Genomic DNA, 56,565 nt, shown 5'->3' with positions numbered 1-56,565 from the left:
GAAGCGCCGTCCATCGCCTGGGCCAATGAGCACAATCCCTGGCTTGTCACCCAATTGGCCGTCGAACTCAATGGGACTAGCGTAACCTTGCCATGGCTCGATGCAGACGAAGCCCGCTCCAGGCTTCGTCCAGATCCCCAGATGCGGCATGTCAGGGAAGGTAACCCTGATCGAGCGCCGGTCCGGGACGCCTTACTCAAGCGACCGGCTCTCAAGCCGGTCGAAGATCAGTGCTCCCTCGGCAAACAGCTCGTCCCGTAGGGTCATAAGTCGGTCCTTGAGAGGCGTCGGGCGGACCCTTGGACCGAGAAGGCCGTCGACAAGTGTGGGCAAAGCTTCGGTTTCGGGCCGCTCAAATCGGATTTGATGTGCGTCGCGCAAGGCACCATAGGGCAGGGGCCAGCGGAACGCCGGATGGAAGCCAAAGGAAGCAGGCAGGATATCCTTCCCAACGTTCAGGACCGCTGCCTCGATCACCAGTTTTGGCCTCTTGATCCAGTAAGAGACATCAAGTTCGAATTCAAATGGATACTGATCCAGTGTGGAGCGGATCGAACGAAGTCTGAGGCAGCAACTTTCCTGGCCTATTTCCACGATCTCGAATTGCGACGTCCTCGCAAACCTGTGCCGCCTAAGACTAAATTCTGAACCATCAATAAGGCTCCGATCGTCTTTGAGACGGCCGACAGTCGGGAAAAGCAGCGGCACCGTCCCGTCCAATGTGCTGGATCGCCGCTCCAGAGCAGGTCGCGCCCTCCCTCGTCTCTGAGGCGGACGAGCTCAGCCCCGAGAGTCGAAATTTGAGCCTCCAAACTGCGGTTGGACAGGGTGGTCAACACGGGAAACGCTTCCATGGTCGGGGCACAAGCTTTGCTGCCAAAGCTGCGATGCTCGGATGGCTAAAGCGGCACAGCCGTCGGGGAGCCGGTATTACTCAGGTTTTCAATAGTGGTGCTGTGTAGATGCTAAAGCTTATAGCCCGCCTCGGTCAGTGATGGATAGAGTGGGATCTGACGTGCCTCTTGAGACAATGTATTGAAGAAAAGACGACAGCATGTGATAAGCGGCCGATTTTCCAAGGGGGCATCTCTTGGTCATTTTACGACTGACAAACGTTCAGGGGCATCATGAAGCGATTTCTCGTGACCGGAGGCGCTGGGTTTATCGGCTCGGCCGTTGTGCGTATGCTTATGCGGAATACGTCCCATCAGGTTCTGGTCGTCGACAAGCTCACCTATGCGGGCAACCTGGATTCCCTGAAGCCCGCGGCTAACAATACGCGCTACAGGTTCGAGCGTGCTGATGTCGCTGACTTCGAGCGGATGCGCTCGATCATTCAAGCTTACTCCCCTGACGTCGTCATGCACCTAGCGGCAGAAAGCCATGTTGATCGGTCCATTGATGGGCCCGGTGAGTTCCTACAGACGAATGTGGTTGGCACCTATGCCCTGCTTCAGGCCGCCCTAGCTTACTGGCGTGGCCTTTCATCCGAACGTCAAGCCGCTTTTCGCTTTCATCATATCTCGACCGACGAGGTGTTCGGGTCTCTTGGTGATGACGGCTTCTTCCATGAAGAATATCCCTACCAGCCAAGCTCACCCTATTCGGCATCGAAGGCTGCGTCCGACCATTTCGTGAGGGCTTGGCACCACACCTACGGCTTACCAACCCTCATCACGAATTGCTCCAACAATTACGGGCCCTACCATTTCCCCGAGAAACTCATTCCGCTGACGATCCTCAATGCTATCGAAGGCAAGCCTCTTCCTGTCTACGGTAAGGGCGAAAATGTTCGTGATTGGCTTTATGTTGATGACCACGCACGGGCTCTGATCCTGGCGGCCGAGCATGGCCGTCCGGGCGAAATCTATGCTATTGGTGGCCACAACGAACGCAAAAATATCGATGTTGTGCGTACCATCTGCGCACTGGTCGATGAGTTGGTGCCAGATAAGACATTCGGCCCGCGCGGCCGTCTGATCACCTATGTGACGGATCGGCCCGGTCATGACTTGCGCTACGCTATTGATGCTTCGAAGATAGAGCGTGATCTCGGCTGGCGGCCAATCGAGACCTTTGAATCTGGTCTTCGCAAGACTGTGGAATGGTACTTGGCTAATCGCGAGTGGTGGGAGAGGGTCCGCTCCGGCGGATACCGGGGCGAGCGACTTGGACAAGGTGTAGCGATAGTCGCGTAATCTGTTCTGTTAGCATCTCATCGAAATTTCGCACTATCTCGTTCAAGGAGAGAGCCTGACGTGGTTGAAGTTGAGCCAACCGCACTACCGGACGTGAAGATCATTCGCACGAAAAAGTTCACGGATTTACGTGGGCACTTTGTGGAAACCTATAACCAGCAGGCTTTCGCTGCGGCGGGACTAGAGTGTGAGTTTGTCCAGGATAATCTCTCACACTCCATAAAGGCCGGGACCGTGAGGGGACTGCACTTCCAGATCCCGCCCTTTGCGCAGGCCAAGCTTGTCCGCGTCGGGCACGGCCGCATCATTGATATCGCTCTAGATCTGCGGCAGGCATCCTCCACTTTTGGCCAACATATTATGATCGAACTATCTGGTGATGACAGCTGCCAGATTCTGATACCCAGAGGGTTTGCGCACGGCTTCTGCACGCTGGAGCCTAACACCGAGGTGCACTACAAAGTCACAGCACCGTATTCGGCCGAACACGATCGCGGCCTTGCTTGGGACGATCCGGCACTTGGCATTAGGTGGCCAGTGGATGCTCAACAGGCGATCTTGTCCGACAAAGACACGAGAAATCCACTCCTTGCCGAGCTTCTGCCCTATTTTCCCTAAGGATGGAATCGCGTGCGCTTCATTGTCATCGGTAGAGAAGGTCAGGTGGCTCGCGCCCTCGCCGAGCGTGCTCCTGTTTTAGGCGCGAAAGCGGTTCTTTTAGGTCGCCCTCAGCTCGACCTAGCCAATCCTTCGGGCATCGAGGATATAATTGTCGAAACCGGAGGAGATCTCGTCGTAAATGCCGCGGCCTACACGGCCGTAGATCAGGCGGAGGCCGAGCCCGATTTGGCAAATGCGATCAATGGTATCGGTGCGGGAAGTGTCGCCGGGGCGGCGGCCGCCATGAAGGTGCCCATTATCCATCTCTCTACAGACTATGTCTTCGACGGAGCATCCGACCGGCCATATCGCGAGAGCGACGAGCCCAGTCCAGTTGGGGCTTATGGCTCCTCAAAGCTTCTGGGCGAGTTGGCCGTTGCATCGAAAACTCCCAACCACATCATTCTTCGGACTGCCTGGATCTACAGTCCCTTCGGTCGGAATTTCGTCAAAACCATGCTTCGACTGGCTCGCGAGCGAGACAACGTCACGGTCGTTTCCGATCAGCACGGATCACCGACGAGTGCTCTTGACATCGCAGATGGCATTATCGCGGTCGGTCTCAATCTCCTCACACGACCGGACGAGTCTAGCCTACGTGGCGTCTTCCACATGACTGGATCGGGCTTCACATCGTGGGCGGAATTCGCAGCCGAGATCTTCCTGCAGTCTGCCCGGCTGGGTGGTCCCAGCGCGCAGGTGCGGCCTATCGGAACAGCCGACTATCCGACACCGGCCATGCGGCCAGCCAATTCGCGCCTTGACTGCTCGAAGCTTGCCGACATCCACAGGGTTGCGCTTCCAATCTGGCAAACCTCTCTCAAACCATGCGTCAAGCGCCTCATCGATGAGGCTCGGCCTCAGGAGACTCACCTATGAAGGGCATTATTCTGGCGGGCGGCTCCGGCACGCGGCTGCATCCGATGACCTATGTGACATCGAAGCAGCTGCTGCCGATCTACGACAAGCCGATGATCTACTACCCGCTCACCACGCTGATGCTGGCCGGCGTGCGCGATATCCTCATCATCTCGACCCCGGACGATCTCCCAAAGTTCCAGCAGCTGTTGGGCACGGGAGAGCGCTGGGGGCTGCAGTTGTCTTATGCCCAACAACCGAAGCCGGAGGGGTTGGCGCAGGCTTACGTGATCGGCGCTGATTTCGTAGCGGGCGGACGATCCGCACTCATCCTCGGCGACAACGTCTATTTCGGTCATGGTTTGCCGGAGCTCATGCAGGCTGCCCGCAGGCAGGAAACCGGCGCAACAGTCTTTGCCTACCACGTCACCGATCCGGAGAGGTACGGCGTCATCGAGTTCGATCCAAGCGGACGTGCGATGCGAATTGAGGAGAAGCCCGCGAAACCAAAGTCGAATTGGGCAGTGACGGGCCTCTATTTCTATGACGCCCAAGTCGTCGACATTGCCGCGAGGCTCAAGCCTTCAGCGAGAGGTGAGCTTGAGATCACGGACGTTAACCGCGCCTATCTGGAGCGCGGACAGCTCAATGTACAGCGCATGGGCCGTGGCTTCGCTTGGCTCGATACAGGAACCCCTGACTCTCTCGTCGAGGCAGCAGAGTTCGTGCGCGCTCTTGAAAAGCGCCAGGGTTTCCGCATCGCGTGCCCAGAGGAGATCGCGTATAATTTGGGTTGGATCGACCGGGATCAGATGCTTCAGTTAGCACGTGAGCTATCCAAAAGCAGCTACGGCCAGTACCTTACAACCATCGCAGAGCAGGCTTAAGCCTATCTGTCTCCTCTTCGCAGAATGATCTGGCCGGATATCTTCCGCTTCCAAGGGCTACCCTTGCCAAAGGGCAGGGGCCTCTTGGGGGCCTCGGCCCCGATGTACTGGATCTTCTGACGTTTGGCCTTTGCCGCTCGTCGGTGATCGTCTTGAGTTTTGACCAAAGCGCATTCCTCATGCGCGGGCCCCATATTGTCCAGATCATCGGCGCCACCGAGTTCCAGCGCTCGAATATGCTCGGCAATCCAACGCTCGCGGGGGCCGTCGATCCTCCGTTGACACAGCACGCACGTGCCGCCTGTCTTCTCCCACACCTGAAGTCGACGGTGGGGAGTAAGTTTCCGGCGCACTGTCGTCGTTGTATCCTCAACCTCAACAATTGACATGGCACGGCTCCGTCATGAGTTAGATTGTGACGATGAGTCGTTACGGCCGCGGCCTTTTCGGTCGTCGTCGTCCAGACAGTCGATAATGCGTCGAAACAGGAGTTCCCATTGCGCGCGCAAGGTCTCACAGGAGGCAATCAGGTCCGCGAGCTGACGGTCCCGATCTTGGTCAGCCCGGATCAAGCGCACGCGCATGCCCAAGGAGGCTACAGTCAAGGGGGCTGTGCTGGGTTGAGTGCCTTGGAGTTCAGCTTGCCCTCTACGAGAGCGGGTTTGCGGGGCTCGTCTCATTTCAGTGCCCCGCCTTTGAAAGGAGGCCTCAGCAGTTCTTCCCTTCCATGCTCGGGCAACGACGAAGCCCTCATCAACGCTGGTTTCGTCTGCACGGGAGCCAACCTATGCAGCCTTGATTGCATCGGAGCACTTGGCGATCGCAGAGGAATAAGCCACAAAAGATTGCCACGCTGCGCAACAGCTCTGAGACAGTGAAGATCTCGTGTAGTAGGCAAGGTAGTTTGGTGATGGTGGGACATGGTTTACCTCAGGTTCTACAATACCTAGAGTATCATTTTTGTTGCTTTTGTCAATACCTGAGGGATTAAATAGTGCCTGGGGGTGTTTACGATGTTAACCAGTGAGCAGATCCGAGCTGCCCGCGCCTTATTACGCTGGGAGCAGAAGGATCTAGCATCCGCGTCTGGTGTATCGCTCCCGACAATCAAACGGTTAGAAGCCAAGCCTGGCCCGATGAATGCTCATGGTCCCACGCTCGCAGCTCTGTCTCGGGCCGTAGAGGAGGCTGGTGTTCAGTTCATCTCAGGGAATGGGGGCGGACCTGGTGTTCGCTTGCGCGACCCAATCCACATAAGCCAAAGCGAAGGCTGAACACTCAGCCGTCTGCCAGGAACTACCGTTGTGCCAATCGACAAGGCACTGGTAAAGCGTTCAAATCCGGTGCCTCGACGGTTGCGCCCGCGATTAGCCGGAGGCGCGACTGTCGACTCGCAACTTGAACGAATTGCCCAGTTGGTGGAAATCTAGCTGCCCTACAGCCATGAACGCCTGTCCTGCTTCGTGCGGCAGCTTAGTGCTATGTAAGCACCAAAACTTCTCCGGTGCCGCATGTAGAGCCGAGCCGCACGTTCTGTTGCCATAGCCCTCATTCGCAGTCCGCAGTTGTTTCCGAACCCACGCGAGCCAACAACCTCCAGCTTTATATTCAACCGTTGGCTTGATGAACTGCCACAGGGAATCTTCAAGGAACCGACTTCTGCCAGCGTTATCGACAGAACGCGCTCATCATTGACTGTATCGGTCACAGGTGGACTGCCTGAAATCCGACATCCCGCACAAACGGACTGCCATTCAATCTGCTGAAAATATGCGTAATCCACAGCGGCGGAGGGAACTCCCCGTTGGTATTCTTGCTCTCAACATGGAGAGGCGCCGGACCTGGCCCGCGGGAGCACACAAGCTGCAACCGCCAGCCCAAGCCCCCTCGTGACCAGAATGCCCGACACGTCGTCGGGCAAGCACCGCAGGAAAGTTACTGCCACGATGTCGACCGAACCAAGCTTCCGCACACTGTCGGCCTCCTCCGATGACGAGCGCATCGGGTGGCGGCCCGCTGAGGTCCCCCTGTTTCATCCCCAGGATTTGGGGCCCCTTTTTGCCAGAGGTCCCCGACTTCTGGGTGAGGACGACACCGCCTACGACCAACTCCTGTCCCAAGTGACAGCAACGTTGGAGCCGAGGAATCCGATCGAAGCGTTTTGGGTCAAAGAGATCGTCGATCGCATCTGGGATACGCTGCTCTACAAACGCATCAAAGCCGGCTTCATCGCAGAGGCGCAGAAGACCGCCGTCAAGCGCCTGCTTCAACTCAGTGATCGCGCCGTCGATCAATGGTGGGCCGGGAACAAGGCTGCAACCGCCACCGTCGAGAAGGCTCTCAAGGACCGTGGGCTCGACTGGGACACCATCCGCGCGAAGGCATTGTCGGACAAACTCGACAAGCTGGAGCAATTCGACCGCATGGCCGAGAGCAACATTGCGGGCCACGATAAGACGATCGGCAATCTCGAGCGCCGTCGAGAAGGCTACGCCCGTCAGCGACTGCAAATCATGGAGGCGACCCCACGGAGCGACCGCTCGTTTCCAAGGGGATAAGAGGCCACCCATCGATGTCATCATCCAGAAAAGCTGCCGCCAACCGCGCCAACGCGCAGCGCAGCACCGGCCCACGCTCAGCCGCGGGCAAGACTCAGTCTTGCCGCAACGCCCGCCGGCACGGCCTCGCAATCCCGGCCTCTGCGCTTCCGGACCTGGCGCCGGAAATCCTCGATCTCGCTCGGAGGATGGCCGGACCTGCGGCCGATCACCCCGATATGCTTCAGGCCGCCGTGCGCGTGGTGGAGGCGGCGGTTGACGGTCGCCGTGTCCGCCAGGCGCGGCGTGAGTTGCTGCACCAAATTTCGGCGGATCCTGACTTCCATGAGCTACCCTCGGAGGAGGAGCTCATGCCCGCTCGGCCGATCAAAGTCAGGTATACGCAAGCCATGTACGTGCGAGCGTACCTCGATGGAACGCATCGGCAACAGCAAGAGACCGAGATTGCCCAGATTATGGCCGAGTGCGCCTATGACTCTGAGGTCAAGCAGATCAAGCAGCGCCGGGCCGAGAGGAAACAGCGTGCCAGGCAGCGTGCCTCCCAGTGGGAGCAGCTCAAGCGGTTTGCCCGCTATGAGCGCCGCGCCCTGTCACGGCAACGCACCGCAATGAAGGCCTTGGATGTCCTCATGGAGCACATATCAGGCACGAACGGCGAGGGTAGGCTGAATCTGGCAGAATGAACTCCATGCCTCCACAGCGCGCCCTGAAGCCATGACCCGGCCTGACCCTTACGGAGTCGGCGCCGGGCCACCTTTCACCCCGCAACCGGGTCGAACCTATCTAGCCGCCACTGGCTTTGTCTCGAAGCCTGCTGCTGATGATGGGCAGGCTGACTCCTTCAGCCTGTAGCAGACGGCTGTGATCCTGAGGTTGCCCGTCTTGGGATCAAAGCCAAGGTGCGCCGTCAAGTATGCAAGCAGGCGCAATCGTGACAAACACTGCAGGCACGATCCCAGGTCGGGCCAAAGCTACCTCGCACAGTTGATTAGAGCATCGGACGAAAAGGCGGATCCACGACGTCCCACCCCTCTCCCCCGGGCAGAGGTGGAATCCGAGCGGGTCCGACAAACCGTCCGATGCTCTAGGGTCTACACCGGTGGGATGGGGCTCAGGCACATAAGGATAAGCGCCTCTAGGCGCGACTTTTGACTGGGCGTAAAGTCGTCGCGAGCTCCAGGAGGATCAAAGGCCTGACTTGAAGTTCTCCGAGCAGAATGGGTCATCTGAGCAGGCCCTTGGTCACATGAGCTCTTCACTCCGAGGCTGATAGCACGTTCGGGAGGAAAGATCATGGCCACAGCATTTCGCATTGCCCTCACTGGTGATCAAGAAGTCCCACCTAGCGGCTCCACCGCGCGCGGCATAGGCACTGTCATTTTTGATCCAGTTGCGGTCGCGGCGACCTACTCCATCCGCTACACCGGCCTGGATTTTGGACCAGCGCTCGGCCTGTCTGGGCAAACAGCCACTACGGCTGACGACGTCACGAGCCATCACGTCCACAATGCAGCTAGGGGCATGAATGGCTCTGTCGTGTTTGGCCAAATCAGCCCCCCTCATGATACTGACGATCTGCTGATTGTCCCCAATGCCGATGGGTCATGGACGGTCAGTGGCCGGTGGGAAACAACTGACCCAGCCACTGGGTCAATCTCAACCTTTGCAAATCAACTCGGCTCAGCGCTGGTCGGGTCAGATGTTAGCCTCTACTTCAATGTCCACACGACAGCCTTCTCAGGAGGCGAGATCCGCGGTCAGTGGGTTACCCTTGCAGATGACCAAGACAATGTCGTCCAGGGAACGGCGGATAATGACTTCCTCCCAGGATTGGGTGGCAATGATCAACTTTTCGGCGATGCTGGCGATGATCGGTTAGATGGCGATGCGGGCAACGACAGGCTGAATGGCAATACAGGTGATGATGAATTGAACGGCGGCGCCGGCAATGACCGATTGAGCGGCGGCCCCGGTAATGACCGGCTCAACGGCGGCTCTGGCAATGACACTTCGAATGGTGGGGCCGGCGATGACCTTCTGCGTGGCGGCTCTGGGGACGATGGGCTGGGTGGCAACACCGGCAATGATCGATTGCTCGCTGGATCCGGCAATGACCGGCTGAACGGCGGCGCAGGAGACGACCACCTATCGGGGGAGCGCGGAAACGACCACCTGAATGGCGGGCTCGGGGCCGACATGCTCAGCGGCGGGTTTGGCTTCGACACATTTATCTTCAGTACGGCCTTGGATGCAGGAAATTTCGATACGGTCAGGTTCCAGGTGCTCTTCGACACGATTCAGCTAGACAATGGTGTGTTCACGGGTCTCTCCGCCGGAGCACTGACGGACAGCGCCTTCCGTATCGGCGCGGCCGCCGTCGATAACGATGACCGGATCATCTACAACGATACCACTGGCGCCTTGTATTTTGATCCTGACGGAGCAGGAGGCACTGGGCAGATCCAGTTTGCAACGCTTCTTGGAAGCCCCGACAATGTCGGGGCGTTGGATTTCTTTGTGATCTAGAGCATCGGACGAAAAGGCGGATCCACGACGTCCTACCCCTCTCCCCCGGGCAGAGGTGGAATCCGAGCGGGTCCGACAAACCGTCCGATGCTCTAGAACCGCGATTCCAAGACACGTTCAGATCGCGCCTATCATGTGAATATGGATCAAGAGCTTCCTGCCTCCGCTTATCGTTTCCGACGCAGGACCGATTGCTCCGATCGCGCCGATAGGCTTAAGCCTTGGCGATCCGGTCGCTGTGAATGCCGGCCCTTTGGAAAACGTTGCGTGTGTCGACCACGACTCTGGCGTGATCAGCGATGAGCCGATAATCAACGGTGTCATGATCCGTTGCCACGAGCACTGCATCATAGGCCGCAAGCGTCGCCGCATTCAGGTCCACCGAACACCGCCCCGCCAGCCCCGCGTGCTCACGGGTCACTGGGATCACCGGAATGTATGGATCGAAATAATCCACTTGGGCCCCGCGGGCCTCGATCAGCTCGATGAGCTTCAGCGAGGGGCTTTCCCGCATGTCGCCAACATTCTTTTTATACGCAATGCCAACAATCAGAATGCGGGACCCTGAAAAGGCTCGGCCCGTCTGATCAACCGCTTCGGCCAGCCGGTCGACCACGTGGTAGGGCATGCGGGTGTTGATCTCGCCCGCCAGCTCAATAAACCGGGTCGTGATGTCGTATTCGCGCGCCTTCCAGGTGAGATAGAAGGGGTCAATCGGGATGCAGTGCCCGCCGAGGCCCGGCCCCGGATAGAACGGCATGAAGCCAAAGGGCTTAGTCTTGGCAGCATCAATGACCTCCCAGACATCGATGCCCATGGCCGCATAGACAACCTTGAGCTCGTTCACGAGGGCGATATTCACGGCCCGAAAAATATTCTCGGTCAGCTTCACCGCCTCGGCCGTCGCCGCCGAGGAGACCGGCACGGTTTGGACGACCAGTTGGCTGTACAGGGCGTCGGCCAGCGCCAGCGCCGCGGGACCATCGCCGCCGACCACTTTCGGGATGGTCGAGGTGCTGAACGCCGGGTTGCCCGGATCCTCGCGCTCCGGCGAGAACGCCAGGAAGAAGTCTGTTCCACTCGTCAGCCCAGTGGCCTCGAAGATGGGCTTGAGAACCTCCGCGGTGGTGCCAGGATACGTGGTCGATTCAAGAACGATCAACTGCCCCGGGCGCAAGCGTCGCGCAATCATCCGGGCGGAGCTCTCAACAAAAGAGAGATCAGGCTCGCGGTGCTTCGTCAAAGGCGTCGGCACGCAGATCAGGATGGCATCGGGCTCATCCAAGCGCTCGAAATCCGTTGTCGCCTCAAGGCGCTTTCGCGCTAGGGCCTCGGCCACGTGATCCGATGAGATATGCTGGATGTAGCTCTCGCCCCGGTTGAGCTGATCGACGTACGTTAGGTTGATGTCGAAACCCAGCACCTTGAACCCGGCCTTTGCGGTGGTCAGCGCCAGCGGGAGCCCCACGTAGCCCAGACCGATGATGCCAATCGTCGCCCGGCGCTCTCGAATCGCTGCGAGCCATCCGGAGATATCACTCACCGACGGCTCGGCTTCGTCCGTGTGCTGTGTATGCATTGGGCTGCCCCCGAATGCCACCCCACTCCTTCTCAGGAGCACAGTGGTCGTGATGGATGTGCGTGAGGCTTATACGCCGTAAAAGCGCGCATGCCCGTCACCGATGGGTAACACATCAAACTCTGCTGCCTCTGCTGCTCTCGAAGCTCAACGACTTCTCGCGTTGGCGGCATTGAAGATGGTTGCACGCGCACGATGGCGACGCAGACTGGCGATCTGACGGGGCTGATCATGCGGGACTGTGTGCTCAAGTGCAACGCTCAGAGACCTGACGATCTCATCGACATAGGCCCCAGCCCAACTGACATGTCTCGTCCGGGCGCATCGACCTGTTATGGCAGCCTTCCCAAGAACAATGCCCTGCCAGTGAAGGGTACGCCCGGGGAACTTCATCCGGTAACTCTGGAGGAGCGTTATACCTCTATCTTATCCCACCCCTGAGCCGAGCAGAGCATGCGTTCCCTTTCTCAAGCTCCAGCCCCGCAGCTTCATCTTCTGATGCTGTGGTTGCTGCCTTGGCATTCAAAATGCTTAACCCCACCCGAAGTCAGGAATGTGGGTTTGTCAGACCACCCCACACAAAACGGGTGCTGAAACAGACAGCCTGTCTAATGGCCCCGCGATCAACTATTATACGATATAACAAAACATAAAAATCAGCTCATCTCTCGTGGCCCGTGCTGCTGGCCCACAGGTTCCAGCAATCGGCCCCCTCATCACCTCGGGGGATCGTCCTAGCAGACCCTCTTGCGCACCATTCGGCATCCTGCGGAATTGAACGAACCTGAACTCAACGGAGCGTCTCACCACGCAAGCTTCTGTCAATTGCTACTACCGCAGTTCCCGAGGATCGAAACCGCAGCTTGAACTCACCATCAACGGCTTCTCCCTCGCGTCGGTGCACTGGCCTGACTGCAAGGTGGATTGCCGTGATCAAGCCGCCTTCGGCCGCAGGGAGGACAGACAGGAGTTCGTGATGACCGCCGACAACACCCCCGCTCGCCCGCAACCACCCGTGTACCAGGATGCGCGCATCAAACGCCACCCGCCGGGCCATGACATTCTGACCACCCTGAACAATCTTGGAATGCTCTTTGCCAAGCGGCCGCTTGCGCTTGGCGAGAGCGAGCAAGACTACGATGACTTCCTGCGGAAGGTCTCCATTACCGTACAGCCTGGAGACATCATCGAGACCTTGTGGGTCAAAGACATTGTCGACCTGAGATGGGAAACGATGCGCTTGAGGCGGGCTCAGGCCAGCCTTTTGATGAGTGCGGCGAGGGTGGTCCTGGCCAATCTGTTGCGCATCGAGGACGCAGGGCTGATTGATGGCATCCGGGTGTTCACGCTCCCGGACCTGTTGAAGGGCTTCGCTGACGGGGATGACCAGGCCGTGGCCGAAGTCGGGAGGGTCCTGGCCCGCCGTGGCACGGACTGGGATATGATCATGGCGCAGGCTCTCGTCGACAAGCTAAACGAGATCGGCGCGATCGAGCGCATGATCGCAGGCGCGGATGCCCGTCGGAGCAAGGTTCTTCAGGAAATCGATCGCCGTCGCGACGCGTTCGCGCGCCGGCTTCGCGCGGCCGGCGCGGTAACCCCACACGGGGACATCAGATCTCCTGGCTGACGGCTGCACACCCATGACCTCATCGCACAAGATGGCCGCCAATCGGGCCAATGCACAGCGCAGCACCGGCCCGCGCACGGCCGCGGGCAAAGCCTCCTCGCGTCACAATGCGGCCAAGCATCGTCTTGCTGTTCCGGTCTCCGCTCTGCCTGCCTTGGCGCAGGAAATGGCGCGGTTGAGCGAGCAGATTGCCGCGGGGAGTGTCAACCCTCTCATCCAGGAGGCTGCAACCCGTGTGGCCGAGGCGGCGATCGACGTCCTTCGCGTACGCAAGGCACGGACTCAGGTGTTCGGAGACCTGATGAGTGCGCTGGATGAGTCGCCACCGCCACCCGTTGAGAAACGAATGCTGTCCCTCCCGTCACTGCCGCGTCCGCCGATAAAGCGTGCGATGTCCCGCGCCTATGATCAGGGCGGCGGACCCGGGATGTCCAGGCTCTGGGATGCTTACGCCCTTGAGGAGTATCAGGTCACGAACCGGATTCGGCAGATAAAAACGGAGTACCACGAGGCGCAACAGGCGGCGAAACAGCACGCACAGCAACTCCGGTTGAGCTGGGCCTGCCTCGAGAAACTGGAACGGTATGAGCGCCGCGCTTTATCCCGGCGGCGCACCGCCCTCAAGGCTCTGAATGCGCTCAACGGGCACGCCTCGGCTGCGGGTGACGCGGAAGCTTGATTTTGGCAGAACGAACCCAGTAGGTGGAGCGCCGATTTTTGGCAGAACGAACCCAAGGCCCGCCTCGTATCCCGTTGTGGGCTTGTGCTGTGGTAATCCCTGCGTCACCAAGGCAGTGCCGGTCTGCCGTCCCAATCCCTCCGGCGTGCTCGTGCCCTGATCCTCCCCTGATTGGGGTGACCTCATCCCACAGCCCATAGTCATCGGCGTTAACCCCAAGCCTGAAACACCAGATGCCCGCCCAAGACGACGAGGCCTGCGAAGAAGCAGGTCCGGAAGGCCTGTGGGCTAACGCGGTTGCGGATGTGTTGTCCGGCCACCATGCCCGCAAGGGCCGGCGCGACCGCGAGCACCGACAGGCCCACATCCGCAAGCGGAAGGGCGTCCCGGTGCCATAAGCCCGCTGCCAAGGCGAGGGTGGAGACCGTGAAGGACAGGCCAAGGGCCTGCACGAGCTCGTCCTTCCCGAGCCCCAGCGACTGGAGATAGGGGACGGCCGGGATGACGAAGACGCCCGTGGCTCCTGTGACGATTCCCGTCGCGGCCCCAACGAGCGGAGACAGCCAGCGCTCGGCGCCTGCCGCCGTCGTCAGGCGCACTCCGAGCAGACCGATGGTTCCATAGACGATGAGGGCGCCGCCCAGCCCCCCGATGACCGGGCCCGGATCAGGCCCGGTCAGAAGTCCAATGCCTAAAAAGGTTCCGATCCAGATCCCTGCCATCATCAGCCAGAGGCGTTTGCCAATGGCTGTGACGCTGGGGCCGGCCATGAGCTGCCAGACATTGGTGACCAGCGACGGAATCACGAGAAGGGCGGCTGCCTGGGCCGGCGTCATCACCAGCACGAGGAGTCCGATCGCCACCGTGGGAAGCCCAAGGCCGATCATCCCTTTGACCATGCCGGCAAGCACGAAGGTGAGACCGAGAATGAGCATGATTGAAAGCGAAAAGGCCATGCGAGTGGGTTCTGATCCGTTAAGCTGATCAGGAGCCCTAGCACGAACGGCCGCCGCCTTCCTGGGCCAATATCCAGATGGCGGCAAACGATCGGCAACCTGGGCAGTTTGGAGGCAGGAATGGTCGCCCGTTGCTACAGCATCCTCCTGATCGGCCTGGCGGTCCTGGCAGCCGCCCCATCTTCCCGCGCTCAGCAAGCGCCAGAAGCAAGCCAGGGGGCTGAAACCGAGTGGGCCAGCGGCCAGAACGTCGCGGCGCCGCAGGGTCTGCCGGACATCGGCAAGTGGATGCTGACCCGGCGCGGCGCGGCCGCCGACTGGCTCGGTCAGATCTACGAGGGAAAGAACCTTCGCGAGCCGATCAACGTGATCATCGTCGACGAGGCCGCAACGGGCGTGGAGGATGCCAAGGCAAGGCTTTTGGCGGCGGCCGCGCAGGCTGGCTATCCGATCCGGTTCGGGCATTCCGCCGGATACCAGGGCTATATCGGCGGCAGGCTCTATGAGCAGCTTCCGCAGGGGCGGGACGACGCCTTCTCCAACGACATCTTCGAGGTGAACAACAACCACGGCCGGATCTTCGGCCCCCACCAGGCAGGCCAAGCCTACGTGTTCACGGGCGCTTTCAGCCGGGAGGAGGTGGATCCGTTCCGATCACCGGGGCATCGTTACGCGTCGTTCAACCGGGCGCGAGACGACTTCACCCAGAACCTTCATCACAGGACCCGATACAAGGTGAGCGGATTTGTAAATCTGGACAGCGCCCTGGTGGCTGATCCGAAGGTCACCACAGGGGACCACGACGGCATTGCGGTCCTTTTGCGGGCCGTGGAATAGGCGCTGCTTTCGGTTCGGCGTCAGGCCGCCAGTGGAGCATCAACGGTGCAGACGACGCCCGTCGTGGGGGCGAAGTTGATCTTCGCGTCGCCATCGAGGTCCTGAGCCAAGGTGCGTTCGATCAGCCGCGATCCGAAGCCCCGTCGGGCCACACGTTTCACCGGGGGACCGTCCATCTCCTCCCAGCGCAGATGAAGGCGTGGCGCGTGGGTTCTATCGACGAACCAGGTCAGGGACAATCGGCCTGTCGTATCGGAAAGAGCACCGTACTTCGCCGCATTGGTGGCAAGCTCATGGAGCGCCATGGACAGCGCCAGCGCCGTGCGGGGTACAAGCCGGACCTCCGGCCCCCGATAGTGAAGGCGCTCCCTGCCGTAGCTTTTGAACGGCTCGAAAGCCTGGGCGACGATCTCGCGCAGGGACGCACCTTCCCAATTCTCGCGGGTGAGCACGTCATGGGTGCGCGACAGGGCGAGGAGGCGTGCCTCGAGGTCCCGTTGGGCCTGTGCGGTCGAGCCCGCGTTCCGCAATGTCTGGGAGGCGATCGACTGAACCGTTGCGAGCGTGTTCTTGACCCTGTGGTTCAGCTCATGGATGAGCAGCTGCTGGTGATCCTCGGCACGCTTGCGCTCCGTGATGTCGAGCAGAACGCCCACCACCTTCGTGGGGGGCCCATCCTCGGCGAGGTAGAGTTCGCCGCGCATCAGAAGCCAGCGGACCGTTCCGTCAGGCCAGATGCACCCGGTCTCCACTTCGATGAACCGCTCACCCTTCTTCAACACGGCCTGCAAGGCGTCCTGCATCCGCTCCTGCTCCCCGGGGAGGTAGCGGGCCCGGAACTCGGCCAGGGAGGGGGTCGCGTCCGGCGGGAAGCCGAAGAGCTCGTTGAGGTCTCCCGACCCGACGATGGCCTCGGTCAGGAGGTTGATCTCCCAGATGGCCATCCGTCCAGCGTCGATTGCGAGGCGGAGCCGGGCTTCGCTCTGGATGAGGGCATCCCCCGACCGTTTGTATTCTGTCAGGTCGGACGCAAGGACATGGAAGCCATTGACGGTTCCATCCTCCGCGTGGTCGGGAATGTATTCCGATCTCACGAAGCGCCAGCGACCGTTGAACGGCGCCCACCATTCATGGATGCTTCTCCGCCCTGCGAGAGCGGCGTCGATATAGGGTTTGACGATGTCATAGGCTTCGGAGCCGGCGGCGTCGCGCAGATGCAATCCGTACAGGTCCTCCGGCGGTCGCCCGAACCACGTCAGGTAGGCCCTGTTGTTGAAGCGGTAGCGGCGTTCGGCGTCCACGTACCCAATGAGAACCGGGAGATTGTCGGCAATCTGCCGAAGTCTCTTTTCGCTCGCATGCCGCGCCGCTTCAGCAAGGGCCTGCCCTGTCGTCTCGTAGCCTTGCACGAAGATGCCGGTCACCTGACCGGATTCGTCCATCATCGGCTCGTAGATGAAGTCGAGAACGTGCTCTTCTCCTGGGGCATCGGCTGAGGGCTGAAATGTGAGAGCCATCTGGTCCGCCACGAAGCGCTCCCCGGTCGAGTAGACCCTATCGAGCAGTTCGTAGACTCCTTGGTCCTCAATGTCCGGGAATACGGCGCGGATGGAGCGGCCGATGAAATCGCGTGGACCGACGATGCGGGCAAAGGCATCGTTGACGAACTCGAACACATGGTCTGGACCGCTCATGATTGCCACGAAGCCGGGCGCACGTTCGAACAGCCGGCGCTGCCGTTTGACCTCGGACGCAAGTCGGGCTTCCGCCAGAACCCGGCTCGTCGTTTCGGAGCAAACGCAGAAAACTCCCGCAACCGCACCCGTATCGTCCCGAACCGGAGTGTACGAGAATGAGAAATGCGTTTCCTCCGGATATCCGTTCCGGTGCATCACATAGGCGATGTCTTCCATCTCGGTGGATTGGCCCGCATAGCCACGGTCCATGATTGGGCCCACGACGTCGAGGATATCAAACCACACGTCCTCGAACCGGGCCCCGAGCGCCGCAGGATGCTGCAGGCCCAGCATGGTGGCGTAGCCGTCGTTGTAGAGCATGGCCTTTTCAGGCCCCCAGGCAACGAACATGGGCTGACTAGAGCCGAGCATCACGCCGACGAGCGTTCGCAGGGGCTGGGGCCAGGTTGCAGGCTCGCCGAGAGGGGGAGGCGTGCCAGTCGCGCTCGCGCATGAGCACGCCGACGTCACCCCCGCCAACGAGGAAGCCGGTGCTGGATTTGAGGCTGTCGGGGTGTGTTGCGCCCAAGTTTACTTCCCACTCACGATTGGGCGCTTTCGCTTCTCACGGAACCATCGTTCGGGAAGGGCGGATATGCGGCATGGTCGCTGTCGGTCTCGCATTGGAAGCTAAGCCGCAGAACCGTTATGTCAACGGGTCCGCATCAGGCTGCCCGGCGACGGTCGCGCTCGCTTCTCGGCGTATAGACGATCTGCCTGTGCCACTCGCACCAGCTCGAGGTCTCGGAGGTCGGAGCGCCGCAGCATACGGCGTCGCGCAGATCCTCAGAGACGATGAAGCGACACTGGCGGGCGCGGGCTTCGAGAAGTGCTGTCTGGTATTGCGGAGACGGTTCCGCGATCCTCAAGTTGTTCATCGATCCAAGCTCGGGCGTAAATGAGGGCTCAATGCGCCAACGGCCACGATGGCCCGACGATGCGCGTACATCCGGCGTCATCGTCCTGGCTCGTGGCCGTCCCCGGTCGAGCGAGAAGTCGCGACCGGCTTGAAGCTTAGATGGTTACGAAGGCTTGGATTTGCAAGGTCATACGGGCGATGAGGAACCCAGGCCGTCGCGAAGGGTCGCATCTTTGTCGATGCGGGTCGCCTTGTCCTCGCGGAGTTCGCGCTTGGCCCGGCGCAGCTGCTTCTCAACCTTGTCCATGGCGGATTTGAACGCCACGTAGCAGTCCTTGTCCTGGGCTTCCGCGCTCATCGTCTTGAGGGCTCCCATCTGCATGTTCACCGTACAGCGGAAGAGAATTCCCTCCCGGCTGACATGGACGGAGGCCGCATTGAGGCGTCCGAAGTACTTGCTTGCGGCCCGCGTGATTCCCTGTTGAGCGTGACTGCGGAAGGCTTCTCCCAGGTCGACGCTCGCGCTTTCGATGGTGATCACGCTATCCATGTTCTCTAAGTTCATTCCGTCCTCCATTCGGGGCCTTACCCAGAGGGAGTAACGAAGCTAACTTAGGTTAGTTTCGTTCAAGCGCTCTTCCGTTTTCTGGAGGTTTGCTCCTGCCGGGGCTCCGGCTGCTCGGCCTTGTGGCCGATCGACGCCTTGAGATTGCGGAACGCGTCGAGCTCCTGCTTCACGCTCTCGTAGAGCGGTCCGTAGCCGGGACCGTGCTCCTCGACGATCTGGGCCAGCACCGCAACGGCGCGCTCAAGGCGTTCTTCGGTGATGGGCTCGCGCTTGCGGCCTTGCCATTCCGTCATCTCGTGTACTCCTTACTAAACCGCGGCAGATTGGTCCCAAGATCCTTGCGAGGGGGTTAAAGTCGGCCGCCAGAGGCATGAACGACTGGACTTGCCTGTGGATCGCGTTGATCTTTTTGCTGCGTCGTGGGTTGGGATTACTGCGTCTCATCCAGGAGGTACGGCCATTCATGTCATCCGACGGCGAAATCCTTGACTGCCTCATCATCGGGGGAGGGCCGGCGGGCCTGACGGCGGCGCTTTACCTGGCGCGCCTGAGACGCCGCTTCCTTGTCGTCGACAGCGGAACGCCCCGGGCGGCATGGATTCCGACGAGCCACAACATCCCGGTTTTCGCCAACGGCATCTCGGGCAAGGACATCCTTGCACGGCAGCGGGAAAATCTCGACCAGTATGGCCCTTGCGTCGAAGCGGGCATGGTCACTGGCCTGCGCAGGCAGCCCGACCGGTTCATCGCGGTGGTCGAGGGTAAGGATGGCGGCTCGCGGCAGATCGCCGCGAGCCGCGTCCTCCTGGCGACCGGCTCGGTGGACATCGAGCCGGATCTTCCGGACTTGCCGAACGCGGTGCAGCGGGGCCTGATCCGGTATTGCCCCATCTGCGACGGCTACGAATCCCGGGATCGTAAGGTCGCGGTGATCGGCTATGGCGACCACGGCATGGGGGAGGCAATCTTCATCGCCCGAACCTATTCCGATGACGTGACCCTTTTGACCCTCGGACAGCGCCTGAAATTGAGCCCGGAGCAGCAGGCGAAGCTGGACGAGCACGGTATCAAGGTCATGGAGGATCCGGTCGAGAGCCTCGACATGGAGGATGACCGCATCGCGGCGGTTCATGTGAATGGCGAGGGACACCGCTTCGACGTGCTCTACTCGGCGCTGGGCTTGAAGTATCGCTCCGACTTGGCGTTGTCCCTGGGGGCCGAGCACGATCCCACAGGCAGCCTGATGGTGGACCACCATTGCGAGACGAGCGTGAAGGGACTCTACGCGGCAGGCGACATCGTGCGCGGCATCGACCAGATCGTGGTCGGCATGGGGCATGCCGCTCTGGCGGCGATCCATATCCACAACCACTGTGAACTGCCGACCGAGGACGAGCCGGGCGGCGCGTGAGGCTCCGCTCGGTCATTCCAGGCTTGGCTTTGTGGGCCGCCCCGGAATGACGGTGGATCCCGCACGATTTCCTACGCCAGCGCCTTCGCCAAAAGCGGCAGGCTGGTGTCCATCCGGTAATCCACGGACGAATGGTTGTCGTGGAATTCCTCGTAGATGTGGGGAACGCCGGCGGCCTCGAGTTTCCGGTGCAGGATGCGCGAGCCGTACACCATGTTGTACTGGTCGATATCGCCGCAATCGACGTACAGCACTTTAAGGCGGCGCAGATTGTCGAGGTATTTGGCATCGTCCGCCATGCGCAGCGGGTCCCATCGCAGCCAGTTTGACCAGCGCTCCTCGATGATCTCGCCCGTGTGGAGGTCGACCGGCAACCGGACACCATAGAACTGGCTCGGGTCCGGGTCGAAGGTCGCGGCCTGCGCCAGAATCATCATGGTGTGCCAGTCGGCATCCTTGGCTTTCGGCCCCGCCTCGAACTTGCGGATGAACGCCTCGATGGACATGCCGTGGTCGACGAGGTGGCGCAGGGCTCCGGCGAACTCGCCCAGATGATAGAGAAACTCGAAGCCCACATCGCCGGAATGGGACGCCGCCGCCGACCAGACCGAACCCCCATGCCGCAATGCATGAACGAGGCTCCCGTAACCGCCAGAGCTTTTGCCGAAGACGCCCCGGCGTCCGTCGCCCCCGCAGCGGAAGCGCTCCTCGACAAAGGGCAGCATCTCGTGGATCAGGAAAGTCTCCCAGGCTCCTATGGCGGCGCTGTCGACGTATTGGTTGCCGCCCAGCCGCGTGAAGCAATCGGGAAAGGCCACGACGGCCGGGGGCATCGCGCCCGTGCTGATCAGGCGATCGAGCCGCTCGGGAACGTTCTCGCCATAGTTCTTCCAGTTCGTGTGAGCTGGCCCGCCCGCCGTATAGCCCACGAGATCGACGAGGAGCGGCAGCCCGCGTCCATCGTGACCGGCTGGGACATAGACGTCGACCCGGCGGCGCGAGGGGTCGCCAAGGAGGTTGCCCTCGAGGCTCCGGCTGTCGATCCAGAGCGTGTGCGCGACGCCTTCCGGCGCGCTGTGATCCTTGCGCATCGTCATCCTCATTCAGGCCAAGTTGGGCCGATGTGATCGGAGAGGGCAGGGATTGTCCATAAGCGCGCCGGTCTCGGCGGTTAATAAGTCCTTACCCGTCCTAGCCATTCGGCCCGTCCCAGGACTACGGTGTGGCCCAGCATAAACATGACTTGGGGGAATGATCATGTCCGACGGTTTCCTGCCACGATGGACCCTGAAATCCGAAGGGGTCATCATGCCGGACGAGCGGCTGCCGACAGGGCAAATGTTCGTACTCGGCCTGCAGCACGTGGTCGCCATGTTCGGCGCGACGGTGCTGGCGCCGCTCCTGATGGGATTTGACCCGAACGTGTCGATCCTCTTCTCGGGGATTGCCACCATCATTTTCTTCTTCGTGGTTGGCGGCCGTGTGCCGAGCTATCTCGGATCGAGCTTCGCGTTCATTGGCCCGGTGCTGGTGGCGACCGGCGCATCGGTGGGCGCTCCCAATCCCAACATCCCCCTGGCGCTCGGCGGCATCATCGCGGCCGGCGCGCTCTATTTCCTGATCGGGCTCGTGGTCCAGCTGGCGGGCCATCGCTGGGTCGAGCGCATCATGCCGCCGGTCGTGACGGGCGCCATCGTGGCGGCCATCGGCCTGGTGCTCGCGCCTATCGCGATCTCAAGCGCCTCCGGAACGACCCCCGATAATCAGGCCGGCACCGCCTTCGCCCGTTGGATCGCCCTCGCGACGGTGGTGGCCGTGGGCCTCATTGCGGTCTATGCGCCCGGCATGTGGCGGCGTCTTCCGGTCCTGGTCGGCGGTGCGATCGGCTACTTGGTCTACTTCATCTGCGCCAACATGCTCGGCCTCGGCCAGCCGATCGACTTCTCGAAGGTTGCCCAGGCGGCATGGTTCGGGTTGCCCACCTTCCAGAGCCCCGTGTTCAACACGCAAGCGATGAGCCTGATCGCGCCCGTGGCGATCATCCTCGTGGCGGAAAATCTGGGGCATATTAAAGCCATTGGGGCGATGACGGGTCGCAATCTCGACCCCCATATCGGACGGGCCTTCATGGGCGACGGCATCGCCACCATGCTGTCAGGCTCCGCCGGCGGCACGGGCATGACGACCTATGCGGAAAACATGGGCGTCATGGCGGTCACCCGCATCTATTCGACGCTGATCTTCGTCATCGCGGCGGGCATCGCGCTCATCTTAGGGCTGTCGCCCAAGTTCGGCGCGTTCATCGGCACGATCCCCGGCCCGGTCCTGGGCGGCCTGTCCATTGTGGTTTTCGGCCTTATCGCCGCGACCGCCGGTCGGATCTGGGTGGAGAACCGGGTGGATTTCTCGAACCCCCGCAACCTGATCACCGTTGCGGTGGCGCTGGTGCTGGGTGCCGGAAACTTCAAGCTCACGGTTGGGGGCTTCACCCTCGACGGGATCGGCACGGCCACCTTCGGGGCGATCATCCTCTACCACATCCTCAACCTGGGACACGCGGCCGCCGCGGAGCGCACGCACGCGGCGGAATAGTCGCCTCCGCCTCAGGAACAGGCCTTCCAAGCCCGCGTTGGTCCACGACGCGGGCTTCTCTTTTGAGGACCGGCCCCTCCTTCTTGCGGTCCAGAACCGCGCCTTTCCCGTGGAGATGCCATGAGCTCTGAGCAGAACCAGACCTTGCCGCCCCAGACGCAGGATCAGCAGCCCGGTCACGAGACCGAGATGAATCCGAGGCCGAACTACGAGCCGCGCTTTCCCGGAAGCGGGAGACTGAACGGCAAGATCGCCATTGTGACGGGCGGAGACAGCGGCATCGGGCGCGCCGTCGCGGTGCTTTTCGCCCGCGAGGGAGCCGACGTCGCGGTTCTCTACCTCAACGAGAGCGAGGATGCGGCGGAGACCAAGCGTCTTGTCGAGCGCGAGGGGCGGCGCTGCCTTTCCATCGCAGGCGACGTGGGCGACCCGGAATTTTGTCGCTCGGCCGTGGATCAGGTGATCCGCGAATTGGGCAAGCTCGACATCCTGATCAATAACGCGGCCGAGCAGCATCCGAAGGGGGATATCGAGGAGATCACCCCGGACCAGCTCGACCGAACCTTCCGAACCAATATCTTCGGCTATTTCTACATGACGCAGGGATCGATGCCGCATCTGAAGGAGGGCGCCGCCATCGTCAATACGACCTCTGTGACAGCCTATCGCGGCAGCCCCGACCTTCTGGACTACAGCTCCACGAAAGGCGCGATCGAGGCCTTCACCCGGTCACTCGCCAAGAAAATCGCCGAGAAGGGCATTCGCGTGAACGGCGTCGCTCCAGGGCCGATCTGGACGCCCCTGATCCCGTCCACATTCCCGGCCGAGAAAGTGAAAACGTTCGGTGCGGACACGCCTATGAAGCGTCCGGGGTAGCCCAACGAAGTGGCGTCGTGCTTCCTGTTCCTCGCCTCCGAGGATGCGTCCTACATCACGGGCTCGGTCCTGCATCCCAATGGTGGCGACGCGACCGAGTCCTGAAAAGCAAGAACGGGCGGCTCCATTCGGGAGCCGCCCGTTCTTGAAGACCATCTCGGAAAAACCGGCTTAGCGGCGGGAGCGGACTCGCACCGGGACTGGCGCCGGAGCCGATGCCGACAGCGCAAAAAAGAGCATCAATGCGGAGAGGGATCCGCCGATCAGAAAAAGTACTTCGGCGATTTCGACTTGGGCTGCAAAGCCCGTAACAGCCGCAAACGACGTAAGGAGCGTGAAAATAAAAAATGCACGTAGGGCAACGGTTCGGTTCATCGGATCTGTCTCCCAAGTGTTCTGGGAAACGTGCCGGTGGAAGGTCGGTTCCATACCTGTCAGGGTCTCCCTTAATACTTACGTATCGCTCCTTGAGACTATCCAAATGAGTCTTTTTCGCGGAACCCTACAGTCGCGCTTGGCGTTTATTGAATATCATCGGCCGTCGGTCGATTTAGTCAATGTGCGAGGTAACACCATGCTCGGTTGGGCAGTCACTTTTCTCATCATCGCTCTGGTTGCGGCTCTGTTCGGCTTTGGCGGCATTGCCGGCACCGCCGTCGAGATCGCCAAGCTCATCTTCTTCGTGGCAATCGTTCTCTTCGCCATCTCGGCCGTGATCGGCCTGATGCGCGGCAGAGCCCCACGGATCTGACCACAGTCACAATCCAGGACGAAAAACGCCGCTCGACAGGGCGGCGTTTTTCGTTGCGTCAGTGGTTGCACCGTCAGCCCTTCGCCTGACGGCAGGGGACGGGACAAAGTTCTCAGATAGCAACGGTCAGATGGAGCTTTGCAGCGCGGCCCGGGTCATGCTGTCGGGGCCGAGATCATCCACGTCATCCACGTTGAGGAGGGACGCCAGGCGAAACCGGGCGCGGTTCACCCGGCTCTTGATCGTTCCCACCGCGCAGCCGCAGATATTGGCGGCTTCCTCATAGGAAAAGCCCGACGCCCCGACGAGAAGAAGGGCCTCCCGCTGATCGGACGGAAGCTTCGCCAGAGCGCTGCGAAAGTCCTCGAAGTCGAGCCGTGAACCCTGTTCGGGCTGAACCTTCAGCCGACTCGCATATGACCCGTCCGGGTCCTCGACCTCGCGGCGGCGCTTCCGGTATTCGGAATGAAACAGGTTCCGGAGGATCGTGAAAAGCCAGGCATTGAGATTGGTGCCGCGCTCGAAGCGGTGAAGGTTGGAAAGAGCGCGCAGGAGAGTGTCTTGCACAAGGTCGTCGGCCCGGTCGACTTGACCGGAGAGGGAGATAGCAAACGCCCGGAGGCTTGGAACCGCAGCGAGGAGCGCGTCCCGAAGATCGGGCTCCGGAGTCATGTGGACGTCTCCCGGTCCTTCTTCTCAAGCTGCTCCAACAGGTTCTTGAATCGGTCAGGTACGGGCTGCTGCACCAGTTCGTCATACATGGCGCGCAATTGGTCGCCGATGCGCTTCTGGCTTGTCGTGTCGAGCTTTGGATCGGACGCAAGTTGGTCGCCCAAGGAGGCTTCCGGAATGAGCCGAGCCAGCTTGTTCCCGTTGTCACCCATCATGTGCGTCCCCTTGCCACCCAGTGATTCTATATAGGGGTAGCCAACCTTGGCAGTATCTCATACTAGTTTCAGGCGACAACGCCTAGACTTGCCTTGAGTTCCAAGGAATGGAACTTTTGCAAGGCTGTCGAGTTGAATGGTCCGTATCGGTAAAACGAGTCAAAAGCACCATAAGGGGAAGCGAATGTCGACAGCTCAGCTTGTCGTCCAACACTTACCATATCTTCGACGGTATGCCCGTGCCCTCACAGGGAGCCAGATGGCTGGCGACGCTTACGTTGCGGCGACCTTGGAAACGCTGGTCAGCGAACCCGAGACCATCGGTCCGTCCGGCAACGTCAAGGTTGAGCTCTTTCAGGTTTTCACGCGAATTTGGAATTCCTTGTCGGTGAACGGTCGCAGCGAGCAGATTCAGCGCGATCTTCCAGCGGAAGTCCGTCTCGGGCAGATCACCCCCCTGCCGCGCCAGGCTTTCCTCCTGTCATGCCTTGAAGGCTTTGGAGAGGAAGAGGTCGGACAGATCCTCAGCGTCGATACAACCACGGTTCGCGACCTGGTCGACGAAGCGGGGCGCGAGCTGGCCGCCGACATGGCGACCGACATCCTCATCATCGAGGACGAACCGCTTATCGCCATGGATCTTGAGGCTCTCGTGGAAGGTCTCGGTCACAATGTGACCGGCATTGCCCGGACGCGCACCGAGGCAGTCAAGCTCGCCACGACCAAGCGCCCTGGTCTGATCCTTGCGGACATCCAGTTGGCGGACGGCAGCTCTGGCCTCGATGCGGTCAACGATCTTCTGAAAGCCTTCGAAGTGCCGGTGATCTTCATCACGGCCTATCCGGAGCGCTTCCTCACCGGCGAGCGTCCTGAGCCGGCCTTCCTGATCGCCAAGCCGTTCCAGCCGGCGAACGTGTCGGCGGTTATCAGCCAGGCTCTCTTCTTCCAACAAAGCGCCCGGCGCCGGGAAGTCCGCGCCACCGCCTGACCGAACCAGAGTCATCGACAATAAATCGCCCGGCTTCACAGCCGGGCTTTTTCGTTTTTGCAGAGCGGATAAACAAAAAAGACGGGCCACAAGGCCCGTCTCAAGGTGCCGGCCAATGCACAAGGGGAATGCGGGGAGGACCAGGAGGCCGGTGCTCTAAGAACGCAACGGAATCGTTAAAGGTTCCGAAAGTTTTCTTTGTGTTTCGGCACACGAATCGACAGGAACATCACCGGTAGGGTCGCGTTATTTTCCCATATGGTGGAGCTGGGAAAGTAGGAGGCTGGGATGTTTCGCACGCCCGCAATGTTGATCGGATTGGCCGGTTCGGCCTTTTTGGCGGGAAGCTTGGCTCCTCACGCTTTCACCACAGCGTCACTCGCCCAAACCGAGGCTCCCGTCGAGCAGCCGCTCCTCGGTCAGCAGGTGGCTTCCGCAGCCAAATCCGACCGGATGGGCATCCCCCTTCCTGGAAGAGAGCGCGGCACCGTGTCGGTGGTCGAGCTCGTGGGCATCGGCCAGGCAACAGTGATCCTGCGTGACCGAGACGGTGAAGTTCTTTATCGCTCCGATCCGGAGAGCGGCACCACGACTTTCACGAAGAACACGGACCTTCCCGTGGTGACTCTCAAGGAAGAGATGCAGAGCCCGGTTGTGCAGCATCCCGTGACTCGCCGCGAAGGTACGGAACTGCCCGCCCAGGAGCCCAAGAAAAAGCGCCGGAACCCGGTCGGCTGTGTGGGTGACCTGAGCTCCCTCGTGCATTCGAGCGCCGACAGATCGCCAAGCCTGTGCCTGGCGTTGCTCGATCAGTCTCTGTCCTGATTTGTAGGGCTGGGGGCGTCGAAGTCGGAGTAGCGATTGCAGGACGTTAACACGCCTACCAAGCGCCGCCGCCTCTTTGCACGGTTCTGGCGGACCGCATCGGGATTTTGGACTGAGCAATCCAAGCGGGAAGCGTGGTTTCTCACCCTCGCGCTGCTATTCATCATCCTGGGACAGCTTTTCGTTCAGTACCGCCTGAACGTCTGGAATCGGGATGTCTTCAATGCGCTGGAGAAGCGGGACATATCCCTCGTTTCCTGGTTTGCCCTGCTGTTCATTCCGCTCGCCATAGCGGCCGTCGCTTTCAACGTTGCATCAGTTTGGGGTCGGCTGACGACCCAGCGGGCTTGGCGGGCTTGGCTGACCGACCACCAAATCGATCGCTGGCTGAAAAACGGCCGGTACTACCAGCTGAACCTGGTCAAGGGTGAGCATCAAAATCCCGAATTCCGCATTGCCGACGACACCAGGATCGCGACAGAATCGCCGGTCGACTTCGCCTTCGGGGTCACGACAGCGGTGCTCACGGCCATCACTTTCATCAGCGTGCTTTGGGCCGTGGGCGGCTCGCTCTCCTTCGAGTGGAGCGGTCGCAGCATCACGATCCCAGGCTATCTCGTGTTCGTTGCACTCATTTACTCGATCCTCACCACCACCGCGATGCTCTTCATCGGGCGTCGTTTCGTTCGTGTGGCCGAAGGTAAGAACCAGTCGGAAGCAGAGTTCCGATATGCGGCGACGCGCCTGCGCGAGAACGGGGAAAGCATCGCCCTGCTTGGAGGCGAGCCCGAGGAACGCAGCGGACTGAGCATCGCCCTGGGACACGTCATCATGCAGTGGCGCGCTATGTGCGGCCAGTACCTGCGCACGACAGTGGTCTCTTACGGCAACTTCGTGCTGGCTCCCGTTATCCCGCTGCTTCTCTGCGCGCCCAGATACCTTGTGGGCTCCATGTCTCTGGGGGAAGTCATGCAGGTGTCGGCAGCCTTCGTGACCGTCCAGCAATCCTTTAACTGGCTGATGGAGAACTATCCCAAGCTCGCCGACTGGACGGCCTCGGCCAATCGCGTCGCCGGCCTGCTTGTGTCCCTTGACAGGCTGGAGCTGGCTGAGCGGCCGGGCACTGGCCATATCCTGCACTCGGAGATAGGCGAGGGCGCGGCCCTTCAGCTGCGCGACGTCTCGGTGACGCTTGATGACGGCACTGTCGTGGTGGGGGAGACCCGAGTGGCCATCGACCGCGGTGAGAAGGTGCTCGTGGTCGGCGAGTCCGGAGCCGGCAAGAGCACCCTCATTCGCGCCATTGCAGGCCTGTGGCCATGGGGCGAAGGGGAGATTTCCATTCGGCGAGGTTCGAAGCTCTTCTTCATGCCTCAACGACCTTATGTGCCGATCGGGACCCTCAAGCACGCGGTTGCCTATCCCAACCCCGTGGATAGCGTTGCGGATGAGAAAGTCGTGGCCGCTCTAGAGGAGGCGGGCCTCGGTCACCTCGTCGACCGGATCCATGACGAGGGCATTCCATGGGAGCGCACCCTATCGGGCGGCGAGCAGCAACGCCTGACCTTCGCGCAGCTGTTCGTTCAGGAGCCGACCATTATCGTGATGGATGAAGCCACATCCGCGCTCGATCCCGAGACGCAGGACCGCCTGCTTCAACGCCTGTCGGAGCGACTTCCAGAGGCTGCCGTCATCAGCGTGGGCCACCGGCCCGAGCTGGAGGCGTTTCATAATCGCCGGTTGGTCCTCGCCCGACGCAAGAATGGTGCAAAGCTCGTCACCGACGAAGCGCTCTACCCACGAAACCATGATTTTCGCCGACGTCTGGTCAGTCTGTTTCGGAAGCCTGGAGCGGCTCAGAAGAACCGCAACCGACAGGATTGGCGGGATCAGCAACGCAGACGGAGCGCCCACCGGGACCGCCCGTCCTCATGAACCATCGGAACTATTGGGCTCAGCAACGGTTAGCCCCGCAAGCTCATCGTGCTCAGGTGAACGGTGAAATCTCTGTGATCTGCTCATTATGAACAAGTATTCATGGTGTATTGCTGCCGTATAGGCGGCTATTCATCTGAAGTGATGGCGGGGATCAGGAACGTTTACCTTTCCAGGGCGTTGAGATCACGCGCATTGTGGCGCGACTTGCGAATCATTGTACCTCAGGAGAAGAATCGATGCTGAAGAAGCATATGGCAGCCTGCCTTGTTGCAACTGCTTTCGCGGCGCCCGCTTTTGCACAGACCCAGCCTTCGGGCTCGACCGACCGTCCGACGGCGTCAGGGTCCGGTTCGACTTCGACCGGCTCGTCGGCCATGCAGCCGAGCATGTCGGCCCCTTCAACCGGCTCCTCTTCGTCGATGGGCACGTCCTCGATGAATCAGAGCAGCGCCACGCAGGGCCAGTTCATGACCCAGATGCAGGCCAACCAGATGATGGCGTCTGATCTGATCGGCACCCGCGTCGTCAGCGCTAACAACGAGTCGATCGGCGACATCAACGACGTGATCGTGGATCGTAATGGTCAGGCGGTCGCGGCTGTGGTCGGCGTCGGCGGCTTCCTTGGAATTGGCGAGAAGGACGTTGCCATTCCGTTCAATTCTCTGGAGTTCGCGTCCGCCCAGCAGGCGAGCGCCATGGACAACCGCAACGCCAACAACTCCAGTAACAACGCCAACGCGCCTGCCACCACGGGTTCGACCACGTCGGGCGCCACGGGCACGACCGCGAACAGCAACACGAACATGGGCGCTTCGTCCACAACTGGCGCGACGGGTTCGACTGCCTCGTCCAGCAATAACTCCAACGAGCCGGAGCGCGTCGTTCTTCGCATGACCAAGGCCGAGCTTCAGGCTGCTCCGACCTTCAACAAGGACGGCAACAACAGCACATCCGGCTCCACGACGGCTCCGAAGCCGTAATCACGGCCGTATCGGCTCTCGATCAACACGGCGCCTGGAATTCCAGGCGCCGTTTCTCGTGGTCCGGCAGGGCAAAAAGCAAAAGGCGCGGTCAAGAATGACCGCGCCTTTGACGTTCCGGCCCAAAGGGGGCATTTCGAGCCGGTTGCAGACCAAACGCGGTGCAATTGGACTTGTTCCAAATGATTTTTGCCCGAACCGCAGAATCATGGTTTCCAGCCGCTCGGCTAATCTCGCCAGCGGAGGAACCGGCGTTATTCCGACACGTTGCCATGGAAACAGCGATGCGGAGGATGCCCATGACAGCAGCGAACGAGTTGGACGCAATCCTATCCAGGGAAGAGCCGCCGGACGAGTTCTGCCGTCTGGCCTCCAGTTCTCCGCCCGGAGACAAGCCGTCGGTCGCTTTCATCTTGAGCGGCATCGTGCCTGCCAATGAGCCGGACGGAGTCATGTGCCCGCTGATGCTGAGGCGACATCTGGTCATCCCCGCCTGGGAGGGCAGCTTCGACGTTGGCCCGGGCGTCCGTGCCTAGTCGGCCAACTGCTTCAATTTCAGTGGATTCTTGTGAGAGAGCATTCTTTGTTCATGTCTTACGGCCAAGTTTCAGTCCTGCTTCATCCCAGCACGGTTCCGATCATCGGCATCTTCCGCTCGTTCAGCAGCCTTGAGGATCAGTATGATCTGACATCCCTCGACGCGCCGGAACAGACATTGGCGCTCTACACCCGCCCGGAAGCCGCAAAAGCCATCATCTCGGACGCGCTCCTCTTCGCTTTCGCCCTGGCCCGACAGCGCGCCGCACCGCTTTCCTACAAACCCCTGAACTCCCGCCAGGCAAGCATGGACGAGTATTGCCTCCTGACCCTGATCAGTTCGTCGCGCATGCCGGACTCGGAGTTAACGTTCGAAGCGGCGACTGCCCTTGGGGTTGCATCCCTAGGATTTATGGCGTCCCTGGCGGCCGACCTCGTGAGGCAGATCGATCTAGCCGGCATGGTTCTCGGCACGCCGGACATCAACGAGTTTAGAGGGATCGTTGGTGACCGCCTCCTCTTCGAGGATGAGCTGGAATATTCTCCACGGCAGTCCGAAGTAAAATTCCATTTCTGAAGGCAGGTAAGCCGGTAAAATCCGGCTTATCCATTGCATCATCTAAGAACAAAACTAAAGGGGCCGCAGAGCGGCCCCTTTAATTACAACGACTAATCAAATACTATTCCTGAGCGTTGCGAGTGCTGCCCGAAGCCTGACCGCCTTTGCGGCCTGCCTCCGAGGCGAGTTCGCGATCCTGCGAGAAGGAGCGCTTTTCGGCCGGAACGCTTTTGCCGCCTTTGCTGGCGATTTCGCGCTGCCGGTCTCCATCCATCGACGCGAAGCCACGCTTCGAAGTCGAGCTTCCTGTCGCCATCACATGCCTCCTAAGCCATTGGTCTTCTGCCTTGAACAACCAAACTTAATTTCGATGGTTCCGCTTAGTAGTAGGAGTTTTTTAACGCTGGCCTGGCGCCGTAAGCTTAGCTTTACTGCCAATATCCTTTAGGGGAATCCCCTCGGCCTCTGGTCGTCGCGATGGCACAGGCGAGAACGTGCTGGATTATTTTCTTTTGATTCGCGGTATTCTTACCAAGCTCGTCCACGCGAAGGCCACCGATACTTGGCAGTATTGATCAAATGCCTAGCTTAAGGCCAAGTTCCCAAGGTCGTGAACCCGAGGCACAATGGTAAACGATTGACATGACGGGCCCCGCAAGAGGGGGAGACAGCCGTGGGCGCCGCGATTAGAAAGCTGGAGCAGTCCGGCGGTCATGTGAGACAAACAATCAGGAGTTCGGCCATGGAGTATGACAGGGACAACGTCTTCGCCAAGATCCTCAGGGGCGAGCTGCCATGCCACAAGGTCTACGAGACCGACAGGGCGCTCGCCTTCATGGACATCATGCCCCGGGGGGATGGCCACGTGCTCGTTATCCCGAAGGCGCAGGCACGCAACATCCTGGACGTTGCCCCCGACGATCTCGCGGATCTGGCCAAGGCCGTTCAGGTGGTCGCCAAGGCCGCCAAGGAGGCTTTCGCGGCTGACGGCCTGACCATCCAGCAGTTCAACGAAAGCGCCGGCGGACAGGTGGTGTTCCACCTGCATGTCCACATCATTCCACGCTTCGACGGGGTGCCGCTGAAGCCGCATACGGGCGACATGGAGAAGCCTGAGAAGCTCGCGGCGTTCGCGGAAAAGCTTCGGGCCGCGTTGCGCTAGTAGGTCCCCGGGTAAAAAGGCGAACCATGGATTGCGTGGGTTGCTGCCTCGGAGACAGCTGTGCCTTGAGCGATGCCCACTTTCAAAGTGGGCATCGAAATGCTCTAGTCTTGGACTGCAACTCCTTCGAACGGTTGGAGGCAGCCATGTACATGGTCATCCGCAGGTTCAATCGCATGCGTTCCGTGGCAGAGGCTGCCCGTCGGGCCGAAAGCGGCATCGGCCACATGCTCAAGCAGGTTCCCGGGTTCCAGGGCTACTATGTGTTTGATGCCGGCGACGGCGCTGGCGGATCCGTGACCCTGTTCGAGAGCAAAGAGGCCGCCCTTGCGGCGAACGAGCAGGCCTTGGCGTGGATCCGGGGGAGCCTGATCGATGTGATCGACGGAGAACCCGAAATCACCATCGGCGAGGTGTTGGTCACGATCACAAGATGATCGGGATCGCAGGCCGTCCGGTGTTTTCCCGAACCTGCAGAGTTTTACCCAGCGACCGCTTCGGATGCCCGCAGGGGCTGACGGTCCGGCTGTCAGGTCCAGTCGAGCGACCTCTCGACGGCCCTGCACCAGTTGGCATAGAGCCGCTCGCGGGCGCTGGCCTCGAACGTCGGCCGCCAGCGCCGGTCCACCGCCCAATTGCGCACCAGCTCGTCGGTGCCGGCCCAGAAGCCGGTGGCGAGGCCCGCCGCATAGGCTGAGCCCAGGGCGGTGGTCTCGATCACCTTGGGGCGCACCACCGGCACATCGAGGATGTCGGCCTGGAACTGCATCAGCAATTCATTGACCACCATGCCGCCATCGGTGCGCAGCTCCTTGACGGCGATGCCTGTGTCCTTGGCCATGGCGTCCAGCACTTCCCGGGTCTGGAACGCGGTCGCTTCAAGGGCGGCCCGGGCGATGTGGCCCTTGTTGGCGTAGCGGGTGAGGCCGCCGATCAGGCCACGCGCGCCTGCATTCCAGTGCGGCGCATAGAGGCCCGAGAAGGCCGGCACGATGGTGACGCCACCGTTGTCCTCGACGCTGCGCGCCAGCGGCTCGATGTCGGTGCTTGCTTGAATGAGGCCGAGATTGTCCCGCAGCCACTGCACAAGTGCGCCGGCGATCGCGATGGAGCCCTCTAGGGCGTAAACGGGCTTTCCCTGGCCGAAGCGATAACCCACCGTGGTGAGCAGGCCGTACTTGGACGGGTAGGGCTGCTCGCCGGTGTTCATCAGCATGAAGCAGCCGGTGCCGTAGGTGTTCTTGGCTTCGCCCGGCTCGAAGCACGCCTGACCCACGAGCGCCGCCTGCTGGTCGCCCAGAATGCCCGCGATGGGAACGCCCGCAAGCAGCCCGGTCGCCTCCCCGTAGACTTCGCTCGAGGACAGGATCGTGGGCAGGCAGGCCTTCGGGATGTCGAAGAGCCTCAGGATGTCGTCATCCCAGGCCAGATCGCGCAGGTTCATGAGCTGCGTGCGGCTGGCATTGGTCACGTCGGTGATGTGGCGGCGGCCCCCGGTGAGGTTCCACACGAGCCACGTGTCGACATTGCCGAACAGTACATCGCCGGCCTCGGCCTTTTCCCGGGCGCCTGGAACATTGTCGAGGAGCCAACGCAGCTTGAGGCCCGAGAAGTAGCTCGTCAGCGGCAGGCCGGTCTTGTCCCGCAGCCGGTCATAACCGCCGTCGCGGGCAAAGTCCTGGACCATCGGGTCGACCCGCGTGTCCTGCCACACGAGGGCGTTGTGCAGCGGCTTGCCTGTATGCCGATCCCAGATCAGCGTGGTCTCGCGCTGGTTGGTGATGCCGATGGCCGCAAGATCTCCGGGCTTCAGGCCTTTCGCCGCCAGGGCCTGTTCGATCACCTCTTGCGTGTTGCGCCAGATCTCAAGAGGATCGTGCTCGACGTAGCCCGGCTTGGGATAGATCTGCTCGTGCTCCTTCTGGGCAACCGAGACGATGCTGCCCGAACGATCGAACACGATGAAGCGCGAGCTGGTCGTGCCCTGATCGATGGCGCCGACGTAGTGAGCCATGGTCTCCCCCTGAAACCTTATTGTGCGGCGACGGCCGTGACGTTCCGCTTGTTGATGTAGGCGTCGATTTTCTGAACGGCGTCGGCCGGCACATGCAGCCCCAGCTTCGAGCGCCGCCACAGGATGTCCTCGGCGCTGCGGGCCCATTCGCGGCGAACGAGATAATCGACTTCGGCCGCCATGAGCCCGCCACCGAAATCTTCCCCGAGATCCGCCATCGATTTCGCCGAGCCGATGAGCTCCTCGATGCGCGTGCCGTAAGCCCGCGACAGGCGATGGGCGAGGCCCTCCGGCAGGAACGGCCAGCGGGATTTCACGCCGGCGAAGAACCGGTCGAAATCAGCGTCGGGCATGTCGCCCCCCGGCATCTTGGCTGTCTCGGTCCAAGCAGGCTTCATGGCCGGGAAATAGGCCTTCAGCTCCTCGAGGGCATGCTCGGCGAGCTTGCGGAAGGTGGTGATCTTGCCGCCGAAGATGGACAGGACGGGCGCTTGGCCCGGTGCGCCGTCGAGATCGAACACGTAGTCGCGAGTCACGGCGGAAGCGCTCTTGGAGCCGTCGTCAAAGAGGGGGCGCACTCCTGAATAGGTCCACACCACGTCGGCGGGCGTCACCTCGCGCTTGAAGAAGTGATTGACCACGTCGCAGAGATACTGGACCTCGTGGTCGTCGATGGCGACCTTCTTGTCCGGGATGGACTCCACCGGGATATCAGTTGTGCCCACCAGGGTGAACTTCTCCTGGTAGGGAATGGCGAACACGATCCGCTTGTCCGTGTTCTGAAGGATGAATGCCTCTTTGGTATCGAAGAGCTTGGGCACCACGATGTGGCTGCCCTTCACGAGCCGCACGTTCTTCTGCGTATTGAGACCGAGCTTGGAATTGAGCACGTCGGCCACGAACGGGCCGCCGGCGTTCACCAGCGCGCGGGCGCGAACCTCCGTGGTCTCGCCGGTATTCACGTCCTGCAGGGTGGCGACCCAGATCTCGCCGTCGCGGCGCGCGGTGGTCAGCTTCGTACGCACGCGGATGTCTGCGCCGCGCTCCGAGGCGTCGAGAGCGTTGAGCGCCACCATGCGGCTGTCCTCGACCCAGCAATCGGAATACATGAAGGCGGTGTCGAAGCCGGGCTTGAGGGCCTGGCCTGCGGGATGGCGGGTGAGCTTGATCGTCTCGGTGCCGGGCAGTTTCTTGCGGGGCGCGAGATTGTCGTAAAGGAAGAGGCCGACGCGCACGAACCAGGCCGGGCGGATGCCCTTCTCGTGGGGCAGGATGAAGCGTAGCGGCCAGATGATGTGGGGCGCGGATTCCAGCAGGCGCTCGCGCTCGAACAGGGCTTCGCGCACCAGCCGGAACTCGTAGTATTCCAGATAACGCAGGCCGCCATGGATCAGCTTCGTGCTGGCCGAGGAGGTATAGCCTGCCAGATCACCCTGCTCGCAGAGAACCACCGAGAGGCCCCGGCCCACCGCGTCGCGCGCGATGCCCGCGCCGTTGATGCCGCCGCCCACAATCAGAAGATCAGTTACTGTCGTCACGAAGCGCGTCTTTCCTTGAGCCGGCAAGCTCCGGCGTCTTGCAGATGTTTCCTTTAGCCGACTAAGGCAAGTGGTTTCTAGCGGGATTCGCTGCTCTTGGCTGCCGCCAAGTTTAACATGAAAGCCACGAGAGAGCCGAAGGCCATGAGAAAGCAGAGGGCCATGACGGCCTCATAAGTGCCCCACCAGGCCCAAATTATCCCGAACGCGAAGGGCGTCGCCGCCATAGCGACCCTGACCGGCAGGGAGATCATGCCCTGGATGACCCCGTAATTCTCACGGCCGAACAATTCCGGCGGCAGCAGGGCCCGCACGATGGTCATCATGCCGTTCGATGCGCCGTAGAAGGCCGCGAACAGCATGATCAGCCACGATCCGGCCGGGATGAAGGGCAGAAGCCCGAAAGCCAGAACGTTGAGCGCCATGGTGAGGACGCCGATCCCCTTGAGGCTCAGAGCCCGTTCGCCGAAGCCCGTCAGGAACCGCGCCGCCACCTGGGCCGGTCCAATGACCGCGAAGGCTGCGACAGCCGCGTCGAGGCTGAAGCCCCTCTCCACCAGCATCGGAACGAGATGGACGGGTATCCCGGTCGAGATCATTCCCTGCAAGACTGACGTCACCACGAAGAACCAGAACGACGCGGAGGAGAGGACGCGACGCGGATCGGAAGCGGCCGCGGATACATGAGCCGGGGCCGGATGCCTGACAGGTCCGGTGGCGCCGGGGATGCAAAGCGCCTCCAGCACGGCGCAGAGGCCGAGATTCATGGCGGCCAGGACCAGCAGCGCCCCGCGCCAGCCGAAACCTTCGATCAGCACATGGGTCAGGGGGATGAAGACCGTGCTGGCGAAGCCCGCAACCAGCGTCATGATGGTGATCCCGCGACGGGTCAGGAGCCCGAGCTGGCCTGCCAGAACCGCAAAGGCCGGCTCGTAGAACACGGCCGCCATAACGATCCCAAGTCCGAACCAGATGAGCAGGAAGGTTGGATAATTGTCCGTCCAGGCCCACAGGGCCAGGAGGAGGGCCGCCAGCACCGATCCACCCGTCATGACAGCCCGGCCATGTCCAAGATCGATGAGGCGACCCACCGGAACCGAGAACAGGGCCGACGAGCCCAGGGCGAGGGAGAACGCGGCCGAAAGAGCCGTTTTCGACCATCCGAGTTCCCGCTCCATGGGTTCGATGATGAGCGCGAAGGCGTAGAAGATCGTCCCGTAGGAGATCAGGACGGCGGTCGAGAGCGCCGAGACAAGGCCCCAGGGCATGCGGGCGGGAGAGGACATGAACCTTGCTAGAGGCTTTGGCTGGTTGGACTGGGACGCATGGCTTCTGCTTATCTCACCCACGGTGGTTGACGGATAGGTCTTTAGCCCTCATATACACAGTACGGCGTCAGCGCTCTCTTCAGAGCCGCTTGAGCGGGACTGCGTGACGGATATTCGCCATGAGGCGAAGGCCCGGTCCCCTTCTTCAATCGCTTCAATCGCACGACGACCCCAGCACGCGGGTTGTCGCCTTGAGCCCGGCAACGCCAGTTTCCTTGGACGATCAAGCCTTTGGGCTCCCAGTATCTGTTCGAAAGACACCCACTTTGACTCTTTTCTCTGATTTCGGATTGGCCCAGCCGATCCTGAAGGCGCTGGCCTCTGAGGGTTACGAGACGCCCACACCGATCCAGGCCCAGACTATCCCCTTGGGGCTCGAAGGCCGCGACGTGTGCGGCATCGCCCAGACGGGCACCGGCAAGACGGCCGCCTTCGCGTTGCCGATCCTTCATCGCCTCTCCCAGAACCCGCGTCCGCGCCCCCACAAGGGCTGCCGGGTGCTGGTGCTGAGCCCAACCCGCGAACTGTCCGGCCAGATCGCCGACAGCTTCCGGGTCTATGGCCGCAACCTGCGTCTCTCGACCACCGTGGTGTTCGGCGGCGTGTCCATCGGCAAGCAGGAGCGCGATCTCGCCAACGGCGTCGACGTTCTCGTGGCCACCCCAGGCCGCCTGCTCGATCTCATCGACCGCAAGTCGCTCACCCTGCGCGACGTGGAAATCCTCGTCCTCGACGAGGCCGACCAGATGCTCGATCTCGGCTTCATCCATGCGCTCAAGCGCATCGTGAAGATGCTGCCGAAGGAGCGTCAGAGCCTGTTCTTCTCGGCCACCATGCCGAAGACCATTTCGTCGCTCGCCGACGACTTCCTGCGCGATCCGGCGAAGGTGGCCGTCACCCCCGTGGCGACGACCGCCGAGCGCGTCGATCAGAGCGTGACCTTCGTGGCCACTGGCCGAAAGCAGGCCCTCCTCGAGGTTCTGCTCAAGGATGAGAGCATCGATCGCGTCCTCGTCTTCACCCGCACCAAGCACGGGGCCGACAAGGTCGTCCGGTCTCTCGAAAAGGCAGGCATCGCGGGCGCCGCAATCCACGGCAACAAGTCCCAGCCGCAGCGCGAGCGGGCTCTTGCGGCCTTCCGGGCCGGCACCTGCCGGGTCCTAGTCGCAACGGACATCGCCGCGCGCGGCATCGACGTCGAGGGCGTTTCGCACGTCATCAACTACGATCTGCCGAACGTGCCGGAATCCTATGTCCACCGCATCGGCCGCACGGCCCGCGCAGGCGCAACCGGCCTTGCCATCTCGTTCTGCAACGACGAGGAGCGGGTCTATCTTCGCGACATCGAGAAGCTGACCCGCCTCAAGGTGCCGGTCATGCCCCTGCCGGAAGGCTTTTCGGCCGGACCGGTGGCCGGCGAGGCTCCCGAGCCCCGTCGCGATCAGCCGCAGCGCGGCCGTCCCGCGCCGCACGCTCGCGGCCACCAGGGCCATGGCCAGCCTCGGAACGCCGATCCCAATGCGGATCGTGGTCCGAAGCGTCGTCGCGGCCGCGGCGGCAAGCCGGCCGGCGGACAGCCGGGCGAGAACCGCCAGCCGCAGGCTGCCCATCACGGCAAGCCTGCCGCCAAACCCGCCCCGAGGCGGGCCGAAGGCCGGAACGACGGCATGCAGGTCGCTTGGCTCGATAAGGGCCCCCGGCGTCGCTAAGGCGTCGGGTTGAATTTGCTGAATAAAGAAGGCGCCTTCGGGCGCCTTTTTGTTTGCGCGCAGTGCGCTTTGTCATTCCGGGGCCGCGTAGCGGAGCCCGGAATGACGGAGGGAACGTTCAGTGCGCCTTCTGCAGCAAACCCTTGTCGAGCATCACATGCACGCCCTTGTTGCCGTTCACGACCTGCGTGATGCGCAGGTCCGCGGCGAGGCTGCACAGGGCATAGGCTTCCGGCTTCGAGATGCCGGTGCGGGCGACGATCAGGTCGATCATGTCGCGCAGCGCAATCACCACGCATTGATCGAGGTCGGGGTCGAACGCCATGGTCATGATGTGCGTGGGCGTCTCGGCCATGGGCCAGGTCAGCCGTATGTCCTCGCGCAGGTGCAGCTCGAAGGTTCCGATCAGCCCGGTCTCGATCGCCGTGACGCAGACCTCGCCGTCGCCCTGGACACCATGTCCGTCGCCGACAGAAAACAACGCCCCGTCCACATGGATCGGCAGGTAGAGGGTCGTGCCCGCCACCAGTTCCTTGTTGTCGAGATTGCCGCCGTTGCGGCGCGGCGGCAGGGTGCTGAGCGCGCCCCAGGCGGCGGGCGGCGCGACGGCCATCACGCCGAAGAACGGTTTGAGCGGAAGCTCCAGCCCCCAGGGCAGGCGACCTGTCATCCGCTTCCGGTCGAGCGGGATGTGCATGAGGTGCATCTCGTCGAAGTCGTCGGGAAGCGCGCCCTTCAGCGGAGCCACGTAGGTGAAGCCCCAATCGTAGTGGAGGTCGATCGCCTTGATGCGAACCTCCAGAACCTGTCCGGCCTTCGCGCCGCGTATGCTCACCGGACCCGTGCAGATATGGCCCGGCAGCTTCGGCTTCTGGGTCGCCTGAATGGCCGAGAGCGAATCGGGGATCACATAGGGAGCCTTCGGCATCACCTCGACTCCGCCGGACACGGTGGAGATCGTGACGGTGTCGCCTGAATCGACTGTGATCTGTGGAGCAAGGCCAGCGTCGAAATAGCCCCAGTGAACGGTTTCCGGAGAGGCATCAAGTCGGTGTTCGGCCACGGGAGGTCCTTTGCAAACGGTCCAAGTTCGAGCCGCCAGCGCGGGCGATTGACGATGCGCTCGCGGCGGCTCGAATGTCTCGCATTCCGTTGCGGCAAGCGCAACATTCCGGCAGGGCGGCCTAGTGATACGGATCCGCTGCGTCGCGCAGGCCGTCGCCCATGAAGTTGAAGGCGAGCACCACGATGATGACCGGCACGATGGGGAAGAGCAGCCAGGGATGCAGCTGCACGGCCGCGAGGTTCTGCGCCTCGTTGAGCAGCACGCCCCAGCTCGTGACTGGCGGCCGAAGGCCGAGGCCCAAGAAGGAGAGGGCGGTCTCGCCCAGGATCATGGACGGGATCGACAGGGTCGCGGAGGCGATCAGGTGGCTCATGAAGTTGGGGATCAGGTGCCGGGCGATGATGCGCTGCTTGGAGGCCCCCATCAGCTCCGCGGCCTTCACGAAATCCTCCTCCCGCAGTGACAGCAGCTTGGAGCGCACCGCACGCGCAAGGCCGGGCCAATCGAGGAGACCCAGGATGATGGTGATGCCGAAGAAGACGAGGATCGGGCTCCAGTTAGGCGGCAGCGCCGCCGAGAGGGCAAGCCACAGGGGCAGCTCCGGCAGGGAGCGCAGGATCTCGATCATTCGCTGTATCACGTGATCGACCCAGCCCCCGAGATAGCCCGCAAGCCCGCCGAAGAAGAGCCCGAGGGTGAACGACACCGCGATGCCGACGATGCCGATGGTGAGGGAGATGCGCGCTCCGTAGAGAATACGCGAAAACAGGTCGCGACCGAGCCGGTCGGTGCCGAGAAGGAACAGGGTGCCGTTCTCGGGTGGGCAGAAAAGGTGAACGTTGGTCGTCCACAGGCCCCAGAACTCGTAGGCATCGCCCCGGCAGAGAAAGCGGATCGGCTGCGGCTGGGACGTGTCCATCGTATAGACGCGCCGGAAGGATTCGAGGTCGAACGAATATTTGTAGGGATACACGAAGGGCGCGGCCAGGCGTCCCTCGTGCATGAGGTGGATGCCCTGCGGCGGCGCATAGATGAAATCGCCGTTGCGCTTGGTCTGGTTGTAGGGTGCGAGGACTTCCACGAAGGGAACCATCAGGTAGAAGGCCAGCAGGATGAAGGCTGCGGCCACCGCCACCTTGTGGCGGCGGAATTTCCACCACATCAACCGCCAGGACGAGGCACGGTAGAAGCTTTCGTTCTCGGCACCCACCGGCTCCGTGAGACCGGGATCAAACGGTGTCGGATCGACGTAATGCCGCTTGGCCGGCACAACCGTATTCATCGGCTGCCTCCGAGGCGGATGCGGGGATCGAGCAAGGCGAGCAGGAGATCCGACACCAGCATACCGATCACGGTGAGGACCGCCACGAACATGAGGATGAAGCCGGCCAGGAACTGGTCTTGGCTTTTGAGCGCGTTCAACAGAATGGGTCCCACGGTTGGCAGGCTCAGGACCAGGGAGACCAGAACCGAGCCTGAGATCAGGTGCGGCAGCAGGTTGCCGATATCGGCGATGAAAGGATTCAGCGACATGCGGAACGGGTATTTCAGCAGTGCCCTGGTCGGCCGGAGGCCCTTCGCCTTCGCGGTCACGTAGTACTGTTTGCCCAGCTCGTCGAGGAGGTTCGCGCGCATGCGCCGTATCATGGCGGCGGTGCCGGCCAGCCCAATCACTAGTGTGGGAACAATCAGATGCGACAGGAGCGACTTGATCTTGTCCCAAGTCCAATCCTCGCCCGCATATTGCGCGTCGTAGAGGCCGCCGATCGACACGCCGAACCAGCGGTTCATGTAGTAGAGCAGGATCAGCGCCAGGAGGAAGCTCGGGGTCGCGAGGCCGATATAGCCGATGAACGTGGCGATGTAGTCGCCCACCGAATATTGCCGCGTCGCCGAGTAGATCGCGATGGGGATCGACACCACGTGGATGAAGATCACCACCGCGAGGTTGACGAGAAGCGTCAACCAGAGGGCGTCGCCCACCACATCCACCACGGGCTTGTCGAACTCGAAGGACCAGCCCCAGTCGCCTTGCAGCAAGCCCGAGAATCCGTTGGGTCCCGGCATGACGCCGATCCAGACCAGATATTGCTGCCAGGCCGGCTTATCGAGCCCGTATTGCTGAATCAGGAATTCGGCCTTGGCGATGGAGGCCGATTCTCCTTGCGCCCGCAGCTCGGCGATCTGGTTCGTCAGGAAGTCGCCGGGCGGCAGCTTGATGATGAAGAAGACCAGGGCCGAGATGATCAGGAGCGTCACCAGCATGGTGACGAAGCGACGCAACAGGAAGCGGATCATCGGCTGGCCTCTTTGCCGGCGGCTTTGTTCCAGTAGATCTCGTCAGGCCGGTAGATGCCGATCATTGCGGTCGGCTCCCAACTGTAGAGTGCTTTCGCCGGCAGTCCATGCAGGCCGTCGCGGACCACGATAGGCTGGAGCGCGCCCGAAATCGTGCCGATCACCCACTGGTTCTCGGCGTGGTTGCGCAGCATCTCACGCCAAGCCTCCCTCTGCACGTCCCTGTTTCCGGTGTTCATCCACGTCTCGTAGAGTTCGAGCAGGCGCTTCGCCTCCGGGATGTCCACCGCCTCGCCGTTCTTGCCCTTAGTCTCCACATACTGGCCCCATTTGGGCCAAGCGTAGTTGTCCTGGCGCATCGGCGCGTATTCGGTGGGCGGCATGATGGCGGTCGGGATCGCGTTGTCGAAGCCCGGGGCCGCCACCATCACGGTGAGGCCCGCGAAGGAACGGTTGCGCAGCACCGTGCGGTCCTGCGGCTTCACGAAGAGCCGGACGCCGATCTCGCGCCAGAATTCGCCGATCAGGGTCAGCCCGTCGACCACGAGGGTGCTCTCGCCATCGGTCTCAACGATGATTTCGAGCTCGCGCCCGTCCGGCAGGAGGCGGATGCCGGCGCCGTTGCGTTTTGTCAGGCCGATCTCGTCGAGAAGCCGCGAGGCCTCGGCCGGGTTGTATTCCGCGTTGAGCGTCCGCAGCTCCGGCGAGAACAAGGGGCTTTCGTCGACGACCATGTTGTTGCCCACGACGCCCAGGCCAAAGAGCAGCGCGTTGTTCAGGGTCTTGCGGTCGATGCCGAGGGACAGAGCGCGGCGATAGCGGATATCGCGGTTGAGGGCGCGCCAGACCGGGTCCGTGGTGTTGAGATTGGGATAGAGGCCGAGTTCGGTGCCCCGCGCATAGGGCCAAAGCAGGGTCGTGTAGCCCTTCACCTTCTCGCCGGCCTTCAGGATCGGCGCGTCGTTCATGGACAGGCCACGGAACAGAAGGTCCGTTTCTCCCGCATTGGCCTTGGCGGCGAACAGCCCGCTCGCGGCCACGTCCATGATGAGGCGGTCTACATAGGGAAGCTGCCTGCCCTGGTCGTCGACCCGGTGGTAGAAGGGATTGCGCTCGAAGATGAAGCGGGTGGCAGGGGCCGTGTTGGTCACGCGCCAGGGCTGCAGGGTCGGCAGGTCGGGGTTGGTCTGCTCCTTCATGTCGTCCAGACGGTTGTGAAGGGCGGCCCAGTTCTTCAGCTTGTTCTTCTTGGCCTGCTCCTCGAGGGCAGCCTTGTCGGCGTACTTTCCGTGGAATTTCTTGAGATAGTTCGACGCCCGGTAGATGCCTGGATCAAGCGGGCCCGCAAGCTGGGGGAGGAAGCGGGGATTGGGCCTGTCCCAGCTGTAGCGGACGGTCCGCTCGTCGATGACCTCGAAACGCGGCGGCTTGCCGTCCGCCATCATAAATTCGGGAGGACCCGCCGGCGAGAGGTCCTGGTTCTGGGCCACGTCCTCCCAGTAGTAGCGGAAATCCTCCGCCGTGAACGGAGAACCATCCGACCAGCGGTGGCCTTCGCGTAAGGTGAAGGTGTAGACCCGGTCGTCCTCGTTCTCGAACTTTTCGATCAGATCGGGCTGGAGCTGGAGCTGTCGGTCGTATCCGACAAGCCGCGTATAGGCATAGGTCGAGATGTAGCGGATATCGCGGGGACGGGGCACCAGAGTGATGATGTCGCCGCCGTACTGACCGCCGGGCGGATGGACCACGAGCGGGGTCTTGGGAATGCGCTCCGCCAGGGGTGGGAGCTCCTTCTTGGACACCTTCTCGGATAGGAACGGCGGCTCGTTGGAATCCTGTGCGGAAGACGGCAGCGGCAGCAGGCTGAGGGCTGCGGCGAAGAGCACGATTCTCGTCCCGAGCATTGCAACCATCATGCGGCCTCCCTGGCCCTGTGGCTTCCTAGGCGAACCCGGTGGCCGGGCTCGATTTCCTTCATGATCCCGGCTTCCCCATGAACGAGGCGGAAGGGCTCAGGCCATTCGGACGGGTGCGAGAAACGCCCCGCCCGTAGCTTACCGAAGTCGAGGGGTCGGTCGATGTCCGGGTCCGGCACGGCGGCCAGCAGGGCCTGAGTGTAAGGGTGAACCGGATTGCGGAACAAGGACGTCTTCGGGGCTTCCTCGACGATGTAGCCCCGGCACATGACCGCGATGGTGTCGGCGATGTAGTCCACGACCGCGAGGTTGTGCGACACGAACAGGTACGACAGGCCAAGCGCCGATTGCAGATCCTTGAGCAGGTTCAGCACCTGGGCCTGCACGGACACGTCGAGGGCCGAGACCGGCTCGTCGCACAGAAGCACGCGCGGCTCCAAGGCGAGCGCCCGGGCGATGCCGAGGCGCTGGCGCTGGCCGCCTGAGAACGAATGGGGATAGCGCCGCAAGGAGCGCTGATCGAGGCCTACCAGATCGAGAAGTTGCTTCACCCTCGCGTAGCGCTCGTCCGACGTGCCGATGTTGTGGATGCGCAGCGGCTCGGTGAGAAGCTCATACACGGTCATGCGCGGATTGAGCGACGAGAACGGGTCCTGGAAGATGAACTGCACCGAGCGGCGATAGGCCGTCAGCGCATCGCCTTCGAGGCCGTGCACGTCGCGCGGCCCGGTTCCGTCATCGAACAGCACGCGGCCTGAATCCGGCCTCATGGCCCGCATGATCATCTTGGACACGGTGGTCTTGCCACAGCCGGATTCACCCACGAGGCCAAGGGTCGTGCCCGCGGGCAGCGCGAGATTCACGTTGTTCACGGCGCGCACTGTCCTGGTCTTGCCGGAGAACCAGCCTGACCGGAGGGTGAAGCATTTGATCAGGCCTTCGGCCTTCAGGATCGGTCCTTTCGGCTGAGGCCGGTCGACGGCGTGCACGCGCGCGAGACTGGCGCTCTTCACCTCGCGGATCGGCGTCAGACGCTCGCCTTCCTCCATGGCGAAGCGCGGGACGGCGCGCATGAGCGCCTGGAGATAGGGATGCTGGGCGTTGCGGAAGATCTCCTCCCGGGATCCTGCCTCCATGACGCGGCCGCGATACATGACGACGACCTCGTCGGCCACGTTCGCCACCACGCCGAGATCGTGCGTGATGAGGAGCACCGACATGCCGGTCTCGGCCTGCAGTTCCTTGATGAGGTCGAGGATCTGGGCCTGCGTTGTCACATCGAGCGCCGTGGTCGGCTCGTCGGCGATGAGGAGGGCAGGGCGCGTGATCAGCGCCATGGCGATCATGGCGCGCTGGCGCAGGCCTCCCGAGAGTTCGAACGGATAGTTTCGCAGGGCGCGCCTCGGGTCCGGAAATCCCACCCGGGCCAGCACTTCCTCGGTACGCTTGTCCGCCTCGGCCCTGCCGACGCGGGCGTGGATCATCAAGGCTTCGGAAATCTGATCGCCCACCGTGTGCAGGGGCGACAGGGACGTCATGGGCTCCTGGAAGATCATCGCGATGCGACCGCCGCGCATGGCGTGCATGGCGTCGCTCGTGGGTCCCAGCTCCGCGATGTCGACGGTCTTGCCGCCGGCCGGGTCGTTGAACAGGATCGACCCGCCCGAGATATGGGCCTTCTTCGGTAGGATCTGGAGGATGGCCTGGGCCGTTACGGATTTGCCGGATCCGGATTCACCCACGAGCGCCACCGTCTTCCCCTTCGGGATGTCGAAGGTCAGGTCGTCGACCGCCCGGAAGTCTCCGGACTCGGCCTTGAAATCGACCGCCAGCTGGCGGATCGACAGGAGCGGTGCATCCATGGGCGCCTCCAGAGCGATCTCATGCATAACGCATCATAGCTCGACCATGATCCGGGATTTGTTACGGAATAACCGAGGAATCTGCAAGAAACGAACCTTTCGTCGCAACAGATGGTCCAGCATCTGCTCACAGAAGAACCAGATGGGTTCGTCGTGAACGAGATGATGGGTTAAAAGCCCGATCGGCTCATCCGGATCCGCCGCGCCGTCGATCCGCCGCTCGACGGCGCCCGCAAGCTGAGCCACCAGAGCATTGGAATCCGCGACGCTGCGCGTTCCGTGCCAGTCGATAGGATCCAGATGGGTGTTGATCTGGACGAGATCGTTGACATTGCGATGACGGTCCCGGTCCCTGAAAGTCGACACCGCCTGATAGCCGAGGCCCGGCAGGAGGGGCAGGAGCTCAGGCGCGATCCGGTTCCAGGGCGGAACGAAGACCGGCAGGAGCCTCTCGCCGAGACAGGCGCGGGCCTTTTGCAACCCGTCGGCGGCTTCGATCTCCATGGTGGCGACCGGACGATGAGTGCCGAACTCCGCCTTCTTTTCGTCGAGGGGCGCATGGTTGGCGTGGCTCCAGCCGTGCACGAGCGCGTATGCGGTCTCGTGTCCCTGCAGACGATCGGCGAGGGATTGCTGAACGGCCTCGGGGATTGCCGCAAGACCGATGCCGACCTCGTAGCGGTCGGCGAGATTCAAAAGGCGGTCGAGCTTGGGCGTATGGGCCACCGCGTCGTCGTCCCGCCACCAGAAGCCGATGGGGCAACCTCGATCTTCCGCGCGCGCGAGCGCTTCATCGAGCCGCGACCAGTCAATGGCGCGATGGAGCGCCGACGTCTTCCGCAAAAGGCGCTCCGTGATGGCGACGCTTCCGCGGGCGCCATCGAGGGAAACCGGGGGCGTCCCGGTAGGTGCTCGCGAAAGAGCCTGTGCGATCGCCGCGATAAGGCGCTCGGGCGATAGATCCGCCTCCGAGACAATTTCGGCAAGATCGAGAGCTTTCAGGGTCTCGGCGCGCAGGCGCTGCTCGGTCTCGTTTCCAGCCTCGAAAGGCACGAGCACCGGCCTCACGCCGGCGCGAAGAACATCCACGACCGTGTTGTAGCCGGCTTGGCTGACCGAAACCTCAGCCCGCGCCAGGAGGGCCCGGAAGTCGGTCCTTGCGCGCTCCACGGTCGCATGAGCGGGCGCGTCCGTCTGAAGCGAACGAAAATCGGCCTCGCCGATTCCCCGTCCAACAAGGATGCGCCAGGACCTGTCCGAGATCCCGCGCGCGGCCTCGAGAGCCGCGCGGTAGAGCGGCAGGCTGGCCGCGCTCGAGCCGCCGGACACCACGATTCCGGTTCGGGGATGGCGGTCCAAAGGCGCAGGGTCCTCATCCACATAGCCGGTGTAGCGGAGGAGAGACTTGGTCTCCTCATCGAGAGGCCACGACGCTCCGAGGGGAATGAGCTGCGGATCACCATGGACGAGAACCGCGTCGTAACAGCGGGCGAGCCGGTCGTGCGCCTCGCGAATGCGATCCTGCCTCGTGGGCGCAACCAGGATGTCGCGGATCGACGACAGGATGAGCGGCCGCGGGCGCATGCGGCGGGCCTCATGGAGAAGCGCCGTGAACTCATCGGCTAGAACACGCCGTCCGAACGGAAAGAGTTCGGTGATGAGCACGTCGGGACGAGTTATCCGGAGTTGATCGAGAAGAAGCGCGCGTCGTTCGGCGAGATGAGCCTCCTCGACAGGCTCTTCCGCTTCGTTCAGAAGCGTCTTGAAGTCGGTCCCGACAATGTGCACGGACGGGAGTTGAACGAACTTGGCGCGCTCGCAATCTCCGAGGGGACCCGGCCGCCCCCCCGACACGAGCGTCGCTTTGTGTCCGGCCAGCGCGAAGGCGCGCGCAAGGGCCGCCGCCCGGGTCAGATGACCGGCTCCAAGAAGATGCGTGACGGCGATCAGGACGCGCAATCTCATTCTCCGGCAGCGGCGAGAAGAGGAGCCAGCACAGTGTGCAGCCGGAACGCTGCGCGGTCGAGATCCCTCTCTCTCGTCACAAAGTCTCGTGCGGCGGTGCCGAACTGGTTACGCCTATCGGGATTAGTCAGAAGCGCGCTCACAGCCTCGGCGAAGGCTGCCGAGTCGCCGGCCTGGCAGAGCAGTCCTGTCTCGTGCTGCTTGACCACGCTAGCGACGCCCCCATAGGACCCTGCCACCACCGGGCAGCCGAAAAGCTGAGCCTCCAGCAGCACCATGCCGTAGGCCTCGTTAACGGCGGGCCAGACGAAAAGATCGGCGCACTCGTAGATCATTCGCAGTTCAGTTCGGTTCTCGACCTGTCCGTGGAACTGGATGCGCCCGCCGAAGGGCGCGAACAGCCGCGAAACCTCCTCCCGCGCGTCCCCGTCGCCAACGATGTCGAGCACCCACGGCAGATGCCGCACGCGCTCCAGGGATGCGGCGAGAATCCGGTAGGAGGCGAGCTTGTCGCCTTGGCGCATCATGGCGACCGTGAGAAGACGCGGCCCGTCTCCGCCGGGAGCGTCGACCAAGCGCTCGTCCAAGCGCCATTCCTCCACATCGAGAAAAGGCGGCAGATCGGCGAGAATCTGTCCCGGCGCCTGAGCTAGCTCCAGCGCTTCCCGATCCTGGGCGGTCATGACGAAGATCGAGTCGGCGCGGTCGAGGGCGGCTTCGGCTCCCTCATGGGCAAGGGCCCAACGACCGCCGGCACGCTTTGCCGCCCGCGAACCCTCGGCAATCACGTAAGGGATGCCCAGGGCATCGGCCACGCGGGGGCCGATCCAATCGGGAGCCTTGTAATAGACGTGGTAGGTGAACCAAAGCCCGGGACGGCTCTGTTCCGGCAAGGCGCGATAATGCGCAATGAGACGCGAGGCGATGTCCTGGGATTCCCGCTTCAGTCGCTCCTGCGCGGCAGGATCGCCAGCTTTGTCGAGGGTGCGCAGTTCGCTGGCCAGCATGGGCCCGTATCCGGCCTTGGCGAGGGCCTTCATCAGCAGTCGCGCCATGGTGCGGTCGCCCGACGGGGAGGGGTGATCGGGACTCTTCAAAGGCGCATAGAACGCAACCGGTCTCAGGTCACTCACGCGGCCACCTGATCCCTCGCTCCCGTGTCGATCAGCCGTCTGAACCGCCCCTCCAGATCGTCGATGCCGCCTTCCATGGAGAAGTCGCGCCGCAGGCGCTCGAAGGCGGATTCGCCGAGCGCCTCGCGCCTCTTGGGTTCGCGGGCGAGAAGGTTGATAGCGTTCGAAAGCGCCTCCCAGTCTCCTGGTGGAACCAGTTCCCCGTCCGCCTGATGCCGAATGAACTCGGGAATGCCCGCGAAGTCGGTGGCCACGATGGCGAGCTTCTGGCTTGCGGCCTCCATGAGGACATTAGGCAGTCCGTCCCGGTCTCCTGACACGGCCTTCTTGGACGGCAGGACGAAGAGGTCGGCCTCGCGCAGAAGCGCGATGATGTCCGGCTGGGTCTTGGGTCCGAGGAACGCCACCTTATCCGCGATGCCTGTCGCTTGCGCCTGCGCCTTCAGGCTGTTCAACAGATCGCCGCCGCCCACGTGGGCGAAGCGCCAGTGGAGATCCGGCGGCAGGGCCGCGAGAGCCTGCAGCAGGTCGCCGAGTCCCTTCTTCGATACCGCGCGCCCGACCGACACGATGCGCACCGGATCGGCCGGGTCGGAGCCGTCCCGGACCGGACGGCTTTCGGGCGGGGCTGGAAAGCGGGAGAGGTCGAGCCCGTGATACACCAGGGAGACCCGCTCAGGGCTCGGGCTCAGGGCCTGCAGGTGCTCGGCCCCTTGAGCCGTGCAGGTGACGCCCCATAGGGCCTCGGCCAGTTTCTCGCGCTTTTCCCAGTCGGGCGTTGTCCAGATGTCCTTGGCGTGGGCCGAGTAGGTCCAGGTGCGCCCCGTGAGCAGGGCCGCATAGCGCACGACGGAAGCCGGCGTGTGCAGGTAATGGACGTGAAGGTGCCCCACATCGGCCGGGAGTTCCCGAGCCATGACGAAAGCCTGTCCGAGCCGCCGGATTCGGTTGGCGGTCCGGTCGCGCCGCAGATCGGCCCAGAAGGCATTCATGGCAAGCCCGAAACCATTCCGCCGCAGGCTCCAGAGCGCCCCGCGCAGGACGCGCAGGGGCTCCTCATAGAGATATTCGGGCAGGTAGGTCGCGCGCCCCTTGATCTGCCGGTTCATGGGATGCACCGCCTTTTCGGTCGGGTGCCGCAGGGACCAGATTTCGAGGCCGAGGCCGCGCTGCTCGAGGGCAAGGATTTCCTGGGCTATGAACGTCTCGGAAAGGCGTGGATAGCCCTTTACGACGACGGCGATGCGTCGGGCAGTTGGCGAAGGCAGCATCCTTGGCGTTACTCGGCCGCCTGATGAAACGCAGGCGCAAATGGAATGGCGGGCTCGGTCAAAGCCTTAAGCCGCTCCTGCACCCGGTCAAGCCCGTCGAGAAGGCCCGGCACCACCACTTCGGACGGGCGCGGCTGCGCCGAGAGGCCCCGCAGGGCCTCGGCCATCCGCTCCGGCGTGCGCGGCTCCCGGTAGTCGCTCAGCATGCGCACGAGACCGAGCCGTTCCGCCTCGACGGCCCGGATGTACTGTTCCAGCCGGGGCCGGGTGCGCGGCACGATCAAGGTGCGCTTGTCGAAGGACAAGGCCTCGCAGAAGGTGTTGTAGCCGCCCATGGCCACGATGGCGTCGGCCTTCTGCATGAGGTGCTCGATCTTGTTGTCGAAAGACAGGACGTCGAGTTTCGGCTGCTTGGTGATGCGCTCCACGAAGGAGCGGCGCTTGTCCCGGTCGATGAAGGGGCCGAACAGCACCAAGGCCGGCATCTCGATGTCCGGATCGGTTTCATAGGCCGAGATGACCCAGTCGATGAGGTCTTCGCCGTCCCCCCCGCCGCCCGTGGTCACCAGGATGAAGGGCTGCTTGGTGATTTTCGGGTATCGGGTGAGGGATCGGGTCGGGGGCACCTCCCGGCGCAGATATCCCGTATAGGTGATCCGGCTCTCCGCTTCGGGCGGCAGGTGCAGCGCCGCCAGCGGCTCATAGATCTCCTTGAGGCCGTAGACCCAGATTTCGTCGTAGTAGCGGATCAGCGCCTGCTTGGCCTCCTTGCGGTCCCATTCAGGAACCAGCAGGGCAGGTTCGTCCATCACGTCGCGGATGCCGAGCACGAGACGGCAGCCGACCCCCTGGAGATAGTCGAGGGCCGACATGACCTCGCCCCGGAAGCCCGTGGGCTCCTTGTCGACGATGAAGACGTCGGGCTGAAACGACTTGGCTGCCTGCAGAATGAGGGACTGGCGAAGGCCAACCGCCTCATCGAGATTCATATTGAGGTTGAGGCAGCGGTAATCCCCATCCGGCAGCTTGGTCACACCGGGAATGCGGATGTAGTCGACGCCGCTCTCGAATTCGAAGTTACCGATGACCGGCGAGCCCGAGATGATGACCACGGACGCGCCGGGCTGCTCTTCGACGATAGCGTTCGCGATCGCCCTGGACCGGCGCAGATGCCCGAGGCCAAAGGTGTCGTGGCTGTAGATCAGGACCCTCGGCCCCGAGCCGCGTCCCGACGGAGCCGTCGTTTGGATGGAAGCCATCTTCATATCCGTGAGCCAGGCCCGTCCCTTCGGCGCCATTGATTGAAAGCGTAGCAGTTGACGTTAGGACAATAAGTACTACCGTTGCAATGGTCCTCAAGAACAAGCTATGGCGTCTTTTCAAAACGGAAAGAGGTATCGCTTCACGGTTTGGAGATGATATCGTTCGCCCAATGGATAAAAGCCTCTTTCGCTATATCTGGAAACACTCCAAGCGCGACCAACTGATCGTCTGCGCGGTCGTTGTCGCTTCCCAGCCCTTTTATTTTCTCTCGCTCGACCTTCCCCGTCAGATCGTCAACCAAGCCATTCAGGGCGAGGCCTTCCGCGACGGAAATACGACGGCACCCTTCCTGCATCTGGGTTTCACGCTGCCCGAATGGCTGGGCGGCCAGTCGATCCAGATCTTTGAAGGCTTCCAGCTCAGCCGCGTCGGCCTCCTCTTCGGGCTCTCGTGCCTGTTCCTGCTCTTCGTCATCATCAACGGCGGATTCAAGTACTGGGTCAACGTCGCCAAGGGCATCCTGGGCGAGCGGATGCTGCGGCGGCTGCGTTTCGACCTGTTCAACATGGTGCTGCGCTTTACGCCGAGCGCGCTACGCACCGTCAAGTCCTCCGAGACGGCGACGATCATCAAGGACGAGGTGGAGCCGATCGGCGGCTTCATCGGGGACGCCTTCATCACGCCGGTTTTCTTAAGCCTTCAGGCCATGACGGCCCTGTTCTTCATCGTGGTGCAGAATATGTGGCTCGGCCTGCTGGCGCTCGGGGTCGTCGGCATCCAGCTCATCATCATCCCGCGCCTGCGCCGCGAGCTGCTTCGCTTGGGGCGGGAGCGGCAGCTGGCCTCCCGAGAGCTCGCAGGGCGCGTCGCCGAGGTTCTCGACGGGATCGAGGTGGTGCATGTGCACAATGCGTATGGCTGGGAGCGGGCCGAAATCGGCCAGCGGCTGTACACGTTGTTCGACATACGGGTCAAAATCTACAATCGGAAATTCGTCGTCAAATTCCTCAACAATTTCCTGTCCCAGCTCACGCCGTTCTTCTTCTACGCCATCGGCGGTTATTTCGCCCTTCGCGGAACCCTCGACATCGGCCAGCTCGTTGCCGTCATCAGCGCCTATCGCGAGCTGCCTCCGCCCTTGAAGGAGCTGATCGACTGGGACCAGCAGCGCCTCGACGTTCAGGTCAAATATGACCAGGTCACCCAGCACTTCTCGGAAGACCGCCTGGGGCCGCAGGCGTTAATCGAGGCCCGCAAGGCGGAAGAGGCCGACGAGCCGCTGACGGGCCTCATGGCGGCCGAGGAGATCAGGGTCAGCGACTCCCATGGCGGGATGATCATCGACAACGCGTCCTTCAGCCTGGAGCTGCCCGCCAGCGTGGCGCTCATCGGCGGCGGCAGTCCGGCGGCCAGCATCATGGCGCGGATCATCGCACGCCGGATGCCGGAATTCGGAGGGCAGATCCGCATCGGCGAGCGCGACCTGATGCAGCTTCCCCCATCCGTGGCCGGACGCCGGATCGCCTATGCGGGGATCGATCCTATCCTGTTTCCAGGCAGCATCCGGGACAACCTCGTCTATGGCCTGCGCCTCAAGCCCCTGGGGATGAGCGAGGGGGACAAGCGCGAGGCCGAGCGCCGGATCGCCGAGGCGATCCGCACCGGCAATCCTGTCGAGAGCATCACCGACCAGTGGATCGACTACGAGCGGGTCGGCGCAAAGGACGAGCAGGATCTCGACCGGATCCTCGTCGACCTGCTCGACCGCATCGGCATGGGAAACGAGATCTACATGTTCGGCCTCGCGGGCTGGATCAACCCGGAAAGGCATCCCGAGCTCGCCGAGCGTCTGGTCGAGGCCCGCAGGCGCCTGCGCGAGACCTTCCAGGCCAACGGAATGGCCGATCTCGTAGAGCCGTTCGATGCCGAGCGCTACAACGATCAGGCGACCATTGCCGAGAACCTCCTCTTCGGGGTGCCGACCTCACCCGAGTTCACGGGACGGAACCTGGCCGACAACACGGAATTCCGCAGCGCCATCGACAAGGCCGGATTGACCGACGATCTCGTCCGCATGGGCCTGCAGATCGCCGAGACCATGACGGAAATCTTCCAGGGCCTGCCGCCGGGGCATTCCCTGTTCGAGCAGTTCTCTTTCGTGGGCGCGGAGGAATTGCCGGAATTCGAAGCCATCCTGCGGCGCCAGGCAAGCCAGGATGCTGCGGGCTTGACCAGGGAGGACCAGACGCGGCTCCTGTCCCTGCCTCTCGCCTATGTGGAATCCCGACACCGCCTGGGTCTCTTGGATGATGCCCTGAAGGAGCGCCTCGTGGAGGCGCGTTCCCACGTCAGAAAGACGATCGAGATGGCGGACATCGCCGGCGTCGAGTTCTACGATCCCGAAGCCATCTGCTCGGCCGCCCCCTTGCGGGACAATCTCCTGTTCGGCCGGGTCAGCTACCGGGTGGCCAATGCACGGGTGCGGGTCTCGGAGGCAATTTCGACGGTTGTGCGTGAACTTGGGCTCCTCCAGGACATCAAATGCGTTGGCCTCGACCATCAGGTCGGAACGGCCGGCCGCCTTCTCACGCCGCAGGAGCGGACCAGCATCAACCTGGTGCGCTGCCTCGTGAAACGCCCAGACATCATGGTGGTCGACGGAGCGCTTGCGCCCTTCGACGAGGCCCGCAATCTGCAGATGACCGAGCTGCTGCTCGAGCTCTTCGACGAGCAGAGCCTGTTCATGGTGCTCCCCAACGACCGGCAGGCCGGGTCCTTCGATTTCCAGATGCGATTCCGGGACGGACAGATTTCCACGGAAAGATCCGCTGGGCCAACCCCCAAGGGGGAACAGCCTGAGCCGGAAGCTTCCCAAACAATAGAAGGAGAGGTCGCATGACCCTTGAGGCCGAGGTGCAATCCTTGCGGCAGGTGCCGATGTTCCGGGATATCGACCCGGCCCGGCTGAAGCTTCTCGCTTTCACCAGCGAGCGGGTGCAGTTCGCGCATGGGCAACGTTTCTTCGCGCAGGGAGACGCCTCCGACGCAGCCTACGTGATCCTCGACGGGCGGGCGAGCGTGCTTCTCAACACGCCGAACGGTGAAATCCAGGTGGCGGAGCTGGGGGACAACGCCTTGGTGGGCGAGATGGGCATCCTGTCGGATACGCCTCGGTCGGCAACGATCACGGCCGCGGAGCCGACCACCGCCTTGCGAATCGATAAGCGGGTCTTTCTCGAGCTCCTGGCCCAATTTCCACAGATGTCCCTGGCGGTGATGCGTGAATTGGCGCAGCGCCTGGAGCGGACGAATGCGCAGCTTGTCGCACAGTCGTCTTCTTAATTTTGGGAAAATTCGTTGGATTTAGGCCAGAAATCCGCGGAACTTTCTGGGGATAGAGTTAACCTAACCCTAAAAATTCGCCTCTTATGGCCAAGCTGTCCGATTCTCGACACAACTTCCCGTCAACTCTTGTCCCAGAAGACACAAGGGAATGATCCAACCGTCAGGTCAGGATCAAGCGGGAACAAGTAATGGTAGTGACTGCGAGGACACTCCTGTGCGCGGTGCCTGAACCTGTCAGGCGCGCGTCCAAGAGCCGCCGATACGGCCAAGCGCTTCGTGTCGTCCTGGCCTGTGGCCTGATGGTGGGTTTCCAGGGCATGACAGCGGGGCCCGCCGCGGTGGCCACCTTGCCGAGCGCTCTGACCGCGAGGCCTTTCGCGATCGCCCCGGTGGTCAAGACGGCTCCGGCCGTCACCACCGCGAGCTACTCTCCGGCTCTGGGCAAGGACCCCGGGCTCTTCCGGGCCATTATCGAGGGGGCCTTCTCGTTCACCAAACCCCAGCCCAAGCCTGAGCCCGAGGCCTACGGGGTCGAGACCGCCGGCGATCCGGATGAGCTGATCCCGTTCAGCGGCCGCAACGTTCCGCGTTGGCTCGTGCATTCCATCCTCAAGGCCGCTCACGTGACCGGGGTCGACCCGGTTTACATGATGACCCTGGCGGATGTGGAATCCAGCCTGTCGCCGGAGGCCAAGGCTCCCACATCCTCGGCTCAGGGTCTGTTCCAGTTCATCGACAGCACTTGGCTCGAGACCGTCCATGTCCACGCGGCGGATTACGGCTTCGGGGCGGCTGCGCAAGCCATCAAGATCGTCGACGGCGAGGTGACCGTACCCAGCGCCAAGGACCGCGAGTGGATCATGAGCCTGCGGACCGATCCGTACTTCTCCGCACTCATGGCCGGCGAGCTGATCAAGGACGTGGAGCGCTCGTTGCAGGCGCAAGGCGAGCGCGAGCTGGCCGAGGCCGAGCTCTATATCGCCCACTTCCTCGGCGCGAAGGCGGCCGTGCGCTTCCTGGAGATTCTCGACCAGAACCCGAACATGAGCGCCACGAAGCTCTTCCCGAAGGCCGCCAGGGCGAATGCTGGCCTGTTCATGGAAGGCAAGGGCCGCAAGCGTCGGGCCGTCAGCGTCGCGGAGCTCTACAACAAGATCGACTCGAAGATCGTGCGACGCCTGGACCGCTACGACGATATCGGCCCCTATATCGCCGAGATCAACGGCATGGCGAGCCGCGCTATCGAAGCCACCGCATCGGTGCAGTGATCGAGCAGAGCCTTCCCTGCTGCTGGCCGGACCGGCCCTCATCCTCGCGTACCTCCCACGTCATGCCCGGGCAAGTCCCGGGCATCCACGTATTGGAGGCCGCCATTGCAGGAAGACGTGGATGCCCGCAACAAGTGCGGCCATGACGCAGTGAATATCAGAACGCCTTGAAGGTGATGATCGTGCGGGTATCAGCGATGTCCGAGATGGACTGCACGTTCTGGGCGATGAAGTGGCCGATGTCGATGTCGTCGTTCACGTGGAACTTGGCCAGGATGTCGTAATTGCCCGCCGTCGAATAGATCTCCGACGCGATCTCCCGGTCGGCAAGCGTGCTCGCCACCTCGTAGGTTCTGCCGAGCTTGCATTTGATCTCGACGAAGAAGGTCTGCATGGGCCGCTCCAAATGAATCTTAGCTGCTCGGGAATATGGGACGCGAGGAGCCGGCGTGAACCGATCCCCGCGAAAGATCAGGGCCGTCCGACGCTGATATAGGTGAAGCCTCTGCGCTGCATGTCGCTGGCGCGGTAGATGTTGCGCAGGTCCACCAC

General features: G+C 62.2%; 52 protein-coding genes and 1 pseudogene. 27 read left to right on the top strand and 26 right to left on the bottom strand.

Features of this window, described 5'->3' with window-relative positions; all coding sequences use genetic code 11:
• Positions 1 to 192: 192 nt before the first annotated feature.
• On the bottom strand, positions 193 to 708 hold the full coding sequence (locus tag DRB19_RS31155; RefSeq protein ID WP_308494287.1) for an aldose epimerase family protein: 516 nt from the start codon (positions 706 to 708) through the stop codon (positions 193 to 195).
• Between the two features lie 419 nt (positions 709 to 1,127).
• Between DRB19_RS31155 and rfbB the strand changes: the two genes are divergently transcribed.
• Genes rfbB through rfbA form a run of 4 tightly spaced genes read left to right on the top strand, consistent with a single transcriptional unit; the run spans position 1,128 to position 4,603 of the window.
• Positions 1,128 to 2,198 (top strand): dTDP-glucose 4,6-dehydratase, encoded by a 1,071-nt coding sequence (rfbB, locus tag DRB19_RS16380; RefSeq protein ID WP_114187103.1) that lies wholly within the window; start codon positions 1,128 to 1,130, stop codon positions 2,196 to 2,198.
• A 60-nt stretch (positions 2,199 to 2,258) separates the two neighbouring features.
• Positions 2,259 to 2,816, top strand: coding sequence for a dTDP-4-dehydrorhamnose 3,5-epimerase (gene rfbC, locus DRB19_RS16375; protein WP_114187102.1), 558 nt, complete (start codon positions 2,259 to 2,261; stop codon positions 2,814 to 2,816).
• Between the two features lie 12 nt (positions 2,817 to 2,828).
• Complete coding sequence (gene rfbD / locus DRB19_RS16370; protein ID WP_114187101.1) at positions 2,829 to 3,737, top strand: dTDP-4-dehydrorhamnose reductase; 909 nt, start codon at positions 2,829 to 2,831, stop codon at positions 3,735 to 3,737.
• A complete protein-coding gene (gene rfbA, locus DRB19_RS16365; RefSeq protein ID WP_114187100.1) occupies positions 3,734 to 4,603 on the top strand; it encodes a glucose-1-phosphate thymidylyltransferase RfbA in 870 nt (289 codons plus the stop codon). The genes rfbD and rfbA overlap by 4 nt, the downstream gene beginning before the upstream one ends.
• A gap of 2 nt (positions 4,604 to 4,605) precedes the next feature.
• Here the strand turns inward: rfbA and DRB19_RS31870 are convergent, their stop codons facing one another.
• Complete coding sequence (locus tag DRB19_RS31870; protein ID WP_114187099.1) at positions 4,606 to 4,992, bottom strand: HNH endonuclease signature motif containing protein; 387 nt, start codon at positions 4,990 to 4,992, stop codon at positions 4,606 to 4,608.
• A 624-nt stretch (positions 4,993 to 5,616) separates the two neighbouring features.
• Here DRB19_RS31870 and DRB19_RS31150 point away from each other — a divergent pair.
• The 4 genes from DRB19_RS31150 to DRB19_RS16335 all read left to right on the top strand — a co-directional run bounded on the left by DRB19_RS31150 (position 5,617) and on the right by DRB19_RS16335 (position 9,687).
• Complete coding sequence (locus tag DRB19_RS31150) at positions 5,617 to 5,877, top strand: helix-turn-helix domain-containing protein (protein WP_114187098.1); 261 nt, start codon at positions 5,617 to 5,619, stop codon at positions 5,875 to 5,877.
• A 672-nt stretch (positions 5,878 to 6,549) separates the two neighbouring features.
• Positions 6,550 to 7,161: a hypothetical protein gene (locus DRB19_RS16350; RefSeq protein ID WP_114187097.1), complete on the top strand. Its 612-nt coding sequence runs from the start codon at positions 6,550 to 6,552 to the stop codon at positions 7,159 to 7,161.
• Positions 7,162 to 7,175: 14 nt separating this feature from the next.
• Positions 7,176 to 7,844, top strand: coding sequence for a hypothetical protein (locus DRB19_RS30010; protein WP_147021753.1), 669 nt, complete (start codon positions 7,176 to 7,178; stop codon positions 7,842 to 7,844).
• Between the two features lie 610 nt (positions 7,845 to 8,454).
• Positions 8,455 to 9,687 carry a CHRD domain-containing protein gene (locus tag DRB19_RS16335; protein ID WP_114187094.1) on the top strand — a complete coding sequence of 411 codons (1,233 nt, stop codon included), beginning with the start codon at positions 8,455 to 8,457 and terminating at the stop codon, positions 9,685 to 9,687.
• Positions 9,688 to 9,901: 214 nt separating this feature from the next.
• Here DRB19_RS16335 and DRB19_RS16330 read toward each other — a convergent pair whose 3' ends face one another.
• Entirely contained in the window at positions 9,902 to 11,266 is a 1,365-nt protein-coding gene (locus DRB19_RS16330) for a nucleotide sugar dehydrogenase (RefSeq protein ID WP_114187093.1), read from the bottom strand.
• A 976-nt stretch (positions 11,267 to 12,242) separates the two neighbouring features.
• Between DRB19_RS16330 and DRB19_RS16320 the strand changes: the two genes are divergently transcribed.
• Both DRB19_RS16320 and DRB19_RS16315 read left to right on the top strand, forming a co-directional pair.
• Complete coding sequence (locus tag DRB19_RS16320) at positions 12,243 to 12,896, top strand: hypothetical protein (RefSeq protein ID WP_147021754.1); 654 nt, start codon at positions 12,243 to 12,245, stop codon at positions 12,894 to 12,896.
• Between the two features lie 13 nt (positions 12,897 to 12,909).
• Positions 12,910 to 13,575 (top strand): hypothetical protein, encoded by a 666-nt coding sequence (locus DRB19_RS16315; protein ID WP_114187090.1) that lies wholly within the window; start codon positions 12,910 to 12,912, stop codon positions 13,573 to 13,575.
• A gap of 209 nt (positions 13,576 to 13,784) precedes the next feature.
• On the opposite strand, the gene DRB19_RS16310 is transcribed toward DRB19_RS16315, so the two are convergent.
• Positions 13,785 to 14,531: a sulfite exporter TauE/SafE family protein gene (locus DRB19_RS16310; RefSeq protein ID WP_114187089.1), complete on the bottom strand. Its 747-nt coding sequence runs from the start codon at positions 14,529 to 14,531 to the stop codon at positions 13,785 to 13,787.
• Between the two features lie 120 nt (positions 14,532 to 14,651).
• Here DRB19_RS16310 and DRB19_RS16305 point away from each other — a divergent pair, with 120 nt between their 5' ends.
• Positions 14,652 to 15,368: a hypothetical protein gene (locus DRB19_RS16305; RefSeq protein ID WP_174799952.1), complete on the top strand. Its 717-nt coding sequence runs from the start codon at positions 14,652 to 14,654 to the stop codon at positions 15,366 to 15,368.
• 20 nt (positions 15,369 to 15,388) lie between these two features.
• Here DRB19_RS16305 and DRB19_RS16300 read toward each other — a convergent pair whose 3' ends face one another.
• The 4 genes from DRB19_RS16300 to DRB19_RS16285 all read right to left on the bottom strand — a co-directional run bounded on the left by DRB19_RS16300 (position 15,389) and on the right by DRB19_RS16285 (position 18,824).
• Positions 15,389 to 17,425, bottom strand: a complete 2,037-nt coding sequence (locus tag DRB19_RS16300; protein ID WP_162815718.1) for a PAS domain-containing sensor histidine kinase — start codon at positions 17,423 to 17,425, stop codon at positions 15,389 to 15,391.
• 344 nt (positions 17,426 to 17,769) lie between these two features.
• Positions 17,770 to 18,063, bottom strand: coding sequence for a GcrA family cell cycle regulator (locus tag DRB19_RS16295; RefSeq protein WP_114187087.1), 294 nt, complete (start codon positions 18,061 to 18,063; stop codon positions 17,770 to 17,772).
• Positions 18,064 to 18,150: 87 nt separating this feature from the next.
• Entirely contained in the window at positions 18,151 to 18,528 is a 378-nt protein-coding gene (gene hpf / locus DRB19_RS16290) for a ribosome hibernation-promoting factor, HPF/YfiA family (RefSeq protein WP_245439571.1), read from the bottom strand.
• Positions 18,529 to 18,590: 62 nt separating this feature from the next.
• Positions 18,591 to 18,824 (bottom strand): hypothetical protein, encoded by a 234-nt coding sequence (locus tag DRB19_RS16285; RefSeq protein ID WP_114187086.1) that lies wholly within the window; start codon positions 18,822 to 18,824, stop codon positions 18,591 to 18,593.
• Positions 18,825 to 18,994: 170 nt separating this feature from the next.
• On the opposite strand from DRB19_RS16285, the gene DRB19_RS16280 reads away from it, so the two are divergent.
• Entirely contained in the window at positions 18,995 to 19,942 is a 948-nt protein-coding gene (locus DRB19_RS16280; protein WP_114187085.1) for an NAD(P)/FAD-dependent oxidoreductase, read from the top strand.
• 71 nt (positions 19,943 to 20,013) lie between these two features.
• Here DRB19_RS16280 and DRB19_RS16275 read toward each other — a convergent pair whose 3' ends face one another.
• Positions 20,014 to 21,033, bottom strand: a complete 1,020-nt coding sequence (locus tag DRB19_RS16275; RefSeq protein WP_114187084.1) for an alpha/beta hydrolase — start codon at positions 21,031 to 21,033, stop codon at positions 20,014 to 20,016.
• Between the two features lie 166 nt (positions 21,034 to 21,199).
• Between DRB19_RS16275 and DRB19_RS16270 the strand changes: the two genes are divergently transcribed.
• A complete protein-coding gene (locus tag DRB19_RS16270) occupies positions 21,200 to 22,534 on the top strand; it encodes a solute carrier family 23 protein (protein WP_114187128.1) in 1,335 nt (444 codons plus the stop codon).
• 120 nt (positions 22,535 to 22,654) lie between these two features.
• A pseudogene (locus DRB19_RS16265) lies at positions 22,655 to 23,515 on the top strand (SDR family oxidoreductase).
• Between the two features lie 66 nt (positions 23,516 to 23,581).
• Here DRB19_RS16265 and DRB19_RS16260 read toward each other — a convergent pair.
• Positions 23,582 to 23,785, bottom strand: coding sequence for a hypothetical protein (locus DRB19_RS16260; protein WP_147021755.1), 204 nt, complete (start codon positions 23,783 to 23,785; stop codon positions 23,582 to 23,584).
• A 199-nt stretch (positions 23,786 to 23,984) separates the two neighbouring features.
• Here DRB19_RS16260 and DRB19_RS16255 point away from each other — a divergent pair, with 199 nt between their 5' ends.
• Positions 23,985 to 24,161 (top strand): DUF1328 domain-containing protein, encoded by a 177-nt coding sequence (locus DRB19_RS16255; protein ID WP_114187082.1) that lies wholly within the window; start codon positions 23,985 to 23,987, stop codon positions 24,159 to 24,161.
• Positions 24,162 to 24,287: 126 nt separating this feature from the next.
• Here the strand turns inward: DRB19_RS16255 and DRB19_RS16250 are convergent, their stop codons facing one another.
• Entirely contained in the window at positions 24,288 to 24,833 is a 546-nt protein-coding gene (locus tag DRB19_RS16250) for a sigma-70 family RNA polymerase sigma factor (protein ID WP_114187081.1), read from the bottom strand.
• Positions 24,830 to 25,048 carry a NepR family anti-sigma factor gene (locus DRB19_RS16245; RefSeq protein WP_114187080.1) on the bottom strand — a complete coding sequence of 73 codons (219 nt, stop codon included), beginning with the start codon at positions 25,046 to 25,048 and terminating at the stop codon, positions 24,830 to 24,832. Before DRB19_RS16245 ends, DRB19_RS16250 begins: the two co-directional genes overlap by 4 nt.
• A gap of 184 nt (positions 25,049 to 25,232) precedes the next feature.
• On the opposite strand from DRB19_RS16245, the gene DRB19_RS16240 reads away from it, so the two are divergent.
• The 6 genes from DRB19_RS16240 to DRB19_RS16215 all read left to right on the top strand — a co-directional run bounded on the left by DRB19_RS16240 (position 25,233) and on the right by DRB19_RS16215 (position 30,893).
• Entirely contained in the window at positions 25,233 to 26,036 is an 804-nt protein-coding gene (locus DRB19_RS16240) for a response regulator (RefSeq protein WP_114187079.1), read from the top strand.
• 288 nt (positions 26,037 to 26,324) lie between these two features.
• Positions 26,325 to 26,861: a hypothetical protein gene (locus DRB19_RS16235; RefSeq protein ID WP_114187078.1), complete on the top strand. Its 537-nt coding sequence runs from the start codon at positions 26,325 to 26,327 to the stop codon at positions 26,859 to 26,861.
• A gap of 36 nt (positions 26,862 to 26,897) precedes the next feature.
• Positions 26,898 to 28,796 carry an ABC transporter ATP-binding protein/permease gene (locus tag DRB19_RS16230; RefSeq protein WP_114187077.1) on the top strand — a complete coding sequence of 633 codons (1,899 nt, stop codon included), beginning with the start codon at positions 26,898 to 26,900 and terminating at the stop codon, positions 28,794 to 28,796.
• 239 nt (positions 28,797 to 29,035) lie between these two features.
• Positions 29,036 to 29,779 (top strand): PRC-barrel domain-containing protein, encoded by a 744-nt coding sequence (locus DRB19_RS16225; RefSeq protein ID WP_114187076.1) that lies wholly within the window; start codon positions 29,036 to 29,038, stop codon positions 29,777 to 29,779.
• Positions 29,780 to 30,078: 299 nt separating this feature from the next.
• Positions 30,079 to 30,315, top strand: coding sequence for a hypothetical protein (locus DRB19_RS16220; RefSeq protein WP_147021756.1), 237 nt, complete (start codon positions 30,079 to 30,081; stop codon positions 30,313 to 30,315).
• Positions 30,316 to 30,368: 53 nt separating this feature from the next.
• Positions 30,369 to 30,893 carry a hypothetical protein gene (locus tag DRB19_RS16215; protein ID WP_147021757.1) on the top strand — a complete coding sequence of 175 codons (525 nt, stop codon included), beginning with the start codon at positions 30,369 to 30,371 and terminating at the stop codon, positions 30,891 to 30,893.
• Positions 30,894 to 30,996: 103 nt separating this feature from the next.
• Here DRB19_RS16215 and DRB19_RS16210 read toward each other — a convergent pair whose 3' ends face one another.
• The gene (locus DRB19_RS16210) at positions 30,997 to 31,191 is read right to left on the bottom strand and encodes a con-10 family general stress protein (RefSeq protein ID WP_114187073.1); all 195 of its coding nucleotides are present in this window, start codon (positions 31,189 to 31,191) and stop codon (positions 30,997 to 30,999) included.
• A 426-nt stretch (positions 31,192 to 31,617) separates the two neighbouring features.
• Between DRB19_RS16210 and DRB19_RS16205 the strand changes: the two genes are divergently transcribed.
• Together DRB19_RS16205 and DRB19_RS16200 are read left to right on the top strand one after the other, a co-directional pair.
• A complete protein-coding gene (locus tag DRB19_RS16205; RefSeq protein ID WP_114187072.1) occupies positions 31,618 to 32,037 on the top strand; it encodes an HIT family protein in 420 nt (139 codons plus the stop codon).
• A 146-nt stretch (positions 32,038 to 32,183) separates the two neighbouring features.
• A complete protein-coding gene (locus tag DRB19_RS16200) occupies positions 32,184 to 32,474 on the top strand; it encodes a hypothetical protein (protein ID WP_114187071.1) in 291 nt (96 codons plus the stop codon).
• A 92-nt stretch (positions 32,475 to 32,566) separates the two neighbouring features.
• Here DRB19_RS16200 and glpK read toward each other — a convergent pair whose 3' ends face one another.
• The 3 genes from glpK to DRB19_RS16185 form a co-directional block, all read right to left on the bottom strand.
• Positions 32,567 to 34,051, bottom strand: coding sequence for a glycerol kinase GlpK (gene glpK, locus DRB19_RS16195; protein WP_114187070.1), 1,485 nt, complete (start codon positions 34,049 to 34,051; stop codon positions 32,567 to 32,569).
• 17 nt (positions 34,052 to 34,068) lie between these two features.
• Positions 34,069 to 35,589, bottom strand: coding sequence for a glycerol-3-phosphate dehydrogenase (gene glpD, locus DRB19_RS16190; protein WP_114187127.1), 1,521 nt, complete (start codon positions 35,587 to 35,589; stop codon positions 34,069 to 34,071).
• A 77-nt stretch (positions 35,590 to 35,666) separates the two neighbouring features.
• Positions 35,667 to 36,875, bottom strand: coding sequence for an MFS transporter (locus DRB19_RS16185; protein WP_114187069.1), 1,209 nt, complete (start codon positions 36,873 to 36,875; stop codon positions 35,667 to 35,669).
• Between the two features lie 308 nt (positions 36,876 to 37,183).
• On the opposite strand from DRB19_RS16185, the gene DRB19_RS16180 reads away from it, so the two are divergent.
• Positions 37,184 to 38,626, top strand: a complete 1,443-nt coding sequence (locus tag DRB19_RS16180; protein ID WP_114187068.1) for a DEAD/DEAH box helicase — start codon at positions 37,184 to 37,186, stop codon at positions 38,624 to 38,626.
• A 118-nt stretch (positions 38,627 to 38,744) separates the two neighbouring features.
• Here DRB19_RS16180 and DRB19_RS16175 read toward each other — a convergent pair whose 3' ends face one another.
• The 9 genes from DRB19_RS16175 to DRB19_RS16135 all read right to left on the bottom strand — a co-directional run bounded on the left by DRB19_RS16175 (position 38,745) and on the right by DRB19_RS16135 (position 51,396).
• Positions 38,745 to 39,689, bottom strand: a complete 945-nt coding sequence (locus tag DRB19_RS16175) for an acetamidase/formamidase family protein (protein ID WP_114187067.1) — start codon at positions 39,687 to 39,689, stop codon at positions 38,745 to 38,747.
• Positions 39,690 to 39,810: 121 nt separating this feature from the next.
• Positions 39,811 to 40,974: an ABC transporter permease gene (locus DRB19_RS16170; RefSeq protein ID WP_114187066.1), complete on the bottom strand. Its 1,164-nt coding sequence runs from the start codon at positions 40,972 to 40,974 to the stop codon at positions 39,811 to 39,813.
• On the bottom strand, positions 40,971 to 41,990 hold the full coding sequence (locus DRB19_RS16165; RefSeq protein ID WP_114187065.1) for an ABC transporter permease: 1,020 nt from the start codon (positions 41,988 to 41,990) through the stop codon (positions 40,971 to 40,973). The genes DRB19_RS16170 and DRB19_RS16165 overlap by 4 nt, the downstream gene beginning before the upstream one ends.
• Entirely contained in the window at positions 41,987 to 43,906 is a 1,920-nt protein-coding gene (locus DRB19_RS16160; RefSeq protein WP_373867366.1) for an ABC transporter substrate-binding protein, read from the bottom strand. Before DRB19_RS16160 ends, DRB19_RS16165 begins: the two co-directional genes overlap by 4 nt.
• On the bottom strand, positions 43,903 to 45,768 hold the full coding sequence (locus DRB19_RS16155; RefSeq protein ID WP_114187125.1) for an ABC transporter ATP-binding protein: 1,866 nt from the start codon (positions 45,766 to 45,768) through the stop codon (positions 43,903 to 43,905). Before DRB19_RS16155 ends, DRB19_RS16160 begins: the two co-directional genes overlap by 4 nt.
• Before the next feature lie 33 nt (positions 45,769 to 45,801).
• Entirely contained in the window at positions 45,802 to 47,733 is a 1,932-nt protein-coding gene (locus tag DRB19_RS16150) for a glycosyltransferase (protein WP_114187064.1), read from the bottom strand.
• Positions 47,730 to 48,866 (bottom strand): glycosyltransferase family 4 protein, encoded by a 1,137-nt coding sequence (locus DRB19_RS16145; protein WP_245439569.1) that lies wholly within the window; start codon positions 48,864 to 48,866, stop codon positions 47,730 to 47,732. Before DRB19_RS16145 ends, DRB19_RS16150 begins: the two co-directional genes overlap by 4 nt.
• Complete coding sequence (locus DRB19_RS16140; RefSeq protein ID WP_114187063.1) at positions 48,863 to 50,137, bottom strand: glycosyltransferase family 4 protein; 1,275 nt, start codon at positions 50,135 to 50,137, stop codon at positions 48,863 to 48,865. The genes DRB19_RS16145 and DRB19_RS16140 overlap by 4 nt, the downstream gene beginning before the upstream one ends.
• A gap of 8 nt (positions 50,138 to 50,145) precedes the next feature.
• The gene (locus tag DRB19_RS16135; protein ID WP_174799953.1) at positions 50,146 to 51,396 is read right to left on the bottom strand and encodes a glycosyltransferase family protein; all 1,251 of its coding nucleotides are present in this window, start codon (positions 51,394 to 51,396) and stop codon (positions 50,146 to 50,148) included.
• A gap of 173 nt (positions 51,397 to 51,569) precedes the next feature.
• Here DRB19_RS16135 and DRB19_RS16130 point away from each other — a divergent pair, with 173 nt between their 5' ends.
• From DRB19_RS16130 to DRB19_RS16120, 3 genes are all read left to right on the top strand, one after another.
• On the top strand, positions 51,570 to 54,299 hold the full coding sequence (locus DRB19_RS16130) for an ABC transporter transmembrane domain-containing protein (protein ID WP_114187062.1): 2,730 nt from the start codon (positions 51,570 to 51,572) through the stop codon (positions 54,297 to 54,299).
• Positions 54,296 to 54,742: a Crp/Fnr family transcriptional regulator gene (locus DRB19_RS16125; protein ID WP_114187061.1), complete on the top strand. Its 447-nt coding sequence runs from the start codon at positions 54,296 to 54,298 to the stop codon at positions 54,740 to 54,742. Before DRB19_RS16130 ends, DRB19_RS16125 begins: the two co-directional genes overlap by 4 nt.
• Positions 54,743 to 54,933: 191 nt before the next feature.
• The gene (locus DRB19_RS16120) at positions 54,934 to 56,013 is read left to right on the top strand and encodes a transglycosylase SLT domain-containing protein (protein WP_114187060.1); all 1,080 of its coding nucleotides are present in this window, start codon (positions 54,934 to 54,936) and stop codon (positions 56,011 to 56,013) included.
• Between the two features lie 157 nt (positions 56,014 to 56,170).
• On the opposite strand, the gene DRB19_RS16115 is transcribed toward DRB19_RS16120, so the two are convergent.
• Positions 56,171 to 56,407: an Lrp/AsnC ligand binding domain-containing protein gene (locus DRB19_RS16115; RefSeq protein WP_114187059.1), complete on the bottom strand. Its 237-nt coding sequence runs from the start codon at positions 56,405 to 56,407 to the stop codon at positions 56,171 to 56,173.
• Between the last annotated feature and the right edge of the window lie 158 nt (positions 56,408 to 56,565).

Origin of the sequence: Microvirga aerophila, assembly GCF_003332305.1 — a bacterium.
GTDB lineage: Bacteria > Pseudomonadota > Alphaproteobacteria > Rhizobiales > Beijerinckiaceae > Microvirga > Microvirga aerophila.
Note: the sequence above shows the minus strand (reverse complement) of the source record. Positions and strands in the feature narration are given on the sequence as shown.

Coding starts and splice junctions, on each gene's coding strand:
- rfbB (WP_114187103.1), top strand. CDS start 1,128: ATGAAGCGATTTCTCGTGACCGGAGGCGCTGGGTTTATCGGCTCGGCC.
- rfbA (WP_114187100.1), top strand. CDS start 3,734: ATGAAGGGCATTATTCTGGCGGGCGGCTCCGGCACGCGGCTGCATCCG.
- DRB19_RS31870 (WP_114187099.1), bottom strand. CDS start 4,992: ATGTCAATTGTTGAGGTTGAGGATACAACGACGACAGTGCGCCGGAAA.
- DRB19_RS31150 (WP_114187098.1), top strand. CDS start 5,617: ATGTTAACCAGTGAGCAGATCCGAGCTGCCCGCGCCTTATTACGCTGG.
- DRB19_RS16350 (WP_114187097.1), top strand. CDS start 6,550: ATGTCGACCGAACCAAGCTTCCGCACACTGTCGGCCTCCTCCGATGAC.
- DRB19_RS30010 (WP_147021753.1), top strand. CDS start 7,176: ATGTCATCATCCAGAAAAGCTGCCGCCAACCGCGCCAACGCGCAGCGC.
- DRB19_RS16335 (WP_114187094.1), top strand. CDS start 8,455: ATGGCCACAGCATTTCGCATTGCCCTCACTGGTGATCAAGAAGTCCCA.
- DRB19_RS16330 (WP_114187093.1), bottom strand. CDS start 11,266: ATGCATACACAGCACACGGACGAAGCCGAGCCGTCGGTGAGTGATATC.
- DRB19_RS16320 (WP_147021754.1), top strand. CDS start 12,243: ATGACCGCCGACAACACCCCCGCTCGCCCGCAACCACCCGTGTACCAG.
- DRB19_RS16315 (WP_114187090.1), top strand. CDS start 12,910: ATGACCTCATCGCACAAGATGGCCGCCAATCGGGCCAATGCACAGCGC.
- DRB19_RS16310 (WP_114187089.1), bottom strand. CDS start 14,531: ATGGCCTTTTCGCTTTCAATCATGCTCATTCTCGGTCTCACCTTCGTG.
- DRB19_RS16305 (WP_174799952.1), top strand. CDS start 14,652: ATGGTCGCCCGTTGCTACAGCATCCTCCTGATCGGCCTGGCGGTCCTG.
- DRB19_RS16300 (WP_162815718.1), bottom strand. CDS start 17,425: ATGCTCTACAACGACGGCTACGCCACCATGCTGGGCCTGCAGCATCCT.
- DRB19_RS16295 (WP_114187087.1), bottom strand. CDS start 18,063: ATGACGCCGGATGTACGCGCATCGTCGGGCCATCGTGGCCGTTGGCGC.
- hpf (WP_245439571.1), bottom strand. CDS start 18,528: ATGAACTTAGAGAACATGGATAGCGTGATCACCATCGAAAGCGCGAGC.
- DRB19_RS16285 (WP_114187086.1), bottom strand. CDS start 18,824: ATGACGGAATGGCAAGGCCGCAAGCGCGAGCCCATCACCGAAGAACGC.
- DRB19_RS16280 (WP_114187085.1), top strand. CDS start 18,995: ATGTCATCCGACGGCGAAATCCTTGACTGCCTCATCATCGGGGGAGGG.
- DRB19_RS16275 (WP_114187084.1), bottom strand. CDS start 21,033: ATGCGCAAGGATCACAGCGCGCCGGAAGGCGTCGCGCACACGCTCTGG.
- DRB19_RS16270 (WP_114187128.1), top strand. CDS start 21,200: ATGTCCGACGGTTTCCTGCCACGATGGACCCTGAAATCCGAAGGGGTC.
- DRB19_RS16260 (WP_147021755.1), bottom strand. CDS start 23,785: ATGAACCGAACCGTTGCCCTACGTGCATTTTTTATTTTCACGCTCCTT.
- DRB19_RS16255 (WP_114187082.1), top strand. CDS start 23,985: ATGCTCGGTTGGGCAGTCACTTTTCTCATCATCGCTCTGGTTGCGGCT.
- DRB19_RS16250 (WP_114187081.1), bottom strand. CDS start 24,833: ATGACTCCGGAGCCCGATCTTCGGGACGCGCTCCTCGCTGCGGTTCCA.
- DRB19_RS16245 (WP_114187080.1), bottom strand. CDS start 25,048: ATGATGGGTGACAACGGGAACAAGCTGGCTCGGCTCATTCCGGAAGCC.
- DRB19_RS16240 (WP_114187079.1), top strand. CDS start 25,233: ATGTCGACAGCTCAGCTTGTCGTCCAACACTTACCATATCTTCGACGG.
- DRB19_RS16235 (WP_114187078.1), top strand. CDS start 26,325: ATGTTTCGCACGCCCGCAATGTTGATCGGATTGGCCGGTTCGGCCTTT.
- DRB19_RS16225 (WP_114187076.1), top strand. CDS start 29,036: ATGCTGAAGAAGCATATGGCAGCCTGCCTTGTTGCAACTGCTTTCGCG.
- DRB19_RS16220 (WP_147021756.1), top strand. CDS start 30,079: ATGACAGCAGCGAACGAGTTGGACGCAATCCTATCCAGGGAAGAGCCG.
- DRB19_RS16215 (WP_147021757.1), top strand. CDS start 30,369: ATGTCTTACGGCCAAGTTTCAGTCCTGCTTCATCCCAGCACGGTTCCG.
- DRB19_RS16210 (WP_114187073.1), bottom strand. CDS start 31,191: ATGGCGACAGGAAGCTCGACTTCGAAGCGTGGCTTCGCGTCGATGGAT.
- DRB19_RS16205 (WP_114187072.1), top strand. CDS start 31,618: ATGGAGTATGACAGGGACAACGTCTTCGCCAAGATCCTCAGGGGCGAG.
- DRB19_RS16200 (WP_114187071.1), top strand. CDS start 32,184: ATGTACATGGTCATCCGCAGGTTCAATCGCATGCGTTCCGTGGCAGAG.
- glpK (WP_114187070.1), bottom strand. CDS start 34,051: ATGGCTCACTACGTCGGCGCCATCGATCAGGGCACGACCAGCTCGCGC.
- DRB19_RS16185 (WP_114187069.1), bottom strand. CDS start 36,875: ATGTCCTCTCCCGCCCGCATGCCCTGGGGCCTTGTCTCGGCGCTCTCG.
- DRB19_RS16170 (WP_114187066.1), bottom strand. CDS start 40,974: ATGAATACGGTTGTGCCGGCCAAGCGGCATTACGTCGATCCGACACCG.
- DRB19_RS16165 (WP_114187065.1), bottom strand. CDS start 41,990: ATGATCCGCTTCCTGTTGCGTCGCTTCGTCACCATGCTGGTGACGCTC.
- DRB19_RS16160 (WP_373867366.1), bottom strand. CDS start 43,906: ATGATGGTTGCAATGCTCGGGACGAGAATCGTGCTCTTCGCCGCAGCC.
- DRB19_RS16155 (WP_114187125.1), bottom strand. CDS start 45,768: ATGGATGCACCGCTCCTGTCGATCCGCCAGCTGGCGGTCGATTTCAAG.
- DRB19_RS16150 (WP_114187064.1), bottom strand. CDS start 47,733: ATGAGATTGCGCGTCCTGATCGCCGTCACGCATCTTCTTGGAGCCGGT.
- DRB19_RS16140 (WP_114187063.1), bottom strand. CDS start 50,137: ATGCTGCCTTCGCCAACTGCCCGACGCATCGCCGTCGTCGTAAAGGGC.
- DRB19_RS16135 (WP_174799953.1), bottom strand. CDS start 51,396: ATGGCTTCCATCCAAACGACGGCTCCGTCGGGACGCGGCTCGGGGCCG.
- DRB19_RS16130 (WP_114187062.1), top strand. CDS start 51,570: ATGGATAAAAGCCTCTTTCGCTATATCTGGAAACACTCCAAGCGCGAC.
- DRB19_RS16125 (WP_114187061.1), top strand. CDS start 54,296: ATGACCCTTGAGGCCGAGGTGCAATCCTTGCGGCAGGTGCCGATGTTC.
- DRB19_RS16120 (WP_114187060.1), top strand. CDS start 54,934: ATGGTAGTGACTGCGAGGACACTCCTGTGCGCGGTGCCTGAACCTGTC.
- DRB19_RS16115 (WP_114187059.1), bottom strand. CDS start 56,407: ATGCAGACCTTCTTCGTCGAGATCAAATGCAAGCTCGGCAGAACCTAC.